Raw genomic sequence first — 55973 nt, forward strand, 5'->3', positions numbered from 1 at the left:
CTGTGGGGCCGATCCCTTCAAGATCGTCCAGCTCCAGTGGCATGCTTCACCCTGTGAAGATCTGGTGGAAAAAATGGGCATCAGCTGGGACAAGGCCAAAGCCGACTTCCAGGAATACCTCAAACAGGTCGAGCAGGGCAATGTGGAATACCTCTACAACCCCGAACTCGCCACTAACCAAAATATCAACATGAAAGCGGGCGCTTAAGGAGAAAAATCAGTGAGTGCACAGGATACAGTATTAGTCGTAGGTGCCGGCCCAGCCGGTCTGTCAGCAGCTGCAACTATCGCTTCGATGGGTAAGAAAGCGGTTATCGTCGAGAGAGAAGATATTCTCGGCGGTGCCCCTATTATTTCTGGTTACGCCAAACTCGTGCCTTCCGGTGAGTGGGCCAAGGACGCTATTGGCCGTATGGTCAGTCGGGTAGAAGGGGATGGCAATGTGGCCATCCACAAATCGACCAAGGTGACCATGCTTGAAGGTGAAGTCGGCAATTTTATGGCGACTCTGAGCAATGGTGAAAAGGTCGAGGCCGGGTCCATTGTGCTGGGAACAGGTTTCACCCACTTTGATTCCATCAACAAGCCGGAATGGGGTTTTGGTACCTATGAAGACGTATTGACCACCACCCAGATGGAACAGATGGTTGGTACCGGTCAGATTACCTGTCCTTCGGATGGACGGGTGCCCGAGCGTGTAGCCATTCTGCTCTGCGTCGGTTCCCGTGACCGTCAGATTGGTCGTGAATGGTGCTCAAAAATCTGCTGCACCGTTTCTACGAATCTGGCGATGGAAATCAAGGAAATTTCACCGAGCACCGATGTGTTCATATACTACATGGACATCCGTACGTTCGGCCTTTACGAAGACAAGTTCTACTGGAAGAGTCAGGAAGAGTACAAGACCAAGTTCGTCAAAGCGCGTATTGCCGAAGTCACCAAATCACCGGACGGTCGTTTGCTGGTGAAGGGCGAAGACACCCTGGTCAAACGTCCTATTGTGATTCCTATGGATATCGTTGTTCACGCTATCGGTATGGATCCCAATGCACTTAATCCTGAAATCGCCAAGACTTTTGGTATTGGTCTCGAAAAGCACGGCTTTATTGATCGTGCCGAGCAGTACACCAATAGCCAGGGAACAACGCGCAAGGGTATTTACGTGTGTGGTGCGGCTACCGGCCCGGAAGATATCGATACTTCTATTGCCCAAGGCCAGTCCGCTGGTTCACGTGCAGTAGCCGATCTCTTCGGACAGCAGAAAGTTGCCAGCTGATATCTACCAGGGCAGGAACGAAGAACATATCGTTCCTGCCACACTGCCCATTGAGCTCGACAAGGGCCTGCTCAATCGTTCTTTCTATGAACTGGAAGAAGCTTTTGAGGGACAACAGGGTCTTGCCGATCTGGTGAGCAGCATGGCAGAAAAGACGGCAAGTTTTCGCCGTCTGCTACTGGAAGAACAGCAACCCCTGACCGAAACACAAATGGAACATCTCGTCGCGCAGATGTTTACAGCGCGGCGGAAAATATGGCCGCTCATAAAGGAACAAGGTGCGGCCAAGGTTGGGGAGTTAATGCGCGATCTGCTCACCGGACACGGTGATCTGACGCAGCGTATGGCAAGATTCGAAGAGGCCTTGCCAGCTACTGGAAAAGTCAAACGTGTCATCAGGGATGTGGCGGCTGAAGTCCTGCACTTCAGCGACCCGGAGCGTTATCCACTGATGACCCGCTGGGTCTGGGATCAAGGAACAACTTCCGGAGCCATTCGTGAGTTTATTCGTGGTGGTGATTACCTCACGGATTTTCCTTTTGGCGAGAGCCCCGAAATGTTTGAGGGGCTACGTCAGTGGATGCGTGAAACACTGCTGGAGTTGGGCGTATATCGTGATGTTCCCTATATGGTGGACATCATTCTCTCTCATCAGTATTCACAGTATGTACGGGCAATGGCAGAAGGTTTTTTGCGTTCGGACTTTGGCGGTCAGACCGACTTTACGGAGCAGATTCGTAAGTTGCTGGGTGTTGAAGTACAGCGGCGGATGGGCGGGTCTCGTCTCAAAAGAGACGACATTCATTGATGAATTAGGGTTTAGGAGCAGCTATGGCTATTCATGAAAAAACACTGATCGATCCAGATCGGATTTTACAGCACGACCATCTGGTAGTGGACGGAGTCGATGTTTCAGGTTCCTGGAACACGATGATTACTCCTCGTACGCTGACCGACTATGAAGAAAATTTCGAAAAAATCATTCAGAGCTACAGCGGTGGCGAGAATGTGCATCGTTGTTGGCAGTGCGGTTCCTGCACAAACTCCTGCACCATGTACGCTCAGAACGTGGACTTCAATCCACGGTACTGGATTTATCTGATTCGTCTGGGCCTGAAGGCCGAGTTGATGAAAGATAAGGACATTATCTGGCAGTGCGTGTCCTGTAACAAGTGCACCAACATTTGTCCTAAGGACGTACGCCCTGAAGGCGTAATGAAAGCCACCGCACACTGGATGGAAGATAATGGGCTGACCCCCAAGACCCTTTCCACCCACTTTGACGAAGAATTCACCCATCAGTGTATTGAGTTTGGTCGCATTGAAGATACCGAAGTCATGATGGGTTTTTACAAGCGTTCCAATCAGCCTTTGGTGCAGGCCTGGATTGTTGAGTTCGGAAAGCGTCTGTCCAAGGGCTTGCCTCTGGGGCAGTTGGCGAAAATGGGTATGAATGTTGTTTTCCGTCCGAAAACCAAGTCCTGGGGCAAGACCGGAGAAGTACTCGCAGAATATGTGAAAGCACAGAAGGAGGCTGCTCATCATGGCTAAGGTTGCATATTATCCGGGTTGTGCGCTGGAAGGTTCCGGCGGTCCCTACGACAAGTCCACGCGCGTTCTGGTCAAGGAACTTGGCCTGCAGATGGAAAATCTTGAAGACTATAACTGCTGTGGCGCCATGGAGGTGAAGAATATCCACCCCATGCTGCAGACCTACATGTCCGCTCGCAATCTGGCCATTGCCAGTAAATTGCAGGGTTGTGATACGGTGATGGCACCTTGCAATGGTTGTTACCGCAACCTGAAGCAGACGGAATATGAATGTGCCACTTCTGAAGAAACCATGAAGACGGTCCAGGATCTGGCGGATAAATCCGGTGATCCGGTTTATGACGGTGATGTGCGGACGTTGCATGCTCTTGAGTGGTTCATGGAAGAAGTCGGTCCTGATGGTATCAAGAGCAAGGTCAAGAAAAGTCTCAACGGTCTGAAAATAGCCAATTATTATGGCTGTATGTATACCCGTCCCCGGCAGATCTTTCCGGAAAAGGACCAAGGTCCCGGCTCTGAGTCCAGCTATGCACCGCATTTTATGGACGACCTGCTCAATGCAGCGGGTGCGGTAGCCGTCGATTTTCCCTTGAAAACCGCTTGTTGTGGTGGTGCGCATACGCTTTCTGACTCGGATACCTCCACTCAGTTGGTGTTGAATATCCTCCAGGCAGCCGAAGATGCCGGCGCTGAAGTTATTGCTACCGAATGCCCGACCTGTCACTCCGGCCTGGAAATGCACCAGGTACGTGCGGAGACGGAATTTGGTATCAAATCCAACGTCAAAGTCATTTACTTCACCCAGTTGTTAGGGTTGGCTATGGGCTTGTCTGCACGCAAGGTTGGCATTCCCGACAACGTCAGCGATTCCATGGACCTGCTCGCGGCCAAAGGCATCGTATAACAAGGTTGGAAAGCGCCCCGTAATGGGGCGCTTTTTTTTACCTGCCGCTGTCAACAGGGGGAGGCTATGGAATGTAACGGATGCGAATTTCGCGCCGAATTATATTATGATCAGGAGTGTCAGATCTGGGTGCGTCGCGAAGGCGACGGAACCCTTACGGTGGGCATGACGGATATTTCTCAGTCAATTGCTGGTAAAATTTTGCATGTGCGGGTGCGCCGTCCGGGCACGCGCAGGCCCGTAGGCAAGCCGGTGGCAACCATTGAAAGTGGCAAATGGGCGGGTCCGGTTCCTAATGTGTTTGATTGCGTAATAGATTTGGCCAATGAAGATGTGCTGGAAGATTCCAACCTGCTGAATATTGAGCCTTACGAAGCGTGGATTGCCCGGGTTCGACCGGTGGCATCCGTGGACGTAGCGTTAAAAAAAATGTTTACTGGGGATGCAGCATTTGAGTTATATCGGCAGCGCTGTCTGCGCGACGACATCCATTGTGAACGGGGTATGCGATGAGTGATCATTATTTGAACGATGACGGTGAAAAGTCGGTGGTTATTGTGATGACCAGTGGCCCAAGCACCGCCCATCGTTGCGCCACGCCTTTCTATTTGGGTTCGCTGTTGTCTTCCATGGACGCAGAGGTTAAGATTTTTTGCACCATGGAAGCCGTAAAACTCATGAAAGTGGGCGTTGCAGAAAATTTGGCAGCGATGGAAGGTGGAAAGCGGATTATTGATTTTATCCGCGATGCCAAGAATGCTGGAGCTCAGCTTTATGTATGCCGACCGGCTCTGCCTGGATATGAGATTGAAGCGGATGACCTGATTGATGAAGTGGATGAAGTCGCTTCAGCAGGTGACCTTGCTGATCTGATTTTGTCTGTTGACCGGCTATTGTTTTTTTAATTTAAAACCCGAAGGAGAAAATGATGGGAACTGTACGTGGCTGTGAAATCCCCGAAGATTTGATGTACAACGTTGATAACAACGTTTGGTTGCGCAAGGAAGATGACGGCAGCATCACCATTGGTATGACTTCTTATGCCTGTGCTTTGGCTGGTCAGATTGTTTCCTACACCCCCAAGGGTGCTGGAAAGGACATCAAAAAAGACAAGTCTGCCGCAACGGTAGAATCCGGCAAGTGGGTAGGTCCGCTGAAGAGCCCGGTGAGTGGCACCGTGGTTTCCAGCAATGATGACGTAGCCAAGGACCCGGGCCTGATTAACAAGGATCCCTATGGTAGTGGCTGGATTGCCAAGTTGACCCCGGCTGACTTCGCTGGTGATTCCGGCGAGCTGAAAACCGGTGCTGACGCTCTGGCCGCTTTTGAAGAAAAGATGACGGCTGATGGTTTTGGCGGCTGCTGAGTTATTCAGATAGCCCTATCCAGTCAGACGGCCGCATTTTGCGGCCGTCTAGCTTTCTTAATGGTTGACAAGGATGGAAATTAATATGAACCCATGGTTAAACGCTGTTTCGCAAGTGGAAGCATTAGAAGATCTGACGCTCAACGCTGATCTGGTCGAATCCATGCGGGAGCGTTGGTCTGGCCTGGCTGGCAGCCAGGTGGGTCGTATCAATTTCTATACCCCTTCATTCAAACACCACGAAACTTCGGAAGTTTCTGCTTGTGGTAAAAATGCGTTCCCGGCCATCTCCATTACCGGCGGTGACTGCAAACTCCAATGTGATCACTGCAAGGCCAAAATTCTGGAACCCATGATTCCGGTACGCAGTCCTGAAGAACTGGATCGCCTGGTCGATCAGATAGTTCTGGACGGTGGTCGCGGTTTACTCCTGTCCGGTGGGTCGGACCACCAGAATGTAGTTCATTATGAACCGTATTTCCCTATGGTGCGCAAAATCAAGGATCGTTATCCCAACCTGCAAATTGCCATGCATACGGGTATTGCCACCCCTGAATTTGCCAGAGGTATGGAAGATGCGGGAGTAGATGTGGCGATGATGGATGTGATCGGCGCCCAGGACACCATCAATCAGGTCTACCATCTGCGTCGCACTGTGGATGACTTCGAGGCGGCCCTGGAGGCTTTGGTTGCTACCTCCATGAAGGTTGTTCCCCACATTGTTATCGGTTTGCATTATGGAGAACTGCTGGGTGAGTGGAATTCGCTGGAAATCATTCAACGGCATCTGCCCAGTGCCTTGGTGCTGGTCGTGATTATGCCCCAGTATGCCTCTTCCAGTCGTCCTTTTGTGACCCCGCCCACCGATGAAGTCGGTAAATTCTTTATGGATGCCCGTGCTGCACTTCCAGAAACCCCGGTGTTATTGGGTTGTGCGCGGCCATCAGGCGTTCACCGTTCCATTACCGATACCTATGCGGTCATGGCGGGTCTCAATGGGGTGGCATTTCCCTCCGATGGCATGTTGGCATTAGCCAAGCATCTGGAACGGGATGTGTTCGTAACGCCTTCCTGCTGCTCCATGATTGTCGGCGAAGAAGTGCTCAGCATGGGCGACGAGTCGACGACCATGCCTCTGGATTACGTACCTGCCGCTCCCAAGCGTCGCACCCAACTGCGCGATATTCCCATCGTCTTCACGGCCTGAGCAATGTACGTGGTATTTGTGACCAGCTTGCAGCAGCGTCGGGGTTACCCGCAGTGAACGCTGCAGCGCAGGCTCCCTGGCTGGTAGTAGATACGGGTTTGCGTCCAGCCGATGAAAACATGGCGCTGGATAAAGCTTTGCTGCAGGCGATGGGTGATCAGGCCATTCCCAACATTTTCCGCTTTTTGCGCTTTGAAGAATCGGCGCTGGTGGGTTACCACCAGTCTCCGGATCAGGAATTGAATCTGGATTTTTGCCGGGAAGAGGGCATTGCGGTTCAGCGCCGGCTTACTGGTGGTGGTGCGTTGATTTTTGATCCGACCCAAATTGGCTGGGAACTGGTCTGCCATCGGGATGCTCTGCCCAAAGGCGATATGGCGGCAGTCTCCCGGCAAATATGTCTGGCGGCTGCGGCAGGTTTGTCGAAGCTGGGGGTCAATGCCCGTTTTCGTCCGCGTAATGATATTGAAGTGGAAGGCAAAAAAATCTCCGGCACGGGCGGTATCATGGACGGCGATGTTTTGCTCTTCCAGGGTACCGTGCTGGTAGATCTGGATATACCCAGAATGCTGCGGGTCCTTCGGGTTCCGGTGGAAAAGCTGGATGCCCATGCCATTGCTTCTGTTGCTGATCGGGTCACCAGTTTAAGAGCCCTGCTCGGCGAAGCGCCTGAGCTAAGCATGGTTCAAGAGGTGTTGCTGGAAGGTTTCCGCTTACACCTGGGATTGTCTTTTGAAACAGGAGAAATGCCAGAACCGGTCATGGCCTTACTGCCCGGGATGTTGATTGAAATCCGCGATCCGGAATGGTTGGGTGTGAACAACCGTGCCCGCGACGGTATGCCACTGCGCAAAGCCAGTCTGCGTGCGCCGGGTGGAACCCTGCAGGCAGAAATCCTCTGGGATAGCTTCGGTAATCGGGTGCGTCAGGTGCATTTCAGCGGGGATTACTTCATTCAGCCCCGCCGCGCCATCGTCGACATGGAAGCCGCCCTGCGTAATGTGCATCTGAATGACGTGGACAGCATTTTGACGGAGCTGTTTGTGCAGCAGCGGATTGATGGTTTTGGTTTGCAGGCTGAACACTTCGCCAGTGTGCTGCGTATGGCAGCGGAGCAGCCATGAATAACATCAAGCTGGATGTGTTGATTATCGGTGCCGGCCCGGCCGGAACTGCCGCAGCCCGTGCGGCCGCCTATAAGGGACTGCGGGTACTGTGTGTGGATCGTCGGGCGCAAATTGGCCTGCCGGTACAATGTGCAGAATTTGTTCCCATGCCCTTGTTGCGCACTGTTCATGAAACCCAAGCGCGGGTGCAGGATGTGGCAGGCATGATGACGGTTCTTCCTTCCGGCCTAGCGCATCACAGCGTCTTCCCCGGTATCATGATTGATCGGGGCCGTTTTGATCAGGGGCTGGCAGAGCTCGCTCAGGCCGCCGGGGCTGAGGTGAAAACGCGCTGCACCTTTCTTGCCTGGGATGGTCGCCACGCCCAAATCAAGCTGTCTACCGGTGAGATTCAAGAGGTTGAACCCTTGCTGATGATTGCCGCCGATGGTCCGCACAGCCCGGTGGCTGAAGCGATTGGATTGCCTCATCAGCAGGTGGTTTATACCCGACAATACACGGTACCCTTGAATCATCCCTATGCGGATACGGATATTTTTCTGTCTGATGCTTTTCCAGGGGGCTACGGCTGGTTATTTCCGCGTGGACCTGTTGCCAATTTGGGTTTGGGGGCGGATAAACGCTTTGAGGATAATCTCAAATTACCGCTGGAACATCTCCATCAGCAGATGGTGGAGCGCGGCATTATTGGTCCCGAAGTGCTCGGTAGAACTGGTGGTGCCATACCCGTTGGTGGATTACGCACCATGATCCACGGTAATGTTTTGCTTTGTGGGGATGCTGCCGGATTGACGCATCCCATTACGGGCGCGGGCATCCCTGCGGCGGTCATCAGTGGGGAAGCTGTCGGTTTGGCCGCTGCCGCTTTTCTGTCCGGCGATGAAGATGCGCTGGAAAGTTATGAAGAAGACATGCAGGATCAGTTCGGACCCGCTTTGCGCCGGGCTGTGCAGCGCAGAACATCTCTGGAAGCTGTGTGGCGCAAGCCTGCAGCCCAGGAAGACCAGGTAATGCGATCCGCCTGGATCGCTTTTGATGAATACTTTGCCGCTTAAGGCAGATTGACAGGAGGAACGTCCATGAGTGCGGTAGTCGAAGAAAATTCTCAGACCCTAAATTTTTATCGCCCGGATTATTTCGTCAAAACACCGACGATGCGTTCCCCGGACTATGTGCAGTTGAGTACGGCGGCAGCCATTACCCTGGGTTTGGTGCCCGGCGTGATGCATCGCACCTCTTGTACCAACTGCCTGAATCTGCTGATGACCTACCCGGAAGGTTGCCGCGCCAACTGCACCTACTGTGGTCTGGCTCGCCATCGCGAAGAAAGCCGCGATTATGCCGACCGCAACTTCATTCGGGTGGACTGGCCGACGGTGCGGGTGGACGAAATGCTCGAACGCATTGCCCGGAACAGCGACAAGGGTGATTTTCAGCGTATGTGCATCAGCATGATTACCCATCCCGATTCAGACAATGACACCATGACCATGCTCAAACGCTGGATGGAAGTCGCCCCCCATATTCCGGTTTCCATCCTTTCCAACCCGACCACCATGGACAAGCAGGATCTCATCAACCTTAAAGAAGCCGGTGCGGACATTTTCACGGTGGCTCTGGATGCGGTGACTCCTGAAATTTTTGAGCGGACCCGTGGCAAAACCGTACAAAGCCCGCATTCCTGGGATAAATACTGGCAGGCCATTGAATGGGCGGCCGAAATTTATGGACCGGAAAAATTTGGCGCCCATCTGATTTGTGGCATGGGTGAAACCGAACAGGAAATTCTTGAAGTCTGTCAGAAAATGAAGGACATGGGTGGTCATAATCATATGTTTGCCTTTTTCCCGGAGAAAGGTTCCATGATGGAAGACTGGGATCCGGTGCCTCAGGATCATTGGCGTCGCGTTCAGTTGGGCCGCTTCCTCATTGATTATGCTGGTGGCCGCTACGATGACATGAAATTCGACGAATATGGCCGGGTAGTGGACTTCGGCTACCCCGAAGCAGAGCTGGAAGACATTATCAACTCCGGTAAGCCTTTCCAGACTTCCGGCTGCCCCGGCAAAGACGATGAAGAAGTCAGCGCCTGCAACCGTCCCTATGGCGATTCTTCGCCCTCGGATATTCGTTCCTTCCCCTTCGCCCTCAACAAGGAAGATGTGGAAATTGTGCGTCGGCAAATGCGTTTGCAGGACCTGCAATTCCCAGGCTGACTGGCTTTATAAATTGGTCGAATGAAGAAAAGGGGCTTCGGCCCCTTTTTTAATGGGGATTCCCCAAAATTCAGTAATATTTATTGTTGCTAATATGCCAATATTTTAAGCGCTGATAATTGGATTAAAAAATTGATAGATCAATGTTCTTGCAACACTGTTCCCGATAAGACACAATCATCGTGTCATTAGCGACACAACTGTGGGCGGAGGATACAGATGAAAAAATCACGGATTTTAGGGGTAGCAGTAGCAGCGACTCTGGCAATGGGAATTTCCAGCAGCGCTTTTGCAACGGATGGTTATCAATTGATTGGTATTGGTCAGTATGCCATGGGTATGGGTGGCGCGGTTGTCGCAGCACCAGATGATCCTTTGTCTGCAGCGATGAGTAACCCTGCCGGTTTGGCTCTGCTGGCCCCGCAGGCAGCTTTCTCGGCTGAAATTTTTAACCCTACGCGCAAAACCAATATGGGTTTTGGCGAAATTGGAAGCCATAGTAACGTTTATGGTGTACCTGCTATTGGTTGGGTAGCACCTGCTTTTGGTGATGGTATCGTTTTCGGCGGTGGTGTCTATGGTACTTCTGGGTTAGGGGTTAACTATTTACAGCAGGTTCCTTCTGGTGTTGAAGCTGGTATACAGCAACAGCTCGAGCAGAACGGCCTGTCCCCGCAGGTAGCATCACAGTACGCATCACAGTACGCAGCACAGCTGCCGGGTGGGCCATCATTCAATAACAGCTATATCCAATCATTTAGTAGTATCACTTTTATGCAATTGGCTCCTTCCATTGCTATGAAGGTGAATCATCATTTGGCAGTAGGTGCGACTTTGAATGTCGCTGCTGAACAAGCTTCGTTTCAACAGACCATGACAGGTTACGCGCCCGGTGAAGTTATGAATCAAAAAGGTGAGATAGTTCCCGTTCCTGGAGGCGTTGCGCAGACAGGTGGTCTGAATTTGTCATCACCATCGTGGGCCTATGGTGTAGGCTTTACGTTGGGCGCACTGTATCAAGTCAACGACATGGTAACCCTGGGCTTTACGTATAAATCACCAATCTGGTTTACGCCTTTGACCTGGCAAGCTGGAACACAAAATGGCCCTGGCGGCGCAACAGGCGCAGCTGGTCAATATAGTGGACATTTGAATTATCCTCAGCAGATCGCTTTAGGTTTGGCTATTCATCCTACCAAGCAATGGCTTATCAGTGTTGAGGGACAATGGATCAATTGGCGGAGCACACTGAACACGTTCAATATTTACGGCCCATGGACTGATGCACAAGGAAATGCGCAGGGTAGTGTCAGTCTGGGAACACACTGGAGTAACCAGTGGGTGGCCAACATCGGTACCCAGTACGATGTCAATAACTGGCTGCAGGTTCGCGCAGGCTACACTTACGGTAGTAACCCCATTCAGGCAAGTAATATAGGCAACAATATTTTGTTCCCGGCCGTAGTGGAGAATGCCATTACTTTTGGCTCAACCCAGAAACTCGGCATGGGCTGGAAGTTGACGGAAGCCTACATGCACGCCTTTGCTAATACACTCACTGGTGCTGCTGGTTCTTCACCGTTCGCTCAAAACGGTGGTACCCAAGCCCCCAGCGCCACCCTCGCCGAAAACTCCTTCGGTCTGCAAGTCGGTTACGACTTCTAAAACTATACCCCTCCTCAGGGTACGTAGGAGACGGGCGACCGTCTCCTTTTTTGTGTTCAGATTTCGGGACTGCGTTGGCGTCGCAAAAAATCCCTAACCTTGCGCCCCAAGGGGGTTTTGCGCGAAACTGGCCTGAATCCGATCAGCAAGGAATCTAAGGAATCTCATGAAGTCCATACCGATTACTGATGTCAGTAGCCTCAAAAATGAACTCAACAAATACAAGATGGGGAAAAAGCTGGAGATTCCCCGTTTTAATCAATTGGCGAGAATGGCCTATATGGGTCGTTTGGTCATGACGCCACTGGATCCCGAAGATCCGGCCTGCAAATCATTTCTGGTGCATGTGCAGGAACCTTTGGGCATGGCCGCGCACTTTATCGAACTGGATGAGGATTTGCAGGATACCATCCTGATTCTGGATAGCGAGCAGTCCATGGCTATGGCAGGTATTATGCAAGCGGGTGTGGAAGAACGGGTGCGCTGGCATGAAGCCTTGAATGAGCGGGATTTCTATTTTTCGGCCTTTTACCGCCCCAAGGACAGGGAAACCCGGGAAGAAAACGCCTGATTTGATGACCTTCGGCTATTTTCAGCTCCGGTCAGGGCAGCTCTGAGGGGTGCAGTTACGCATCATCTCCTTAGAGGTACTGTCCCCGGAGTTACTCCACAAAACCTATGTGGGGCTGGCAGAGGCGCAAAGTGACAGTGATCTGCCTATTTTGCTGCTGGTACAAAGCGCAGCACATCTGAGTCTGGGTGCGGCGCAATCTGCCGGGGCGGAACTCGACCTACCTGCTTGCAAAAAGCTGGGGGTCCCGGTGCTGCAAAGATCCTTGGGGGGCGGGCTGGTCTGGGTGGATGGCGGACAGCTCAACTACTTTTTTATTTTTCCGACGGCGTGGGGTGCGCGCCGTGCCCCTGAGCTTTTTGACTACATTGCGCCCTGGATGGTGGCTCTTTATGCCCATTTTGGGGTGCTGGTTGAGGCGCGCGATGGGCACGATTTCTGGTGCGCCGGACGTAAAATCAGTGGGACCGGAGCAGCGAGTATTGGACGCAGTCTGGTGCTGGGCGGTAGCGTCATGCTTCATGTGGACTGGCAGAGTTTTGTCGGTTGTGTGGCAGCCCCTTCGGAAGAGTTTCGCGCCTGGCTCGCGGAGGCCTTGGAGGACAGTGTCTGGAGTTGGTCGCAACTGTCCTCCTCGCCACCCACGCCCGAGGCTCTACGCGCGGCTTTTCCTCTGGTGCTGGAAAAGTTGGGTGTGCAAGTGGTCATCGAGACGGTGCTGAGTCGCGATGAGCAGCGCGCCGTGGCAGAAGCGGAACGGGAAGAGCCGGAATGGGAAGACCGCAGAAGCCGCCGCGTTTCTGCGGGCATTAAGATTAAAGCGGGCGCTTTTCTGACAGAACGCCATTGGCCGGAAAGGCAGTATTTACGTGTCTGGACAGAAAATGGCTGCTTTCGTATGGTGAAAGCCTCGCTGTGGGCAGAAAGCGAGACGCAGATGTTCAGTGGCTTGCAGATGGGTTCCCGCGCTTTCAACACCGCCTTGCAACAATTGACGGGTGACGAATATGACCTTTGGGCGGCGCGATTTGCCGAAACGGCTGTCTGGAAAGATTAAAATCCGAATCCAGAATGACAGGAGATGACGAATGCCCAGTATTGATGACCGGATGCGCAAACGTTTTATATTGATGAATAGTGATTTGGCATTGCGTCAGGCGGTGGAATCATCTACTCCGGAAAAGTGGGAAATGACAGAAGCCACAGATCTGGATGCTTTTGATGAATGGCAGGAAATTCTCTTGCACCGCTTTATGCTGCTGAATCTGGAAGATCCGCAAATCAGTGATCCGGTGGAATTGATAGACATGATCCGCCGCGAGCACCAGCTGAATATCCCTATTTTCTGTTTGGGTGGGAGCCGCGAATTGCGTGATCAGGCGCGTTCAGCGCGGGCTGACCGTTTTTTTGATCGGGAAGAAGGTTTGCAACGTCTGCCGGAATTTTTCCAGCAGTTTGCCTGGTAATAAAAAGCACCAAAAAATAGCGCCGCTGGCTTTGTTCAGCCGGGCGGCGCTTGATAGACCGATTGGCTCGGTGGTTCAGCCGACCTTGGCGTGTGCCTCGGTGTCCAGCAGCAGATCATGGCTTTCGCTCTGGCCTTCGGCGCTGACGGTCAGGGTAGCAATGCGAATGCCGGCATCCTTGAAGGTGACTTCGTAGGAGAAAATACCTGGCAGTTCCAGGGTGCTTTCTTTCAGAGTCTTGCCTTCACAGGTTACACTGACTTTGGCGCTGCCCTGACCTTCCAGCATGGCCTGAATCCGGAAAGGATGTCCGGCGACGCGACGGTAGACCTGAGGATCGCGATTGGCGTTGTATTGCAGGTTGTTCAGTTTGACCATCTTGACGAGTTTGTTGTTCATGGTTGCCCCTTATTAATCACACTATAAAATGAATTATACACGCATTTAGCTAAAACTCTTTTATCCTAGACGAAAATCTCCCGGAGTGGTAGCGGGTTTCGCCGAAAAACCGATCAGGAGTGATGATGACCGAGTCAACGCAGTTAATTACGGCACTGGATGCCGCCCATGAACGTATTGAAGCACTAGCCAGACAACAAATTGCAGGAATGCCTTTGCCCGAATTGCTGGTCGCTGGTATTGCCGAAGCGCAGGCCATGTTGCGCATTATGCTGGAAAACGAGCATAAGCCTTATGCCAGCGATGCGGATTTGCTGGAATTGTGGAAAACCCTGGTGAAGGGCAAGCCGCACTGGAATACGATTCGCGATAATTGTCGTGAACTGATTTACTACCAGAATTGTCTGAAAGCGGAGCGTCAGGATGCACTGCCCGCCCAGCCTGAGCGGATGGTGATTCATACCCTGCGTCATATATTTCTTTATTTGCGTAGTCATGCCGAACAAAATCAAGAGGGTTGAGTAATGAGTGAAATGATTATCCAGGAACCTTTTTATCAACCCGTAGCCAATGAAGTCGGGGTGTTTATGGCGGCCTGGAGCCGCCGTTTGCCGGTCATGCTCAAAGGCCCGACAGGCTGCGGCAAAACCCGTTTTCTGGAACATATGGCCTGGCGTCTCAAGCGGCCCCTGATTACCGTAGCCTGCCACGAAGATCTGACCAGCTCAGACCTGGTCGGGCGCTTTCTCATTGAAGGGGATGCCACGGTCTGGCAGGACGGACCCTTGACTAAGGCGGTGCGTGAGGGGGCGATCTGCTATCTGGATGAAATTGTCGAAGCGCGGACCGACACGACGGTCGTGATCCATCCCCTGACGGATCATCGCCGCCATCTGCCTATTGAAAAGCTGGGCACGGAAATCAATGCGCATCCCGATTTCATGCTGGTCATTTCCTACAATCCCGGTTACCAGACGGTTTTGAAAGATCTTAAACCTTCGACCAAGCAGCGTTTTGTGGGTATGAATTTTACCTATCCCCCGGCCGAGGTGGAAACCCGGATTGTCATGAAAGAGGCGGGGCTGGATGAATCCCGCTCCAAGGCCCTGGTGGCGGCAGCAGATAAAGCCCGGAATCTCAAGGATCAGGGCCTGCAGGAAGTGACCTCGACGCGCGCGCTGATTTACGCCGGAGCGTTGATGATGGCGGGACTGGAATCTCTGGAAGCTTGCACCATGGCGATCATCAACCCGCAAACGGATGATCCGGAATTAAGTGAAGCTTTGCTGGAAATTTTCCGGACTTTTTTCCCGGAACGTTAAGGAGCTTTCATGTCGGAAGCGACCGAAGAAATCCTCGAACATCTGGCGGCCATCAGTTTTGTGGCCGGGCGTGATGCCCGCGAAGCGCTGCCTGCAGTGACGCCGCTCGGAGAAGCCGCCACCCTGCGCTTTCTGGAAACAGGCAGAGACCTGTTTTTTTATGATCGGGAAGCCGGCAAGGCCTTTTTTCATGCTACGGCCAACATGGTGGCGACTTTTGGTGGTCTGGATCCCTGGCTGGAACAATCGCGGCAGTTTCTGACTCAGCGCGGAACTTTTCGAGCCGTAGTCGGCTTTTTTGCGCAGGCGGCCTCGGTGCGTAAAAACTGGGGGGCCGAAGGCGAGGCGCTGTGGTTCAAGCTGGGGGCGGCCTGGATTGATCGTCATGTGGATAGTGCTGCGGCTTATTTTCGGATGCCGGTGGCGCCGCTTTTTGGGGATAACGGCACAACTGGCCTGACTGCCCTGCTGCAACCTGCTGACAGCCTGGCCAAGGGCCGTCTGGGACTGGGGACTTATCTGGATGGCGCCATCAAGGTGCGCGGCATCTGTGGTCTGGACGGTGTAGCGGAATGGGCGCGACGCGGGGCAGATGTGCTGGCTGCCGGTCGGATTCGGGGTGAGGCCTGGTTCCGTCTGGAAAGTGATGAAGCCCGCAGCTTTCTGCTGGAGGTGCTGCCCGGTTTTCGGATGGGAACCCACAAGCGGCTGTTTGGTTTATTGCTGCAGGCCTGGACCGGATTGCATTTACCTTTGGAAGAGGGCGACTGGAGTCTGGAAGGGGGCCGCAGTTTTCTGGAAACCGATGGCCGCAGTCTGTTTGTACCGGCGGTCATGCCGGATCGGGAAGAAGCCCTGCTGGCTTTTTACCATACCGGTGCGCATCTGGCGTATGACAGCTATGAGCAGGATGCCATCCACGCCCTGTTTGCGGAAATCGGCATGGAGCATCCACCCCTGGACCCCGATCAGCGCATCACCTGGCGCCCGCTGTTTGCCCAGTTTGGCGAAGACCTGATTCGTTTCCAGATGATTTTTGATTTATGCGAAGACCTGCGCGTAGATGTAGCGCTGGATCGGGAAATGCCAGGATATATCTCTCGGGTTGTACGGGCAGCCCGTAAGCACGGACTGCCTGAGGGTGTGGCTGCTGCCTATTATGAACAGGCCCAACGCTATCTGGAAAATTACCAGCAAGGTCGGTTGAGCCCTGATCTGGCTGATTTGACCCGTTGTGAAGCCGGTATTGTGGATGCCTTTCGGGTAGCTATGGGGTTGTATGCCACAACCACCCTGCCGCCTTTGACCCTCACGGAGCGTGCCCGAGCTTATTTGCCCGGCCATTCTCCCAATGCCGCAAGGCCCGTCTATCCCCGGCAAAAAAGCGGCAGCGATGGACCGGAAGTAGAGGGCGACAGTGCCCTGGGTGCGGCTGGCCATCAGGAAAAACCCAAGGAAACCCCGCAGGCCGCCGAGGGGAATGACCCGGACATGGAAATCCCGCCCGAAGATATTCAGGGTACGGGGGGGCGCGTGGGCGTGGGTATTCCTTTGCCGGCCAAGGTGGTGGGCAGCGGTCGGGGTGTGAAAGGCCCCAAGGGCGGCTGGCCCTACCGCGAGTGGGACTACCGTCATCAGCAGTACAAAATGGACTGGGCAAGGGTGCACGAACGCAAGCTGCGCGAACAGGATGAAGCCAAGGCCATTGAAATAGCGGCTGAATATGATGGGACTTTGCGACGCTTGAAGCGCGCCCTGCAGGCCCAGAAGCCGACCCGGATGTCTCCCCGTCGTCGCCAGTATGAAGGGGAGGAACCGGATCTCGAAGCCGCTGTACAGTTTCTGATTGAAAAACGTGCCGGACGTTCGCCCAAAGCCAGCGTGTATTTGCAGCGCCGTCCCCAGCAAAGGAATACGGCGGTGTTGCTGCTGGCCGATCTTTCCACCTCCATCATGGCTGAAGCAGGAGATTCCGGGGTGCGCGTGGTGGACCGACTGCGTGCGGCCATGCTGCTTTTTGGTGAGGCGTTGCTGGAAGTGGGGGATCCCTTTGCGGTCTATGGTTTTGCGAGCAAATATCATGATGAGGTGCTGATGTACCCCATCAAGCGCTTCACCGACAAATTTGACGCAAGAGCCAGGGCCCTGTTGGGAGGCTTGTCGGGGCGTCTGGCGACGCGCATGGGAGCGGCTATCCGCCACAGCACCAAACTGATGCTGCGGAGCCCTGCCCAGCGCCGCCTGTTACTGATTCTTTCCGATGGTCGTCCGGCAGATTATGATGACGGGGGAGATGCCCGCTATTTGCAGGAAGATACCCGCATGGCGGTGCGGGAAGCGCTGGAACTGGGTATTCACGCCTTCTGTATCAGTCTTGATCCCCAGGGTGGAGAATATTTGCCGCAGGTTTTCGGACAGGGACACTATCTGGTACTGCCGCATCTGGATAGCCTGCCGGCGCGCCTGCCCGAAGTGTACCTGCGCCTGCGGGGGCATGGCTGATGAATGAAAAGGAATTACTGCAGCCACGGCTTGCGGCTACCCGTTCGGCCCGCTTTGTCGGCGCTGCCCGATATCGCCGCGCCAGTTATGGCAGTAATCATCCGCTGGCGATTCCGCGCGTTTCCCTGACCCTGGATCTGATCAACAGTTATGGCGCTATTGCTCCCGAAGAATATTGCCTGGGGCGTCCAGCCAGTCATCAGGAGCTGTTTGGTTTTCATACCCGCGATTATATCCAGGCCTTTGAACGTGCCCAGTTTCGCGGTAATGTCCGCGATACAGATCGTAAACAATATCAACTGGGTACCTTGGAAAATCCGTATTTCCCCGGTTTTTTTGATACGCCCAATCTGGCTACGGGTTCCAGCATATTGGCCGCAGAGCAGGTATTGCAGGGTTTTACCGCTTTCAGTCCGGCAGGAGGAATGCACCATGCGGCACCCGGCCAGGCGCGCGGATTTTGTTATCTGAATGATCCGGTGCTGGCTATCCAGCGTCTGCGCAAGGCCGGTCTGCGCGTGCTGTACTGGGATATGGACGCCCATCATGGCGATGGCGTAGAGGCAGCTTTTCATGCGGATCCTGATACCTTGACGGTTTCCCTGCATATGGACACGGCTTATGCCTATCCTTTTCAGGGTGGCGGGCTGGATGACCATGAAGGAATGGCGGTCAATCTACCCCTTCCAGCAGAAATCAACGACACGGAATATGCGGCAGTTTTCGAGGCCCTATGGTTTCGGATCATGCAGCAGTTTTCCCCGGATGTGGTGGTCCTGCAGGCGGGTACAGACATTTTGTCTCCGGATCCGCTGAGCAAATTCCGGATATCCAATGGACTCTTCTGGCAGATACTCCGGCGCCTGCTCGCCGAAAGTCCGCGTTTGCTGGTTCTGGGTGGAGGAGGGTATCATCCCATTGCTTTGGCACGTTGCTGGACCGGGGTTTGGGCGATTTTGTCCGGGCGGACACTGGACGAAAATCTGCCAGATTCAGGCCGAGCCCTGCTGGAAGGCGTGGAATGGGATCTGGACGATGAAGAGGCCCCTGATTACAGCCGTCAATTTCAGTATCTGGATGATCTGCCCTTGCCGGGTCCCTTGCGGAGCGAAGTGACGGATCGTCTGGATTGTCTGTTCCACCATCATCCCCTTTTTGCAAACAGGAGAAACGCTGCGTGAATGCTGCGGATAACACATTGATTCCCGGAGCCGCTAGTAGTGTCGGCAGTAAGGCCTATGTAGCGCGTTTTGCAGAGACTCTGGCGGAAGAACATTTCAGTGATTTTCTGAATACCCGGATCAAGCTGTCCTCTTTGGGGGTAGGCACATTCCCTGGCGCGGTGGATGATGTGACGGATTTGGCCGTGGCGGCCATTGTTGCTCAGGCCCTGCAGTCCGGGATTAACGTGATTGATACCGGTGCGAATTATCGTTTTGGCCGGGCTGGTCGGGCGGTGGGGGCCGGTATTGCCAAAGCCATGGCGGCGGGAATTCTCCGCGAGGAGTTTTTTGTGGTGGGCAAGGGCGGATTCTTGACCTTCACGGGCGGGCGTCCCGAAGATCCTCTCGCCTTTTTTCGCGAGGAAGTGGTCGCCAAAGGCTTGGGCGAAGAAGAAGACCTCGCCCAGAATGTGCATTGCCTGAGTCCCGAATATATTGCCTGGCAACTGGATGATTTACGCAGCCAAACCGGCCTGGAAACCCTGGATGTGTTTTTGGTGGATCAGCCGGAGGTGCATATTCCGCTGATTGGCAAAGAACGTATGTACCAGAAGTTGCTCAAGGTCTTTACCCTATTGGAGCAGGCGGTCAAGGAAAACAAGATTCGCTATTATGGCATATCTACCTTCAATGCCTGTCGAGTGGAAACCGATCACACCCTGTTCCAGTCCCTGACCAGTCTGATTGGTCTGGCCGAGAAGGCAGCAGGCGATGGCAACAGACACCATCTGCGGGTAGTGGAACTCCCCTTTAATGCCCTGATGCCCGAAGCCTACACGCGCTTCAGTCAGGTTGCCGGACAGGGAAATATTGGTTCGACCATTCAGGCGGCTTTTCAGCTCAAGCTGACCGTCATGGCCAGCCATACCCTGGGTAAAGGATTGCTGGCCCAGGAAGAAATCCCCTCCTTGCAGGAAGGGATTCCCGAACTGGCCAATGCGGCGCAGCGGGCCATTCAGTTTGTGCGCTCGACGCCGGGCATTGGCGTCACCCTGGTGGGAATGAGTTCACCCATTCATTTGGCAGATTTTTTGGCGGTGGCCAAGCAGTTACCCTTACCCAAAGAACGCTATCTGGCGATGTTTGAAAAGGAAAAATAGTTTTGAGTGAACCTGGCTTTTCTGGTTTTTACGCAAAGGGCCGATTGCTCTGACGCTAATTCCATATTGAACGATCTACAAGGCGGGTGCTGCGGAGTTCTCCGTCAACCTTGTTGGCCTTTCTGAAGCCCATAGAAGTTCGTTTCACGGCGTCCCATCCCATTTTCTGCGTTTCATTTTTTGTTCTCTGATGGCCGACGAGATACTGCCCATCACAAACAACGCGGGTATGGCATATTGGAACACTTCCGTCATGATATTTCCGACCACGATTCCGCCACGGGCCATACCTGTGTTTACGGCGTTGGGTATTGCTGCTGCGGGATTGGTGGCAACGGGGACGGGTACTGACTCATTCATCTGGTTCATTTCGTGCAGGAAATGCACATGCCACAGGTGAAAACCGATATAGGCGAAGACAGCGATCATCAAATCCATCCACCATGGCAATCTGGTGGCCATAGTGAGCAGATCTTCAAATAAGGATGTTCTACCGCGTTTTTGCACTACGCATGCTCCTGTTTTAAAACGGTAAGGCCAGTCTATACAGGCTGTCTACAGCCATCTCTGATGTGGTCCTGCCCGGAGAATTAGACGAGCCGTGCAGAAAAGCAAGCCCGCTACTCCCACAGCAACTTATCCGACAAACCAATCCTCTGCCGCACCAAACATCGTGGGGGCAACCTGACCCCATCTGACAATACCCAACGATATTCGTATCGGGCGCTACGCCGCCGAGTGGTTTTTGACATGAAGTTTTTCCTGATGATCGGGCCTGTTGCTCAGAACGGCTCCGGATCATCGATGGCGTAGCATCCACCCAAATCATAGGCATCGAAAACCGCTTCAACTACCGCATAGGGCGGCCCATTGAACCACGACGGATCCGCACAAACAGGGCTACTGTCCGCGTGTGCTATATGGATAGCGGCGATGGTTCTGGTGCCCACATCCGTGCATCGCCAGGTGCCTGTCACCGTTTTGAAGGGCTCCCCTATTTTGAATTGCGCGTATTCCACTTTTTCTCCTGGGACCATCGTTCTCAACGCCCTCATGAATTAGAGCAGTCGTGTGTCGTGCAGCCCCATTATTCTCCATTTTCTCCAGCTCCCCCAGGCGATGTTCTGATGCCATTGACGATGGGCCAACCTGCGAAGGCCTTGGTGTTTGAGCCATACCTGCCGTCTTAAGGCACAACCCCGGTATCCTGTATCGACATAACGGCCAGGTGCACACCGCTTGGAGCAGGAGGTACCAGGCAGGTGGTTCCTGCAATAACCTGCATAGCGATGCGCCTTAAAGCGCGTTTGAATGTGAATAAAAGCGAATGGACCATTGCGCGGTTTACATTTTCTGTGTTTTCTCACGATCGGTTCCTCCTACGCAAGACGAGGCCTTTCCCACTGTATCCAAAACAGAGAACTGATCGAAAAAGGTGCGCTACCGGATCGCCATCTATCACGCCTTCTTATACTGATCCGGAATGGGTTAACGATCGCGGGCGTCCCCCTTTTTTGCCATTCTCACGGGATGCAGCAGCCTTTGCGGGCGTTCTCAATCTGCCGTTATAAGAAGCTGTTACCGTTTTAGCCACCTCCAGCAGAGGTTGACTCATGGCCATAAGCCCGGCGATAGAAACGTGCAAGTCTTGATCATTGAGACACAACGCACTGCCGGCAAAACATAAACTCAGTTGCTGGCGTTCCTTCTCCGTGAGTGCTGACAGCTCAGAATAGTTCGCTACGGGCAGAACAATCGCTGTCTGGTCGCCAAAGGTAATCATCAGCGCGCGCGTGTCCGGCAGGTAGCGCAAGGACTGGGCATGAATACTCCCTCTATGGTGACGCTGACCTAGAGCCACAGCCCGCTGCAACACTTCGGGCGTTACCTCTTCGTCAAAACCATTTGTTGCCTGAATCGTCATAATTGAATCTCCAAGGGCAAAGGGGCACCTGCCAAATGTAAAACCGTCATATTCTGCACAGCATCAAAACGACCGGATACAATCTGGACGGTACCGGGCCGCCCGTCTTTCGGGATTACCACCGCCTGAGCAGCGGTGTCCCATAATAAATGATCCAGACAGAGGGTTTCGGATGGAGGGTTTTGACTATACGCGACCAGTCTCATTATATTGGCTCGCCCGCTAATGATCTTTGGGCTTTTCGCCTTTGGGCGCGCTGGCAATTTCCCGCAACAGTTTTTCCTGTTCTGCAAAGGACATACGTCTTTGCCCCGGCGCGAAACCTTTATTGGCAGGGTTTTGTGTAGCAGGGTGCCCGGCCCGTTCACTTTCCTTGGTGGCCGTATAGTTTTGTAACTCACGTTGCCACTGGGCAGGCGCTTCACCCGTATCTGTGCGACCCTGATAATTAGCAGGCGCGGCAGGGGTTTGTCGGGCAAACCAGCTGGCCTTGCGCAACTCCTTGTTATAGGTACTGATCCAGTGGCTGATGCGGCTAAGATCCCAAAGAGCGAACGCCAGCATCAGGACGGCCAGGCCAATGGCTTCCCAAAATAACCCCAGTATGGCCAGAACCACTACGGCGGCCGTTATCAGTGGAAATACCCAGGCCAAAGATTCTTCCAGATAAAAACGATGGGCGCCAAAGGGGAACAAAAACCAGTATAGATAGGCCCATAGAGGTTTTTTCTGGAGTTTTTGCAAGCGAATTTGTAAACTCTGTACCCCGGCGCCTTGCAGATCGAGCTTTTCCCAAGCCTTGGGCATGGGTTATCCTCCTTAAATACTGTATTGAAGTGCTCAAATATTACCCCTAAACTCATTAAAAGTCGCGGGTGACTAAGGATTTCCATGGCAGATCGACGGTTACAGGTTTTTCACACGGTGGCAAGGATGCTCAGCTTTACCAAAGCGGCAGATACTTTGCACATGACGCAGCCTGCGGTGACTTTTCAGGTGAAACAGCTTGAAGAGCAATTCAATACGCGGTTGTTTGATCGTACCCATAATCGCATCAGCCTCACTGAAGCGGGCATGGTGGTGTACGAATACTCAGAACGCATCATTTCCCTGTACACGGAAATGTCCAATCGGGTTGGAGAAATGACGGGAGACTTGCGTGGTCAATTGCTGATCGGAGCCAGTACTACCATTGCCGAGTATATGCTTCCCCGTCTGCTCGGTGATTTCAAAATGAAATACCCAGACGTGCAGGTACGCCTGCATGTAGGAAATACCGACAAAATTGTCCACATGATTGAAGATAACAGCATTGATTTGGGACTGGTGGAAGGCGTAGTGACCAATAAAAGTCTGGCGACGCTCAAGTGTTGCATGGATTCCATGATTGTCATCGCCCAGCCTGATCACGCCCTGGGCCTTCATGAAAGCGTGTCTGCTCAAGAGCTGCTGGATTATCCCTTTGTGTCCCGTGAAGAAGGTTCCGGTACCCGGGAAGTCACCATGGAGTATCTGCATCAGGCCGGCATAGATACGGATGATTTGCATATCACCATGGAATTGGGTAGCCCTGAGGCGGTCAAGGGCGCGGTGGAAGGGGGGCTCGGCGTGGCCATTGTCTCCGAGGCCACGGTGCTGAAAGAACTGGCCCTGGGTACCTTGCTGGCTCGTCCCCTGAGTCCGGCTCTGGCGAGGCCGTACTTTTTTGTGTACCAGAAACAAAAATTCCGCAGTCTGGTTATGGATGAATTTCTGGAGTTTGCCAAGGAACGTTGCAGCAAGGACATGTTGGCCATGCCGGTGCGTCGCGAGGTCTAATCAACGAGAAGTTTTGAGGAGTATGAATGAAGCATTTTGCAGTCGTGCAGCACAGTTATTCCGAATTTCTGGGAATCGTGGAAAGCCAACTGGAAAAGCGCGACATCGGTTTCAGTTATTTTCGGGTTTTTTTGAGTGGTGAATTACCGGGGAATGCCCTGACTTTTGATGCCCTGTTTTTGTTGGGTGGGCCGATGTCTCCGCTGGAAACAGAAAAATACGAATGGCTGGGACAGGAAATCAAAACTATTGCCATGTTCCGTAAAAACCGCAGACCGGTAGTGGGTTTCGGGCTGGGGGCACTGCTGCTGGCTAAATATGAGGGCGCAGAATTACAACTCGAACCTTATCACAACGCCTATTTTACGACGGCGCATGCCACGGAAGCGGGTAAGAACGATCCTCTGGCTCAGGCCGTGGACGGTGCCAAGGTGATGGTCTGGGCGCCGGGAACCGCCATTTTGCCGGAAGGCATCCAGCCTCTGGTGGTGGATGATGAAGGCCGTTGGATTGCCTTTCGCCCTGAAGAGGGTGCGGTGGGCCTGCTGTTTCGACCGGAAATGAAACCGGGTCTGATTGAAGACATTCTCATGGAAGAAGATCGCGAAATCCCTGAAAATGTCGGTGAGTTACTGGAACAATGTCGTCAGCTTTGGCCGGAAATGCAGAAAACCACTGACCGCGTCATTGTCGCCCTGGTTCGCGAGCTGGCGCTGATGACTGAAAAGCGCAAACCCCCGGTATTTTCCCTGAAGGTAGATACGGGTAGTGACGTATGAACAGTCGTGAGCGTCAGTTCCTGAAAGTGATGCGCAAACTGGATGCTGCGGGGCAGGAACAGGTAGTGGCTTTTGCCGAGTTTCTGCGCAGTCGCCAGAAACCTGAAGCGCCGCAGGAAAAAGTGATTGAAAAGCCCAACCTATTGCCCGCCCGGGAAGGTGAAAGCGTGGTAGGGGCCATCAAGCGGCTGCGTGAGAGTTACAGCATGCTGGATGCCAAGGAGATGCTCAATGATACGTCCAGCCTGATGTCCAGGCATGTCATGGGCGGGATAGAGGCGGAAACGGTGATCATCGAGCTGGAAGTCATGTTTGAGCGTCACTACCAACGCTATTGCGGAGTTCCGGAAGACGACTGATGCCGGATTTTCATGTCTTGCTGCAGATGCTTCTGCACTTTGACCATTACCTGCTTTTGTTTTTGCAGGAGTACGGGGCTTGGGTGTATGCCCTGCTTTTCCTGATTTTGTTTGCAGAAACCGGGCTGGTCATCATGCCCATTCTTCCCGGGGATTCCATGCTTTTTGTGTGTGGCACCCTGGCTGGAATTGGTGCCATGAGCGCACCCTGGCTACTGTTTTTGCTGGTGACAGCGGCGGTACTGGGAGATGCGGTCAATTACTGGGTGGGCAAGCGCTGGGGTGTGCATCTGTTTGGCGGCAAGCTGCTGAACATCCGCCACCTGGAAACCACTCAGCGTTTTTATGCCCGGCATGGCGGGAAAACGGTAGTCATCGCCAGGCTGCTGCCTATCATCCGCACTTTTGCGCCTTTTGTCGCCGGTATTGCGGCCATGCCTTATCGGCGTTTTGTGGTCTTTAATCTGACTGGAGCATTTCTCTGGGTGGGTGGACTGCTGGGAGCTGGTTATTTTCTGGGGAGCTTCCCCTGGGTGAAAACCCATCTGAACCTGGTTTTGATCGCCATTATTGTGATTTCCCTGTTGCCAGCAGGTTTTGCCTGGTTACAGCAGCGTCTGCAGCCCGCCGGTAATCCGGCACCCTGAATCCGTGTAGGCTTCGGCTTAGTGGGCTCAGGCCTTGTTTTCCTGTCGTTCGATGGTCCGCACAATGCGGCGTTCGGCACGTTTCACCAGCCAGTTGAAAAGCGCCTGCTGATGGGGATCACCAGCAGCAGTATGTTCGGGGTGCCACTGTACGGCGAAAATATCCGGGTTGTCGGGCATGTCCACCGCCTCAATCACGCCATCTTCGGCGATGGCGTTGATACGCAGGGACGGGGCCATGTTGGCAATGGCCTGATGATGCCAGGAAGATATTTCGAGGGTTTCCCGACGAACAATACTGCCCAAAAGGGTGTCCGGCAGGACAATGACTTCATGCATGATGGGATCCCCGTCATTGTTGCGATGACAAATGCGGGTACCAATGTTTTTGGGTAAATCCTGCAGGAGGTCACCCCCCAACGCGACATTGATGATTTGCAGGCCGCGACAAATACCCAATACCGGAATGCGGCGGGCGATGGCTTCCCGGGCCAGGGCAATTTCTGCTGCATCGCGATCTGGATGCACCATGTACACACTTTCATCACAGGTGGCGCGATAAAACTCCGGAGAAATATCGCCACCACCCGTCAGCACCAGGGCGTCGCAGCGCGACAAAATAATCCGGGCTTCCGGGCATTGGGGAGGAAACAAAACCGGCAGACCACCCGCCTGGCATACGGCTGCGGCGTACTGGGGAGCAAGGGAAAAAGGTTCGCCGTTCCGCTCATAAGCGCTGAGGGCGATGACCGGGGGTTCCGGAGGTAAAATCTCATCCATCGGAATGGCTTCCATCCAGGCTGAGGATGGGCGCGTACCATTCCGGGCGGCGATCCCGGAATAATCCCCACTCGGCCCGTTGTGCCGCCAGTTTGGATAAATCCAGGTCAGCATAGAGGATGCATTCTTCCTGGTCAGCCTGGGCGAGCAGAGCTCCAGTTGGATCACTGATAAAAGAGCCGCCATAAAAGGTGATGCTGCTTTCCGCACCGATTTCGTGGCCGACCCGATTTGCCGCTACTACCGGGACCAGATTGGCAGCTGCATGTCCCTGCATCACCCGGGTCCAGTGCCCACGGCTGTTGATTTCCGGGGCACGGGGTTCGGAACCGATGGCGGTGGGATAAAACAGGATTTCCGCCCCTTGCAGCGCCATCACCCGAGCGGCTTCGGGAAACCATTGATCCCAGCAGATGGCTACGCCAATTCGGCCATAATGGGTGGCGAAAACTTTGAAGCCGGTGTCGCCGGGACTGAAGTAAAATTTTTCCTGATAGCCGGGACCATCGGGGATATGGGCTTTGCGATACAGCCCCAGATCTTTTCCGTCGGCATCAAACACCACCAGGCTATTAAAAAAGGCATTGTTGGCACGCTCAAAAAAACTCACGGGCAGGACCAGATGCCGGTCTTTCGCCAGCTTTTGCAGGGCGAGTAATGCAGGATGGGAGGCGCGCGGCTGGGCCCGTGCCAAAAAATCCGGGTTCTGATCCTTGCAAAAGTAGGGTGTGCTGAATAACTCCTGGAGGAGGATAATGTTCGCCCCGGCATCTGCTGCACAATGCACCTGCTGCAGTGCCTTGTCGATGTTTTCCGCTTCGTTGTCCCCGACTGCCATCTGAATGGCAGCTACTTTTACCTGCATGATGCACCCCTGTCCGCAAACTGCTGGCCAATTCCCCAAATTGGAGTATAGAGGAGCCACCGGGAGGGGCAAGAGGGCCTGATGATCGGAGCAGTTTACGGGGTTTAGCTGAGCTCAGGGGTGCTGTGGCGGGTGAAAAGTCATGACGCTACCCGCAGGGACTTCGGACTGATCCCGCCAACGCCAGGCCTGCAGGGCCTCATTTTGCGGTGGGCTGGCGCAACTGCTGCAACTTCCAGACTTGCACGAACTCCCACAGTTTTTGGCTGAAGAGAGAGAAACGGTCTCGACCCGCCCCCGGCTTTGCCAGTAACGCAGCATATCTTCTACTGTAGTTTTGGGCAGGTTCAGAATTGCGGCAATCTGGCTGCTGGTAAGCAGGGCATGGTCACGCAGGCTGTCGCGCACGGCAAAAAGTGTCGTCATGCCGCAGCCTGATTTTTAACGCTGGCTGCGGAATTCGTGTCCTGGCGTCGCCCATAAATGCGCAGGGCAATGATCAGCAGTCCGAAGCTCGTCATAATCCCGGCTATCCAGGCCAGGGATGCAGCAGGGTGGGCGGCGAAAGTTCCTGCCTGAAAAATAAGCGTACTGGTACCCCAGGCGAGACCTGTGCCGTAAAGCAGGGAAAACCCCATCCATCCCCAACCGACTTCCCGGCGCAGGGCTCCCATGGTGCTGGCGCAGGGTACATAGAGCAATACAAATACCAGGTAAGCAAAAGCTGAGAGCGGCGTAAAGCCCGCAGCAATGGCCTGTAGGGTAGCGCTTTCTGCACCGGAGGCCTGCTCCGTTGCGGTGGTGGAAGTCATGGCACTCAAGCCCAGAGGGTCGTCCAGCGTGCGCATGAAAGTCAGGGCATTGGCCGGAATGGTCAGTAGCGCATCCCGCAGTTGGCCGATAATGTCGGGGTGTCGGTAATCCGCCATCAAATCTGCCGCATTTTGGCGCTGATAAATACCATTGAGGGTGCCGATGACGATTTCCTTGGCTGCTGCCCCAGCAATGAGGCCGGATACGGCAGGCCAGTTGTCACTCCGGACGCCCATGGGTGCGAATATCGGAACCAATGCCTGACTGCCCTGGGCCAGCAGAGAGTGATCAATGTCCGTGCTGCGCAAGCCCTGACTGGTCCAGCCAATGCCGGGCAAGATGAAGAGAACCAGACCGATGACGGCGATGACCTTGCCGACCCTGAATATAAAGACTTTCAGGCGTTGCCAGCTTTGCAGAACGACGCTGCGGAAACTGGGCAGGCGGTAGGGCGGCAGTTCCATGACAAAAGGCATGGCTTCACCGCGCAGGGCCGTTTTCCCCAGCAACCAGGCCGTGAGCAGCGCGACCAGTATGCCCAGAACATATAAGGCAAATACGACCTGACCACCATTGCTGCGGAAAAATACGACCGCAAAAGCCATGTAGATGGTGAGACGCGCCGAGCAGGACATGAAGGGTTGCATTAACACGGTCAAAATGCGTCCACGCGGATCTTCAATAATACGCGCACCCATAATGGCCGGAACATTGCAGCCAAAACCAATGACCATGGGTACCAGCGCATTGCCGGGTAAGCCCATGCGCCGCATCAGGCGATCCATGGCATAGGCGGCACGCGCCATATAGCCGGAGTCATCCAGAAATGCCAGAAACAGAAAAGTAAGACCAATGGGCGGAATGAAGGAAATCACCAGATTGAGGCCGCCGCCAACCCCGCCGGCAATCACCGAAATCAGCCAGTCCGGTAAACCCGCCAGCAACAGGAGATGACCTGTTCCATGGATGAGCAGGGCCGCAGAAGCCTGATCAAAAAAATCCAGGAAAATGTTGCCGCCACTGAAACTCACGACAAACACCAGATAAAGAACCAGCAAAAATATCGGTACCCCCAGCCATTCATTGAGAACAATGCGATCCAGGTGGTGATTGATTTGGTCGCGCAGACCGGCTTTCCCGTGCGCTTGTAGGGCTATATCCGCCATGTCGTGAGCCCAGGAAAAACGCCGATCCATGACCAGGTCAGCGGGATCCTCATCACTGATCAACTCAATATGCCGGCGCAAGTCTTTCAGCATTTTCGCGTTCGGATCTGAAGATGGTTGCGCAGAGCCATCCAGAAGACGCAGAGCGTCCATCCTTGTCCTGGCAGAATTTTGTCCGCTTAGCGTTGTCCCCAGTGTTTGCAGTGCTTCTTCTACGGGGGCCGGATAAAGGATTGGATGACCCTGCGGTTTTTTTTGCAAGGCCTCAATCATCCTCTGGAGCAAATAGTCTCGTCCTTTGTTTTTTCGCGCCACCATGGGCACTACGGGAATCCCCAAAGCATTTTCCAGTTCAGTACAACGTAACTTCCAGCCTCTGGCTTCTGCCTCGTCCGTCATGTTCATGATGAGCAGCATGGGGTGGCCGGTTTCCAGCAATTCGGCTGTCAAGGCAAGATGACGTTCCAGATTGGAGGCATCAACAATGTTGACAATCAGGTCTACCGGGGTATCCAGCAGATAATCCCGAGCGACTCGTTGGTCCTCTCCGCCACCACCCATCAGGCTGTAAACGCCGGGAAGATCGATAACCGAAACTTTCTTTTTGGCAAGCTGCAGGCTGCCGCTGCGTTTTTCTACCGTGACTCCCGGCCAGTTACCGACCTGCTGGTGGGCGCCGGTGAGCAGGTTGAACACCGTGGTCTTGCCGCAGTTGGGATTGCCCGCAAGAACAATGGTTTGTTCGGACAGGACTGGGGCCGCTTTTCCTTGATTTTCATGACAGGTGCTCATGCTGATAGCTCCGTAACCCATATTTTCTGGACCATGCTGCTGCCGATGGCAAAGCGCGCCCCGTTGATTTGAATGACTACGCCACGTTTATTGGGGCCGTGGACAATTTGTAGTGCTACTCCCGGGCGAATACCCAGCATCTGCAGACGTTGCTGCATCGCCCGATCACCAGCAATACGGATAATGCGCGCGGAGGCAGCGCTGGGTAACTGATCCAGACTGCGTGAAGGGTTTTCAGAAGCGAGATTGGGCGTGTTCATGGATGAATAGATTTCCTGATTCAACATTCAAAAAAATTCGAGGTGCAGACGCAAAATACCGACCAGAGCATCCGGGTAATAACCGGAAGGATGCTGGATGTATTGCAAATCCGGCTGAATATTGATGTGCTCTGTCACTTTTGCCAGATAAGTCAGTTCATAGGTAGTTTCAGCGCGATGAATGCTGGATGGTTCCACATCAAGCCCCGCAGCGACTGCTTCAGGGCGTAGCCACGCTCTCGCCATACCAATGGAAATACTGTCGTCCGGGCGGCCTGCAAAGGGATGCCCGAGTCGCAAGCCCACGCCCAGGTACCAGGGGACTGGATTGAAGTTTTGCGGCGCTGCCCCGGCCTGCAGGAATGCGCCGAGCTGGCGTTCACCCGGCAGCGTCCAGTTTCCTTCGACGATGCCATAGGCACCGGCGGTACTGGGAGATAGGCCATAAAGTTCGGGATTGGCCTGCTGATAGCGCCAGGCACCGATTTTTAATTCATATTGGCCATATTCATCAGTATTGTCCTCCATGTCTTCGTCGGCTTTGTGACCCCAGTGCACTGCGCCTTCCCACAGGGCCATGTAGCCTCGTTCAAAAGCAGAGGTCTGGTGCTGTGGATCACCCTGAAAAATCGCTAATTTGTTACTCACATTTTGCGTGTGTGTACTGACCAGCAGGCCGAGCCCTGAATAGGGATAGGTGGCAGTACCAGGGACATTGACCGTGATGGTAGGCGACATGCCAAAAGAGCTGTTGATCAATTGCAGGGCGTTGGCGGCAACATCAAAATAATAGTTGACGTCCATATAACCGACCCGGGTGTTGAGCCAGTCATTCCAGCGTTGCCGATAGGCGGCATCGTAAAAACGGACAGCATTGGGCGCCCAGATATTGCTGGCAGTCTGAATATCGCCACTATAGTTTTGCTGAATGCCACTACTGTAGATGCCCATCAGGGAGAGGGTGAATTGGCCACCTTTCCAGAGACCGGCTTTGTCGGTGTCATATTCTGCCCCGATTTGCCCGACAATATTGCCTTCACTGGCCTGCTGGATTCCTCCCGAAAAATTGGAAAAAATCTCGCTGTCCAGATGCCCCGCCCAGGATAGCCCGTTGCCGATATGGGTATAAGCAGGTAAGTACTTGGCAGAGAGTCCGGGGGTGTTGGGTATGGAGGATTCCGGGTTGCCGTCAGCAGCATCAGCGCAACTGATTGCTGGACAGCCCAGAAAAGACGCCGCACAAAGTGCAGTCGCCACGGAAAAAGACAGGCGAGACATTGCAGATACGCTCCATTATTAGAATATTAACGATAATTATTCTTAATATTATAGAGACTGTTGGCAATGTCAATATTTTCGGATTATTTTATTGCGGGAATCTGGAGCCGATGCTGGGCCGGGAAGCTTTGCAGCGACTTTGGCCCGCGCCGTTGTTGTTCTTGGTGAAATCCTGCGCCCGTCAGGAGATCTGTCTGAGCCCAAAGGGCGAGTTCTCTCCTGACAGCAGGATGAGCCTTAGAACAACAGGCAAGGGACGTTGGAGCAAAAAGCTTCCCGGCCCAGCATCGGCTCCAGATTCGGCTAGTGAAGTCCCTTTAAAGTCTGGGCGAGATTTTTAGCATCCAGAACCTGCCAGACAATTTGTGCCTGATTGTGGCTATCCATGTAAAGCATGGTAGGGACGGTTTTTTGGCCGGTGGCTTCGAGTATGCTCAGATTGTTTTTCAGGGCTTTTTCAGTTGCCGTACTGGGCAAAATTTCCTGGATGGCACCATCATGACCTTTTTCCGTAAACCCTTTTTCATTTTCCCATAGGGCCTTCAGTGGATTTTTCGCTTCCAGAATCGCGGCTGCCTTGCCGGTACTGGAAGGTTCCAGAAAGCCCACGGGAACATAGCGTATGCTGAGTTGATCCGGTTTGATCAGGGATTGCAGTTCCTGGATGAGAAGGTGGCAATAGGGGCAGTTCGGATCAAATATCAGATAAATGATGTGTGGTCCCGAACCTTGGACGAACCAGCGGGCATGATTGAGTCGTTGCCAGATCTGTGCAGAGCTGGCTGTTGTGCGCTTTGGGGCAAAACTGGCTGCCATCTGGCCCAGCGTCGAGGCTTGGCTAGCTGGGCTGAAGCTACTTGTCATGAGGGCCATGGAAAACGCTAAGCCCATAGAATAAAGCCAACTTTTTTTGCTCATCAAAACAGAAGAGAACATGCATGCGCTCCTTGGTTTTTGCTATCTCCTTGTATTAAAGCAATACTCAGGCCAGTTTTAAGTATTTTTCGGAAACCAGGCAAAAAAATTGCTTTTCAGACCTTGCCTGTCCCGGCAATTCCACCTATATTCCCAAGTACGGACTATGGAGCATCGATTTTACTAATGGCTAATATTCGAATTGATTCGGGAGAAGACTGTCTGGTTATTTGGGGCTTGACGCCCCAAGGTGCCGGTAGTTTTGATTCGGTGTCGGCCCGCGTGCTCCATATTCCGGGTAATACTAATCGAGCCGAACCAATGTTCGGCTTTTTTGTTGGGTTCAGGGGGTAGCCTCGAAGTTTCTCTTTCAACTTTATGAGAAATGGCAATGTCTCTGCATAATCAGCCCTTGGGCAGATTACGCAGCGGCGATTCCCAGGTGATTCTGGAGATAAGAATGAAGAAGAAGCATCGCTGGCAGATTGCTTTGGCGGTATGTTTGTGTACAGGAGGTGTTGCTGTGGCTCAGGCCGCGCCACATCACGTTAAGACGGCGGCTCATCGAGTGGATGCGCATCGATATCATCGGGAGACCTCTCCCAGGCATCCCTATTCGAGACATTATCATGCCGTCAAATCGGTCCGAAAAGTTTCTCATCGGCATGAGGTTTTGCCAGCTAAACCAGCGGATTATACGGCTTTGACGCCAACTGCCCTGCAATTGATGCATCTTTCCCCAGTGGAATTTGCGGGAGTAGGTGCAGCACCTCAGCCAGTAACAAATTACCAATATCCTGTTCATTCGTTTCCGGATGTCCCTGCCAGTTCTGTCACCAGCCCCGACTTTGTTGATCAATCCCTGGTGCTGGTGAAAACCGGTATTGCAGCCAGCACGATGACTACAGATTCTCCGGCCAAGCCAGCGGCAGCCCCGGTGGATGCAGTGGTCGCCACTTCCGCGCCGGAACAGTCGCATTTGCGCATTGCCCTGGAAATGTTCGCCAGTCAGGCCTACCACTGGGCCCGTCATCCGCTGCAAACTTTAGAGTCCAGCGGGGATGCCGCCAGCGGGCCTCAAGCTGCTGCTGAATTGGCAGACGATATGGCCCAACAACAGGCAGATCAAAATAATACCGGAAGCAATGTTCCTTCGTCCTCGGGTGATTCCTGGCTTTCGCCCCGGGCCATGGTGGTTTCGGCCTTGAAGTTTATTGGTGCCCCCTATCGCTGGGGCGGGATGAGTCCGGCTTCAGGTTTTGATTGCAGTGGCTTCGTGAAATACATACTGGCCAAATTTGACATCCAGGTGCCGCGCACTTCTTATGCCCAGGCTGCGGAGTTGCACAAGGTGTCCCGGGAAAATCTCAAACCCGGCGATCTGGTGTTTTTTGATACCATGCATCGGGCCTATTCTCACGTAGGTATATACATCGGTCACCAGCGTTTTGTCAGCGCCCAGACACCCCGCACTGGTGTCCAGGTTGGCAGCCTGAATGATCCTTATTGGGCAGCGCATTATGACGGTGCACGCAGTTTGCCGGTAGCCAACTCTTATTAAGGTTGCTGTACTGATCAGAGCGTTGGCCATAAAAAACCCGCAGCTTGAAGCTGCGGGTTTTTTAGTGCTTTTTGATACTTAGCTTTACGGTTAATCGTAAAGGAGGCCGTGGGCCGGGAAGCTTTTTGCTCCCACGTCCCTTGCCTGTTGTTCTAAGGTTCATCCTGCTGTCAGGAGAGAACCCGCCCTTTGGGCTCAGACAGCTCTCCTGACGGGCGCAGGATTTCACCAAGAACAACAACGGCTCGGGCCAAAGTCGCTGCAAAGCTTCCCGGCCCACCGCCGTTTCAGGATTATTCCTGTACCGGTGGCGGAGTGTTTTCTCCCTTTTCCGGAGCTGGCTTCTTGAGAAATAAAATCAACGGAATCATCACCAGAAAACCGTAAAATACCAGCACAAATGCGTCGAGGGTGCCGCGCATGTTGGCCTGATTATACACAACAACATTACCCAGAACCTGCCAGGTAGTAGGATTCTGGGTCATTCCAGCCGCTGCCAGATATTGGTGAAACGCCGGATTGAAGGGGTTGATAAACTTGCTCATCTGGTTCCAACCCACTTGAGTTTCCTGGCTCATGACGGTAGACACGATGGCGATGCCGACACTGCCACCGAGGGTTCTCATCAAATTGAAAATTCCCGATCCCTCTGCTTGCTGTGATTTCTTGAGGGTTGTAAAAGCCAGGGTAAACAGGGGAATGGTCACCAGACCGAAACCAATGCCGCGAATAAAGCTGGGCCAGATCACCCACTCCATATTGATATTGAGGTTGTAAAGTGTGGTGAGGTAGGTTCCAAAGGCACCGATTACAATACCGACCAACACAATATCGCGGGGATTGATGCCCTTGCCGAGCAGGCGTCCAGCCAGCATCATCGCCAGCATTGCGCCGATTCCTTGAGGCGCCATAGCCAGTCCGGCCGTAAAGGCCTCATAGTGCATCAAAGTCTCCAGCATGATGGGTAAAATGACCATGGTGCCAAATAGAGCGAGGCCAAATATGCCGATTCCCATGCTGCCAATAGCCAGATTGCGGTCTTTGAGGAGGCGCAAATCGACAACCGGATGTTTGACGCTCAGGGAACGCCACACAAAAAAGAGCAGCCCAAGGATGGTAATCAAGGTCAGGATGATGATGGTTTGTGAACTGAACCAGTCATCCTGATCGCCGAGGCTGAGAATGCCTTGCAGAGACCCCAAGCCCAGGGCCATCAGCGCAAATCCGGTCCAGTCTACGGGCCTGGGGTTTGCACTTTTGCCGCCGTCCGGCACACTTTGCATCAGCAAAAAGGCGAGAATCCCAAAGGGAATATTGACGTAAAATACCCAGCGCCAACTGAGAGTATCCGTCAGATAACCACCCAGAGTCGGTCCCAGAATCGGCCCCAGCATGATACCCATACCGAGAATCGCCATGGCCTGACCGCGTTTATTGGCCGGATAGGCTCCGAGCATGATGGTTTGTCCGACGGGTGCCAGGGACGCCCCGAAAATGCCCTGAAGAAAGCGCCAGAGGACAATCTCGGTAAGGCTGTGTGATTGTCCGCATAGTGCCGAAGAAATCACGAATCCCACCACACTCCAAAGCATGATGTTGCGTTGTCCGTAACGTTCCACCAGAAGGCCGGTGAGGGGGAGCACTATGACGTTGGCCACCATATAAGCGGTGAGCACCCAGGTGATCTGATCACTATTAGCCTGTAGGGAGCCGCGCATATAGGTCAGGGCAACATTGACAATGGTGAGATCCAGAACCTGCATCACTACTGCCAGCATGACCGCCACGGTGATGATCAGACGGGATGTAGACTGCTCTTGCGCCACCAGTTGGGCTCCTTGATGGGGAATAATAATCTGTCAGATACCGACCGTTCGGTCAGTATAGAGAGGAATATGCTTGCTCGCAAGAGGGATTGGCAGCGGGTAAGGCGAAAAAAAACCGGCCATAAAGGGCCGGTTGTGGAGGATATAAATGATCAGGCAGCACGGGGAACCGCCAGATCCCGCAGGTCCTGATTATTCATGAATGCCTGGTGCAGTTCTTCATCAGAAACGTCGGCAAAGCAGTAACCGGCTTCTTCCAGTTGGTAAACCAGGGCAATCATTTCAAATTCCTGTTCCATTTCCATGATCGTTCTCCATCAGTAAATAAGGAACATCTAACATACATGGAAATTATGGGTGTGTCAATATAATAAATATCTAATATACTCTGCTCAGAGTTCCAGAAGTCTTTCTTCATCCGGGCTCAGCCAGCGCCACTGCCCACTGGTCAGGCTGCCCAAAAGCAGATCTCCTACGGCTACTCGAATCAGGCGTAGCACTTCCGCATCGGCGTCTTGCAGCAGGCGACGAATCTGCCGGTTGCGCCCTTCCTGCAGGACCATTTCCAGCCATTGGGTTTTTCCCCCGCAGCGCAGCTCACGAATTTGCATGGGCAGGCATGGTTTGCCGTCCAGACTGGAATGCCGGGCAATGTGCTGAAGTACTTCGGCAGGAAGGGGAGGGCGGATTTGCACGTGGTAGGTTTTGCTGACGTGCTGATCAGGATTCAGCAGGCCCTGGGCCCATTCCGGATCGTTACTGAACAGCAATAACCCGGAGCTGGCCTGATCCAGACGTCCTATGGGTGCCAGCCAATGGTCGGAGGGCAGTAAATCATAAACTGTGGGCCGTCCTCTTTCATCGGCGCGGGTACTGACAACGCCTCGGGGTTTATGCAGCATCAGCACCTTACGAGCTTGTTCTTGCAGGCGTTGTCCCGCCACTGAAATCTGGTCCTGTAGCGAAAAACGGGCTTCCGGCTCGTAAATAATCTGCCCGTTGACGGTCACCTTGCCGGCACGAATCCAATCGGCGGCTATGCTCCGCGAACACAGCCCTGCTTTGGACAGGAGTCTTGCCAATTCATGGCGTATTTCTCCCGGTCTGGTGTCACTTGGGTTTAGTGAACGCTTTGGGCTATGCTTGAACAGATATTTCATCGTTAAAGGATCTCAAGATGGCACATGAAACAATGCACGAGCCTTTGGAGTCTCTGTCCAGTGATACGCTGGATATTCATCGGGCGATATCCTCGCTGATGGAAGAATTTGAGGCGGTAGACTGGTACCAGCAGCGCGCGGATGCCTGCAGTGATCTCCAGCTCAAAAAAGTGCTGGAACACAATCGGGATGAAGAAATTGAGCACGCGGCCATGGTTCTGGAGTGGTTGCGCCGTAAAATGCCGCGTCTGGATAAAGAGTTGCGTGAATATTTGTTCAAGGACGGTTCCATTACCGGTCATGAAGCTGAGGCGATGGGTCGGGAATAGTATTGCCCATTCAGGGAATGAAGCGGGCACACAATTCATTGTAAAAATTCATTCCCTGGGCGGTGGGCCGGATTATTTCGGTATCGGCATACAGTAAACCCTCGCGGCGGGCACGGCGAATCTGTGGTTCAATCAGCAGACTGTCCAGGCCGGTGCATTCGGTAAACAGACGGCTTGAAAAACCTTCGGTCAGCCGCAGGGCATTCAGCATGAATTCAAAGGGGCGTTCTGCTGGTGGAACCGGGGTGTAATCTCCAAGAGTTTCCATATCGCTGAGCGCGTCGATCATGTAACTCTCGGGTCGGCTGGGTTTACGGCTTCGCCAGATGCCTTCCGCCTGGGTGATTTTGCCATGGGCTCCGGCGCCAATTCCCAGATAGTCCCCATATAGCCAGTAATTGCGGTTGTGCTGGCATTGTTGTCCGGGACGGGCGTGCGCGGAGATTTCGTAGCGACCCAAACCGTGATTTTCCAGTTCACTGCGTAAAATATTTTCCATATCCGCCGCAGTATCATCGTCAGGGAGCTGAGCCGGAGGATGGTTGGCAAAGGGCGTGCCGACTTCCAGAGTAAGCTGGTAAAGCGATAAATGGGGAGGCTGATATTGTAAGGCCGCGTCCAGGTCTGCCAAAGCTTCAGCAGTACTCTGGCCGGGCAGGGCAAACATGAGATCCAGATTAAAGCTGGCAAATTGCGCAGCAATGGCTTTTTCCACGGCCCGATGGGCTGCATCTGCATCATGAATGCGTCCCAGGCGTTGCAGGTGCACATTATTGAAAGACTGGATACCCAGAGACAGACGGGTAACCCCGGCCGCACGAAAATCGGCAAATGCTGCGGCTTCAATGGCGCCAGGATTAGCCTCCAGGGTCACCTCCATGGCAGACAGGGGTTGCAGTCGGGCCCGGATGTCGGAAAGCAGCTGGTTGATGATTTCCGGTGGAAACAGGCTGGGAGTGCCTCCGCCGATAAAAATACTGTGCAGACGTCGCCCCCAGATGCGTGGTAGTTCCCGATCCAGATCAGCAATCAGGGCGCGGGCATAACGCTCTGCAGGAATATGGTCTGCCGCATGTGAATTGAAGTCACAATAAGGACACTTGGCTTTACACCAAGGCAAATGTACATATAGTGAGAACGTGGAGGATGGTTTCAGGCTGGGATTCATGAATACTCGTGAGAGGAACAGCAAAGTGACGGATACGCATACAATACCCCTATTTTTACTCCGAACAGTACTTTTTCCCAAGGCCTTAATCGGATTGAGAGTGTTTGAACCCCGTTATCTGGACATGATCAGCAGCTCCCTGCGCAATGATCATGGCTTTGGAATTTGTTTGACACACTCGCGGGGAGATGGTCATGCGGAGCCGGAACGGGTAGGAACACTGGCGCGAATTGTGGATTGGGGTGGTGAGCCAGGGGTTCTGGAAATTCAGGTGGAGGGGCAGCAACGCTTCAGTATTCAGAACTGGCATTATGCGGGGGCTCTGGCCATGGCCACGGTGCACTACTGGGCGGAGGAGCCGGTAGTGCCCATGCGCCGGGAAGACGATACCCTGCGTGCCATTTTGAAGGAGTTGCTGGGTGAAGAAGCGGCCAGGGACCTCGATGCCAGTACTGCAGGTATGGTACTCGCTCAGGCCTTACCCGCTTCTCCAGAAGAAAAGCAGGACCTGCTTCTGCTGCAGGACCCCCTCGAACGATTGCAGCGCATTCATCACCTGCTGCAGCGGCGTAGCGGAGCTTAGTGCTTACCCTTGCCGTAAATGTAAGTAGAAAAATCCGTATAATTCTGGGAAAGATTGCGAAACAGGTGGTCCAGGCTGATGATGGCCTGTTCCAGAATGTTGACCGTGATATAAGGTTTCTCTACTTTCAGGCGCTGATAACGGGCGCGAGTCAGGACCAGAACCTGGGTGTCTTCGCTTTTGGCAAGAATGCGCGCGCTACGTGGTTGCCGGTCAAAAAATGACATTTCTCCAGCCATTTCTCCTTCCTTGACCCGCACGACCTCCATTTCATCGCCGTCGGCGGTATGGTGAATGATGGCCATTTCTCCTTTGACGCAGAAAAATAGGGCTTCACCCAGCGTGCCCCATTCAGCAATGACCTGGTCGGCGCGAAACTGGGCATGGGTTACGTACTCTGCCAGAGTCTGGATTTCAGCAATGGTGAGTGACTGGGCCAGATGGTGCTGCTTCAGAAATTGGGTGATTTCGACATGCGCGGTGGCAGACATGAGGCGCTCCTCGTTTTTTGGGGGGGTATGACTGCATTATAGGGGGTTATGGTGAAAGAAGGACAGGTCTACAATGCGCCCATCCTCCATCATGATGAGTATCCGCAAATGAATCGACCCAGTGGAAGAATGGCAGACGCCCTGCGCCCGATAGAAATTACCCGCAATTTCACCAAACACGCCGAAGGCTCCGTACTGATGGCCTGCGGGGATACCAAGGTGTTGTGTACCGCCAGTATTGAAGAAAAGGTCCCACCTTTTTTGCGTGGGGCGGGGAAGGGATGGGTGACGGCAGAGTACAGTATGTTGCCCAGAGCAACTCAGGATCGGATGCAGCGTGAATCGGCCAAGGGAAAAATCTCGGGTCGGACTCATGAAATTCAGCGGCTGATTGGGCGTAGCTTACGCGCAGCCGTCGACTTGCAGGCCTTGGGCGAGCGCACTATCTGGGTGGATTGTGATGTTTTGCAGGCGGATGGCGGCACGCGTACGGCCAGCATCACGGGTGCCTGTCTGGCGGTAGCAGATGCTCTGCAGGCCCTGCGCCAAAACGGAAAAGTTCAGGGTAATCCGTTGCGCGACTGGGTAGCTGCCATCTCCGTCGGGATGTATCAGGGACAGGCCGTACTGGATTTGGACTATGCCGAAGATAGTCACGCCGAAGTGGACATGAATGTGGTCATGACGGGTGCCGGCGCTTTTGTAGAAGTGCAGGGTACTGCTGAAGGCGCTGTTTTCAGTGATCAGGAAATGGCCGCCATGCTGGCGCTGGCGCGGCAGGGCATTCGCGATCTGATTGCCCGTCAACGTGAGGAAATTCCTGAGGCTTTGCCTTGAAGCCCATCCTGCTGGCCAGTAGTAATGCCGGCAAAATCCGGGAATTGCGTACACTGCTGGGTGAGTACGGCTACACAGTCCATGGGCAGGACGAGCAAGGTATTAAAGGTGCAGAGGAAAGTGGCAGCACTTTTGTGGAAAATGCCTTGCTGAAGGCCCGTCATGCTGCGGCCATCTCAGGGATGGCGTCTCTTGCGGAAGACTCAGGTCTTTGTGTGCCAGCCCTGCAGGGTGCACCGGGCTTGTTTTCGGCACGTTATGCCGGTGTCGGCGCGACTGACGCCGAGAATAATCAGCGCTTACTTGAGCGGATGCGTGCTTTAATCGGGCCATCGCGTGCAGCCTATTATATTGCCTGTATGGTCTTTATGGAGTCAGCCGACGATCCTGCCCCCATTGTGGCTCAGGGATTCTGGATGGGAACTATTGGTAAAACGCTTCAGGGAGAAGGTGGTTTTGGTTACGATCCATTATTTTGGCCGCTGGGTGGTGCGCGTAGTGCGGCTGAATGGACACTGGCAGAAAAAAATCAGGTGAGTCATCGCGCCCAAGCTCTGCGGCGACTGTTGGCCATGTTGCAGGAACGTCAGACACCCCAGCCACTGTCAGAAAGTGATTGACGCAGTCGGGTCAGAGCTCTGACCTGCAACTGGCGGACTGCCTCGCGGCTGACGCCCATACGTTCGGCCACGGCTTCCAGCGTCATGGGCGCATCTCCATGGATGCCGTAGCGGAAGATCATCACTTCCCGTTGCTTTTCATTCAGTTCCGCCAGATGCTCCCGGAGTGCCTTGCAGATGGAGTCACGGTCGTAGTCCATGTCGGGGCTGGCTGTATCGCCAGGCACCTGTTCAATGCGACTGGGGCCATCGGTAAATTCTTCATCCAGCGAGCAGACGCGAATGTCGGCAAAATCCAGAGCACGCATGGTACTTTCACGCACCCCCAGGGCCTCCCGGCGTTGCTCGCGCCGGACGTCTTCTGTCGATTCGGTTTCATCTTCACCGCGCTGCAGGTAGGCGTGCAGCGATTTTGCCAGATAGTCCGGCAGCCGGATGAAGCGGGAGCGGATGAGCGCACGTTGCATGGCTTCCCGAATCCACCAGGTTGCATAGCTGGAAAAACGGGTACCAAGACCTTCACGGAAGCGATCTGCGGCACGCAGTAAACCCATGTAACCTTCCTGAAGCAAATCTTCCTGGCTGAGCCCCTTGTTCCGGTAAGCCCGGGCAACGGCTCTGACCAGCGGCATGTGCGCAGAAATCAGGGTGGCTCTGGCGCAGTCATCTCCCTGACGCAGGCGGCGGATGAGTTGCAGTTCCTGATCCTGAGTGAGAAAAGGGCTACTCTGATCGCTCTCAATAAAATCAGCCAAAGGGGGCGGATCAATAGCCGGCGAGACATCGGGCAATGCTTCGTTCAATTCTCTCACTTCCGTTCGCATGCTTATCCCCTGACCACTAAGAGCACAATCGCTGTAACATTGTAATCTAATATTCTATATCTAAAAGAGTTTTTATGATTTCATATATTAGCATTCTTTTTGATCATCCTGTCAAGTAGATGCAACTATAGTTTTGTGTTTTTTACAACGACTGCTGAGAGTGGTTTCTTTTTGACTCGCGCCGTTGATCTGCCTATACTCTGCCCCTTTCTCGCTAAGCTTTTATTTTTGATGAGGTCAGAAACCTTCTATGCCAACTGTTCGTGTTAAAGAAAATGAACCTTTCGAAGTGGCGCTGCGGCGCTTCAAACGCTCCTGTGAAAAGGCCGGAGTCCTGACGGAAGTACGTCGTCGCGAGTTTTATGAAAAGCCCACAGAAGAGCGCAAACGCAAGGCAGCTGCTGCCCGCAAGCGGGCTTTGAAGCGGATGCGCCGTCAGTCCATGCGTTTGGTTCGGATGTACTAAGGTATGTCTTTACGCGAACGTCTTCAGGAGGACATGAAGGCGGCGATGCGCGCTCGTGAGTCTGATCGTCTTACCACTATTCGCATGCTCCAGGCAGCGATCAAGCAACGTGAGGTGGACGATCGCCGCGAGTTGGATGATACCGAGGTTCTGAGTATCGTCGAAAAACTGATCAAGCAAAGAAAAGATTCTGCCAGTCAGTTCAGAGCGGGAAATCGCCCGGATCTTGCCGATAAGGAAGAAGCAGAAATTGTCATCCTTTCAGCTTATCTCCCCGAGCCCCTGAGTATGGAAGCCATTGATGCCCTGATTGCAGAAGCGGTTTCAAACACCGCTGCCAGCGGTCCCAAAGATATGGGTAAGGTGTTGAATAGCCTGAAACCGCAATTGCTGGGTCGGGCTGATATGGCGCTGGTTGCGGAAAAAGTAAAGGCGCGTCTGAATAACGGATGAAAGACGCTGTGGCAGGGGCAGCTCCCTGGCAGGACAGCTTTTCCAGAGCGCTCGATCTGGAAGATATTCGTGCCGCCTGGCTGGCCAAATGTGCCCATGTATATGGGCAGCATTATGTAGAAAACCTCAATCCATGGGTAAGCCTTGCTGAAATTCAGCAGCGCCAGAATATGGCGCTTTCGCTGGCGGAACGATCTGCCGCTGGCTTTTCGCTGCCCATTCAAATTCTCCCGGATGTTCGTTCCCTGCTGGACCTGCTTGAGCGCCCTGGCGCTATCCTGAGCGGACGCGAGTTGCAGCAGATAACCCAGGTTTTGCATGGCCAGAAGCACTATGCCTCGGCCTTACGGGAAGCTGATGACACTCTGACGGAATGGGCAACAGATCTGGAGCCTTCGCTGCCGCTGCTGCGGCACCTGCAGCAGGCCCTGGATGATGAGGGGGAACTTCTGGATGCTGCCAGTGCTGAATTAAGCGCCATTCGTCGCCAGTTACGCCAGGGGCGCGGTGAAATACAACGCTTTTTGCAGGGATTTTTACGTAATCCCGATTGGCAGGATTACTGGCAGGATCAGCTGATTGTCCAGCGTAATGACCGCTATGTATTGCCCCTGAAAACCAGTCACAAAGGCCGCATCAAGGCTATTGTGCATGATCGTTCGGCGAGTGGTGAAACCCTTTTTGTAGAACCCTTAACGGCGGTGGACCTGAATAACCAGTTGGTACAGGACCGCCAGGCCGAGCGTCTGGAGCAGGAAAAGGTGCTACGGGCTTTAAGTGCGGCCGTAAGCCAGCAAGTGCCGTCCATGCGTCGCGCCTTAAAGTACATCGGACGGCTGGACGGAGTTCGCGCCGCCCTGGAACTGGGCAAGGATTATCAGGGTACGCTGGTTCAGGTGGATAATCGTCCGGCTTTTGATCTGCAGAATTTACGTCATCCCCTGCTGTGTATGCAGCATCCGGGTCAGGTGGTTGGTAATTCTCTGGCTTTGGGCGAAAGTAATCATCAACTGGTGATTACCGGACCCAATACGGGCGGTAAAACGGCACTGCTCAAGGCTTTGGGATTAAACCATCTGATGGCCTATTTAGGCATGCCGGTAGCGGCTGAGGGTCGTCCGGGATATTTTCGGCAAGGCTTTGCTGTTATCGGTGACGCTCAGGATATTCAGGCTGACCTGTCTACTTTTTCGGCACAGGTGAGTCGCTTGCGCAGGGTGCTGGAGCAGGCTGATCACCACAGCCTGGTACTGTTGGATGAACTGGGAAATGGTACGGATCCCCGCGAAGGGGGTGCCCTGGCCCAGGCCGTGGCCGAGGCGCTTCTGTCGGCACAAGCCTGTACGGTACTCACCAGTCATCAGGAAATCATGAAACGTTATGCGCTCAGCCGCGCTACCGTAGCTTTGGCAGGTATGGGCTTTGACACAGAACGTCTTGCCCCGACCTATCGTTTGCAGTGGGGAGTAGGTGGTGCCAGTCAGGGTTTAACTATTGCGCGACGTGTCGGGATGCCTGAAACGCTGGTGCTGCGGGCCGAAGCCTTGTACGCGGATGATCGTGAGGACTGGGAACGCTGGGAAGCACAACGGGAAGGCCTGTTGCGCGCGGCACAACAGGCAATGGATGAAGCGGCGCAGGCACGGATGGAAGCTGACAAGTCGGCGAAACGTTTGCAGCGTGAATTGGATGCGGCACGTCAGGATCGGGAAAGAGCAGCTGAACAGGCTCGAAATGAGTGGACACAGTTGCTGCAAAATGCCCGCAGTGAAGTGCGGAAAACCATCGCCGCGCTCAAATCTGGACGGGATACCCAGGCGGCCAGTGCGGCACTGGAACAGTTGGGTACGCCTTTTCAGATGGCCGAAGCCGTGTCAGTGGATTTGCCCGCAGTCGGCAGCAAAGGCTTGTTTCTGCCCCTGCGCCAGGTCACCCAGATTGTCCGTGTGGACGCTGCCCGGCAACGTCTGCAAATTCAGTTGCGCGGCAAACAGGTGTGGATTCCCCTGGAGCAGTTCCGCGCGGATTCCGCACTGGAAATACCCAAGGAAAAGGGGAGTACTCAGTATGCTTCACCGGAAAACCATCCGTGGCGTCTCGATCTGCGTGGTCAGCTGCGCGAAGATGCCTGGCAGGCTTTGTGTCGCCATGTAGATGGAGCCATGGCTTCCGGTCGCCAGCAAATTGAGGTGCTGCATGGTAAAGGCAACGGCGTCCTGGCTGAAATGGTCAGGGAATTTGCCAATCAGGATCCGCGCATAATCCAGTGGCGTATGGCGCGTCCTGAACAGGGGGGTGGCGGTGTCAGTGAGTTGGAGCTACGCTGAAACATGGTCAAATTTTCTCCCGCCTTTATAGATGCTCTCCTCGAACGGACCGATTTGATCCGTCTGGTGGAAGGTCGTGTTCCCCTGAAAAAGAAAGGCAAGGATTTTTGGGCCTGCTGTCCTTTTCATCAGGAAAAAAGTCCCTCATTTTCAGTGAGTCCGGAAAAACAGATTTATTATTGTTTTGGATGTCATGCCCATGGTAACGCCATTGGGTTTCTGATGGCCCATGATCGTCTTTCCTTTCCTGAGGCGGTAGCCTTGCTGGCGGAAGATGCCGGGGTGGCCTTACCTGAAGAAGCTGCTGGGCAGTCTGTTCAGGAAGATCTCCGCCCTTTTCGGCAGATTCTGGATAAGGCGGTCAGCCTGTACCGTGATGCACTCGCAAAAAATCCGGCGGCCCAGCAGTACTGGCAGAGCCGAGGTCTCCATCCGGAAATCATTACGCGCTTTGAATTGGGTTATGCCCCTCCTGCCGCGAATTTTCTCAGTCAGCAACTGGGTAAGGATGAAAATACCCGGCGCGCACTGATTGGCGCAGGGTTGGTGAGTAGCCGCGAGGATCATTCGGTCTATGATCGTTTTCGGGAAAGGGTCATTTTCCCGATTCGTGATGGTCGCGGCCATCTGGTCGGACTGGGAGGGCGCAGTCTCGATGGCCGGGAGCCCAAATATCTGAACTCTCCCGAAGGTCCGCTGTACCACAAGGGTCAGGTGCTCTACGGTCTTCATCAGGCGCGGGACGGTTTGCGCCGAGTGAATCGTGCCGTGCTGGTGGAAGGCTATCTGGATGTCATCACCCTGCATCAGGCCGGACTGGATTATGCCGTTGCCGCCAGTGGTACGGCACTCGGTGAAAGCCAGCTACAGATGTTGTTTCGTGCGGCCGCAGAGATTTTGCTGTGCTTTGATGGGGATGCTGCCGGACGCAAGGCGGCTTGGCGAGCGGTGCAAATGGCGCCTGAGCTGTTGCGCGAGGGGCGTCTGCTGCGGGTACTGTTTTTGCCGGACGGCCAGGACCCGGATTCGCTGGTGCGCGAGCAGGGAGCAGCAGCACTGGAGGCTTTATTCCCGACGGCCCGCCCCGCTATCGATTTTTTTCTCGATGAACTGCAGCGCCGCTATAATATTGCCGCAGAAGATGAAAAAGCCCAGTTTCTGCGGGAAGCCCGGGAATTTTTACAGCGGATAAATGACACCACATTGCGGGAAGTTTATCTTCATAAACTCCAGGAGTTATGTGGTCTGGCCTTTGCCATACCTTCCAAAACGCGTCGTCGGGATGCTCGAGTTACAGCGTCAGTGCAACCGTCGCGGGGCAAAGAAGGGCCCTCCCTCTTTAAGAAGGCGATGCGCCTGCTTCTGAATCATCCCGATGACCCCGCCTGGCAGCAAATGGAAAAAAATCTGCTGCCTTTTGCATCTGACCCCATTGCAAAAAAACTGGATGCTACCCTTGATATTTTGGCAAACATGACCCATTTAAGTTCTCACGAACTTTTGGCGAGATTGGCTGGTACTGACTTGGCAGAGTTTTGTTATGCCTTGGTCATGTCTGATGCTGAAGGTGGCGAGGATGGCGCATTGTTGCGCAATGAAATACCTGAATGTGTGTACAGGATAAATCGGCGCCTGAGCGCCGCCAGGTTGGATTATATGGGCCATACGGCGGATCGTTCGGGATTGGGCGCGCTGACAGAGCAGGAGCGGACCGAAATCGTGTTGTCAACGCGACGTGGTCGCCACAAGCGTCCCGAATCCTGAAGTGTCCAGACAAAAGGGATGGATGAATGCTGTCAATGAATTTAGCTTTTCATCCAGGTGGTTTTTCTTATATAATGTGCGGCTTTCCGCGAGTGCAGGATGGTTATGAGAGACGGTGAGAGTGTAGTGGACAATGAGTCTCAGCGGTCTGAGCTGAAGCGCCTGATTGCGCGCGGAAAAGAGCAGGGATACCTGACCTACGGGGAGATTAATGATCATCTGCCCGAAGAGGTTTTTGATCCTGAGCAGATGGAAAATGTCATTTCCATGATTAATGACATGGGCATCGAAGTGTTTGAAGAAGCACCGGATGGCGATACGCTTCTGGATGGTGAAGGTAATGTTGGCGTGGCTGCTCAGGAGGCTGAAGAAGCTGCCGAGGAAGCCCTTGCTGTAGTCGAAGCGGATATTGGCCGTACCAGTGATCCGGTGCGTATGTACATGCGTGAGATGGGCACGGTTGAGCTTTTAACCCGGGAAGGCGAAATTGAAATAGCCCGCCGCATTGAAGATGGTCTGATGCAGGTTTTGCGTGCGGTTTCCACCTGCCCGACTACTATCTCGTTGTTGCTGGATGCTGCTGATCGGGTCGAGCGCGGAGAAACGCGCCTGGATGAAGTGGTCGATGCGTTTATTGATCCCAACGCCCTAGATGCAGAAGCCGTCAGTGAAGAGGAAGAGCCTGTTTTGCTGGAAGGCGAAGAGCCTGAAGACACGGATGATGCGGATGAAGAAAGCGAAGAAGGCACTATTGAAGCGGATAAGGGGCCGCAGCTGGAAGAAGCCCTGGAGCGCTTTGCCGTCATTCGCGAAGCCTATCTGAATCTGCTTACCAGTCATGCCGAAGGGGAAATGCATGATGAAAGCTATCAGGAAAAAAGACGCGAACTAGCAGAACGCTTTCTGGAAATCAAGTTGAATGGTCGCCAGATTGATGTGATGGCCGATGCCTTGCGGGGTTTAACTGACGGCGTGCGCCATTGTGAGCGTGAGCTCATGGAGATTTGTATTGAGCGGGCGCGTTTTCCCCGGAAAGAATTTGTGCGCAGCTACCCGGGTCATGAAAGTGATTTGAACTGGATAGATCAACAGATTAACGGTGGCTTTACCTATAGCGCACGGTTAGTGGAATATCGGGATGATATTCTCGCCATCATGAAGCGTTTGGCAGACATTGAAAAACGGGCGGGTTTACCGGTCGCGGAAATCAAGGAAGCCAGCCGCTTGATGTCTATTGGTGAGGCAAAAGCCCGGCGGGCCAAAAAGGAAATGGTCGAAGCGAACCTGCGTCTGGTCATTTCCATTGCCAAGAAGTACACCAATCGTGGTCTGCAATTTCTCGATTTGATTCAGGAAGGCAATATCGGCTTGATGAAGGCGGTGGACAAGTTTGAATACCGGCGTGGCTACAAGTTTTCTACTTATGCTACCTGGTGGATTCGACAGGCCATTACCCGCAGTATTGCCGATCAGGCGCGCACCATTCGTATTCCGGTGCACATGATTGAAACCATCAACAAGCTGAACCGGATCAGTCGGCAAATGCTGCAGGAAATGGGTCGTGAGCCAACTCCGGAAGAGCTGGCAGAGCGCATGGAAATGCCCGAAGACAAGATTCGCAAAGTGCTGAAAATTGCCAAGGAACCGATTTCCATGGAAACCCCCATTGGTGACGATGAAGACTCTCATCTGGGTGACTTTATTGAAGATCGTAATGTCACCGCGCCAGCCGAATCAGCAGTCAATGCGGCTATTCGCGAAGTTGTCGAAGAACTTCTGGACAATGGTCTGACTGCCCGAGAGGCCAAGGTGTTGCGTATGCGCTTTGGAATCGGCATGAACACGGATCACACCCTTGAAGAAGTGGGTAAACAGTTTGATGTGACCCGTGAGCGTATTCGTCAGATTGAAGCCAAGGCGCTGCGGAAGCTGCGCCATCCTTCCCGCTCTGAGCGTTTAAAGAGTTTTGTGGACGGAGAAGTCACCATTCCTTCCTGAAGGGTAAATGTGGTAAAAATGCGGGCGCGGAAACAATTTCGCGCCCTCTCTTCAGGGCCTGTAGCTCAGTTGGTTAGAGCAGGGGACTCATAATCCCTTGGTCCACGGTTCGAGTCCGTGCGGGCCCACCAAATAAAACAAGCAGTTATAAATTAGTCGTTGACAATCCTCTACTCCTCAGGTACAGATTCAGTACAGTACCAAATTTGGATTGAGGAGATTTGCTTTATGGCCACGATAGTTAAAAACCCGGCGGGAACTTGGAAGGCTGTGATTCGCAAGCAGGGTTGGCCAACGGCCGCGAAAACGTTCCGGACCAAACGTGATGCCGAGGATTGGGCGAGGCAGACCGAAGATGCAATGGTTCGTGGCGTGTATATTCAACGGAGCGACTCCAAAAAGTTCATTCTGGATCAGGCGCTTGACCGCTACCTGCGGGAAATAACCCCCACCAAGAAGGCGGGTGATTCCCAACGGCGTGACCACACAAGTGCCAAGGTGCTACGGGAACGGCTTGGCAAATACGCACTGTCCGCACTTAACCAAAAAATTATTGGACAATATCGTGATGCCCGGCTGGCTGAGGGGCGTGCAGGTAATACGGTGCGTCTCGAACTCGCTTTACTCTCCCACCTGTTCACCGTGGCAATCCGTGAATGGGAAGTTGGTCTACCATCCAATCCTGTTTTACAGGTCAGCAAACCCAAAGGCAATGTACGTGACCGACGTCTCCAGAGAGAGGAAAGCCCACGATTGCTGGAAAGTGTGCGTAAACACAGTAATCCTATGCTTGCATGGGTCACTGAATTGGCACTAGAAACGGCTGCTCGCGTGGAAGAGATTCTCTCCCTTGAGATGCGCGATGTGCACCTGGAGCGACGGATAATGATTCTCCGGGACACTAAAAACAAGGACACGCGAGGTGTTCCATTAACGATGCGAGCTGCAGAAATTTTTCAGGAAGCGATTGCCCACTATCCGCGTGGGGATTCTCCCCTTATTTTCCCAGGTAATCCTGGTCGCGACGGGGTGCGTCGCCCCTACCGGATACACAAGGTTTGGAAATCTGCCCTGGGTCGCGCGAGTATAGTAGGCCTGCATTTCCATGACCTACGCCATGAGGCGACCAGTCGCTTTGTCGAGATTGGCTTATCGGATAGCAAAGTGCGGCAAATCACTGGACATAAATCCCCACAGATGCTCGCTCGTTACGCGCACCTACGCGCAGAAGATTTGGTGGCAGACCTCGACCAGGCACGCGGAATACCCACCCGCTTTGAAATTCTGAGACCTGCCCCAGACACAGAACAACCGGTTACCAACAGAAAAAACGCGAAAATAGTGCCTTTTCCCGTTCAAAAATGATTTTTGCTTTGGTTATGCTGTCTCCATGGATGAACAGGAGACAGCCATGAACCATCACACACCACAACTACTCACTGCCGAAGAAGCTGCGAGTCAACTCAGAAAAACCCCTTCCGCATTTCGGGAAGCGATGTGTCGCAGTCGGGCCAAGTGGGCCATTTGGCTCTCTGGCCGGAGGATCAAGTTAGGTCGCAGATATTATATCCGCCGGGAGGACGTAGAGGCGGTTTTGCGTTTCGGCGACGCCGTTGCCGACCTCCCGTCAGTTGAACATGCTCCTCAGCTGCGGCGGATAGGGGGTTAAATGCGAAGGACTGGGGCTCAAATTGAGCCCAAGATCCTTTTTTCGGGTCCCAAGACCTGGTACGCCGCATTCAATGCTCTTATTTAAATTAAATAGGCAGTTATGATCATGCTGGTAGTTTTCTAGCCTGCTAAAGCCATCAGAATAAGGGCCGTGGCCGATGGGCTGTGGCAATTTGCTGCTTAGCGGCCAGTAAAGCAGGATGTTGGATGCCCACCCAATTCCAGAGGTTGGCCAGAAAAAGCAGGGATAGACAAAAGCTAAGGGTCGCGAAAAGAAGGGCTATTACAGTCGCAACAAACCATTCCTCCGCACCGGGATGCCTTCGGTGTTTCCACCAAGTGAAACCAGCAGCAGATAAGGCTAACACGACAATACTGAGCAGAACAAAGCCGATAATGAGATTCTGGAGGGCGTCGGTATAGGCAATTTGAGCAAGTTGAGCAGAAATTTGCATGGCATTCTTTCCTTGTTTCATTCAATAAAACAGGGGATGGAGGCGGGTCAAGTGATTGGAACGGATGGGGAAATTTATCTCCATCCGTTCCAACTTTGAATCGCTGTGCTGCTTACAGAGCATCCACAATAAATCGGGGGATCAGTCCGTGTTGCTGTTCAAGTGAGTGCATCCGTATCTGACGATCTTCTGCATCCTGGCTTTCCCAGAGGAAACGATACGCACCGATGGTGGCGACCTGAAGCTCCCGCAGCATGAATCGGATAATGGTTTTATCGAGAAATTCGAATAATGCCCCACTTAATTCTATTTCCGAGTCGGTACCCAGTTTCCCTGAAGATCGTGCCAGTTGCGCCACCAGTATGAGGGTGCGGTTTTCATCCCAAATCTCCAGATTACCCGGCATTAGCTTCCAAGGGAGTTGTTGCAAAAACAGAGGATGGACCACCGCCATATCCAGGAGGCTCTCCTGCCAGGGTTGTTGGTGGAAGATCCCCCAGAGTTTTTTTTGACCTTCCACCTTACTCTGAAGGTCTGCTGCAGGCATCTTCAGATAGAAAAAATCCTTATGGTGGCTAATGGCAATACAGAGGATAATCTGTTGATTGAGGAGGGGGATGAATCCAAAAAATGGCCAGGCACCCTGGGATACGGCATAACGGCAACCGTTTGCATCGCTGTACCATTGTTGGAAGTGCTTTTGCCGATACTGGTCCGGGTGGGTTTGTTGGGCATACTGCTTTAAAAGGTATTCATAGGGTTTGATCGTCTGTTGCATCGTAATTGTCCTCAATATCCGTGCGGTATGTGCACCTATTCAGATTACCACACGCAAATATGTGAAAATTTTTTACGATATCTCCCGACAAGAAACAACGCGGCATCCCGGCCGATGAAGAGCAACAACTTTTTTTGCACAGAGCTTCTGTGTCCATTGCACGCTTCCGTGAATCAATGGATCAAAAAAAGTTTTTTCGGAGAAACACGCATGAAAATGAATGGATCCAGTGGACCATTCACAGAACATATGGAGCCAGAGGGATGGTCCACAGCACTAAATGCTGAGCCCCCAACTTGGGGAGGCTCATCAGAATCCACCTCACAGCCACCTTATACCCATAGAATAAAAATTCTAACCGATACAAATTATCTATAACTCCTCTGTCCCTTCATATTGACCCCGTTTTTACGGAAGTTTAAAAACCAAGATCATTATCTTCAGGCCACTCAACTGGATGCAGTCCAAGACTGCGGTCATGAGCACAGCAGTGAGGGGTGCTTTTTTGAAAAGCAGACAGGAATACTAAAAACCGTTTAAAAAAACGCGAAAAAAACCACTTAATGAAACCATTTTGCTCAAAGCAAACCGATATAGTCCTTTCATCGCCGAAAAACTGCAGAGGATGAAGTGCAGTAAGGAATGGGTTTCCTGCCCGGATGGGCTGCGAACGGGCGCATAATCCCGAGTTGAATCGAAGTCCCACAGATGTGGACTATATATCAGGGGCTCGCCCCTACATAAAACGGCTTATGCCAATATAGATATGAAAAGGCTGATGTTTGGCCAAAGATTGCGTGTTGTTACGCACACATGAAGAATCGTCCATGTTGTAGGGACACATATGACGAGTTATGGAATATCTGCCATGGAATTTGGCAAATCTATGCGCGTTGCGGTCTATTGTCAGGCTCGATGGAGCCAGTAACCAGCCAGAACGCCACCTATATCTTTTTTTTAAGCAGGTGGGTATTTCCTGCCCTGTGTTTTCTCCGGCTTCTGACCGAGTGTCAGCATCGGCATCCCCCAGGAAGAAAGAGAGGGGATCAGGATTTTCATATAAAGGATTTTTAATCATGAAGTTATTAGACATTATTCCGCAGAATAATGCGGATTCTGGGGTGGAACGCGCCGCTGCCAGACAAAGCAATTGGCCTTTTAAGGAGCAGAACGAACAAGCTATCGAAAGGAAGTACGCGATCTGTTCTCCGTGAGGCCCCCTATTTACATATCGGATCTGCTTTGTGCAGTGCAGTTAGCCGTTCTGGGTTTCTTCCTCCGAGGGTACCCAGAACGGCTATCAGGTAGTCTGGAGGCACGTTGTATGGGCTATGTATTCAAAAATTATGGCTATGCTTTTTCTGTTGAACGAGCGGTGCAAAAGATTATCCAAGCGCAAGCACGCGGATACGGAACGATTCGCGCTAAACGGATTCGGCTAAAGTATTTTGTCCGTTTTGTGCAAGTAGAGGGCATTACCGATCTCGAGAAAGTGAAATTTTCGGATCTCCAACATTTTGCCCAGCAGATACAACAATTGATGCAAGAGAATGATTGGTCCCCAGCCTATGCCCAGAACATTATCAGTGATGCCAATCGATTGCTGGGATTCGTCCGCAAGCAGCGGGCATTCCGGTTGTCGCCATCTACTTACACTGGGAAAAGACCCTGGACCCGCACGGCCCCGCCCACCGGAATGGAACTCGTAGGCGTACTCTCTTGCGTGGAGGAAATGCGGAATCGAGGGTTACAGCGTTGTGCCCTGATTGTGCTAATGGCGCGCATATTTGGAATGCGCCTCCGAGAAACCGTACTTGCGGATATCCCTCGGCTATACCGTGAGGCGATGCGGCAGGGAACCATCAATGTGCAGGAAGGCACTAAAGGTGGCCGGAAAGTAGAGCGCAAGATAATTATTGATGCCTACGGGTTAGAGATCCTCAATGAGGCTAAAGACCTTTGCAAAGCAACCAATTCCCATTGTCTGATTCCACCTGATCAGAATTACATTATGTTTATCCGTCGCGAGGTGGCCCGAGCTAGGACCATTCTTAAAGATCATGGAATAAAAGGGTATCATGACCTCCGGAGCAGCTACGCGTGTGAGCGGTATCAGTCAATCACCCTCGCTGCTGCACCGGTTTTTGCGGGTGGGAGAGGGGTTTCGCGGAACCTGGATACCGCAGCCCGGGAAGTCATCAGTAAGGAACTGGGACACAATCGCACAGAAGTGCTCAATGCATACATCGGTGCGCGTCGACCGACGGAATATCAACGACAACAAGAGCTGAAAGAGCGAAAGATGGAGCGTCGCGAGATGCAAGATCTACGGGCACCGATTACGGCCTCATCACTAGCGTTTTTGCTGGCGAGGTACTTTCGTGGATCCAAAAAAGAGCGGGCCGTGCATGTGAAGCGGGTATGTGCGCTAGTGCTGCCTTATTGTCAAGCAGCCCACATCCAATACCTGCATCAGATCACCCTGCAAGCCGTTGAACAAATGGTACATGCGCATCGGTTGGGGCGTCAGCTGAGCGAGAAGACCCAAAAGGATTATTTATTCTCTATGCTCAGGTTGGTGCATGCCCTGGGCCATCCGGAGTGGGAGCAGGAACTGCGGAATTTTTGCAGTTTGCCGAAATCTACGGTTGCGGGGAGACGGTTGAATATCAATCGGCGGCAAAGTCGGGGCTAATCGGTCATTTCGGCTTTGAGTGACGACGATCGCCACTTAATGTAGTAACCGATGCAGCCCTCTGTGATCCGATCAAATATCGGCAAGATGGTCGCCCCTCTGTAGTTTTTAGTATTTTTTGTACTTCAGGTATTTACCGTTCAAGGTGACTTTAATTCGATCCCCCTGCTCATCTTTTACGCGAGAAATGTCCATGGAGAAATCAATAGCGCTCATGATTCCATCACCAAACTCTTCATGGATGAGTTCTTTGATGGTGGTTCCGTATACCTGCAGTATTTCGTAAAAGCGATAAATAGTGGGATCTGTGGGGACAGCACTATCCATACACCCGCGTAAAGGAACTTCCTGCAGAATGCGTTCAGCTTCATCGGAGAGGTCAAGCAATTGCTTGATCGTATGAGCCTGTTTAGCAGATAGCGGCATCTGCCCGAGGAGAGCGGCTGTGCACCATTCCTTGCTACCACCGAGATGAACGCTTATGTCTTTCCAGCTGAGACCGTGTAAACGCTTTTTTTCTAAAATTAATGAGGTTACATCGATTCTATTCATTAAATTTTCTCCATGAATAATACCAATTATCACCAGATGGTACAAAAGCTGATTTCAAATAGAAAAAATCCCTCTCGCCCTTAATCTCAAACGCTAAGGCCCCAAATTCATTCTTTATCATTTATGGTACCTTTTCAAGCGCTAAACGCATTAGAATATTGTTTAATTTGTTGAAATAGAAATGGTAATTATTACTATCGTATAGATAGATCGGTTCATGGTTATCGCTGGAATTTGTGCAGATACGTTTAAGTGTCGGTTGGCTCTTGCTATGGACTTCCACAAACATACTTATTTCGGAATGCTGCTAGCTCCAACCGGTTAGGATGACTATTATTTTTGATATTGCAGATCATCTAGAAACTCTGACCCTGGTTCTACACCAGTTACGAACAGTGCGTCGCGGGCACGCGTGCAGGCAACATATAACAAGTGCCGCTCGGTATTGTAGACTTCTTCAAGGTCGGTGTTGTCGGCGACAGATTCAATGCGTGCCTGCAATGGGATGACCTCATCATCGCATGCCAACACTGCTACGGCGCGGAATTCTAAACCCTTGGCCAGATGCATGGTGCATAGAGAGGCGTACCCAACCGTGGTCTCGACTTGGCCGTCGAGCACACGGAAAGGCAGCGCCGCCGCTTCAGCCGCCGCACGGGCGCGATCTATTTCCGTGTCTGAGCGCACAAAGAGGCCGATTTCGTGGGGCGGCATCCCTTCCTCTAATCGTTCCTGAAGCCATTGCGCTATAGCCGCAGTCTCATCCGCCGTATCCGCAAAGACGCGAATCATCGGTACGGGTCCGTTGAACACGGATATGGTGCCGCGCCGGTCTTCTGTATTGCCATCCACGTCCGACACCTCTAGTCCCAGCAAACGATCGGCTTGCATGCGGATCTGATGCGAGGTGCGGTAGTTGATATGCAGGGTGCGGGAACGACCTCGGACGTCTACTCCCAAGGATTTCCAGGAAAACGGCATTTGGAAAATGCGCTGGCCCAGGTCACCCGCAAAAAATAGCCCATTGCGGCGATCGCCCGATAAAGCGGAGAGAAAGCGCAACTGCGCTACACCGATGTCCTGCGCTTCATCGATCAATACGTGATCAAAGGGTGGTGCTATAC

At 53.1% G+C, this 55973-nt stretch carries 60 protein-coding genes, 1 tRNA gene and 1 pseudogene (1 of these 62 running past the window's edge); 40 read left to right on the top strand and 22 right to left on the bottom strand.

Annotated elements, in window-relative coordinates:
• The 16 genes and pseudogenes from HAP95_RS07790 to HAP95_RS07865 all read left to right on the top strand — a co-directional run.
• Positions 1–208 (top strand): annotated as a pseudogene (locus HAP95_RS07790) (heterodisulfide reductase subunit B); the annotation flags it as partial.
• A 12-nt stretch (positions 209–220) separates the two neighbouring features.
• A complete protein-coding gene (locus HAP95_RS07795; RefSeq protein ID WP_215883709.1) occupies positions 221–1276 on the top strand; it encodes a CoB--CoM heterodisulfide reductase iron-sulfur subunit A family protein in 1056 nt (351 codons plus the stop codon).
• Positions 1266–2084, top strand: coding sequence for a hypothetical protein (locus tag HAP95_RS07800; protein WP_215883710.1), 819 nt, complete (start codon positions 1266–1268; stop codon positions 2082–2084). Before HAP95_RS07795 ends, HAP95_RS07800 begins: the two co-directional genes overlap by 11 nt.
• Positions 2085–2107: 23 nt before the next feature.
• Entirely contained in the window at positions 2108–2827 is a 720-nt protein-coding gene (locus HAP95_RS07805) for a 4Fe-4S dicluster domain-containing protein (protein WP_010637284.1), read from the top strand.
• On the top strand, positions 2820–3731 hold the full coding sequence (locus HAP95_RS07810) for a CoB--CoM heterodisulfide reductase iron-sulfur subunit B family protein (RefSeq protein ID WP_010637286.1): 912 nt from the start codon (positions 2820–2822) through the stop codon (positions 3729–3731). The genes HAP95_RS07805 and HAP95_RS07810 overlap by 8 nt, the downstream gene beginning before the upstream one ends.
• A 66-nt stretch (positions 3732–3797) precedes the next feature.
• Positions 3798–4244 (top strand): biotin/lipoyl attachment domain-containing protein, encoded by a 447-nt coding sequence (locus HAP95_RS07815; RefSeq protein WP_215883711.1) that lies wholly within the window; start codon positions 3798–3800, stop codon positions 4242–4244.
• Positions 4241–4636 (top strand): DsrE family protein, encoded by a 396-nt coding sequence (locus tag HAP95_RS07820; RefSeq protein ID WP_215883712.1) that lies wholly within the window; start codon positions 4241–4243, stop codon positions 4634–4636. Before HAP95_RS07815 ends, HAP95_RS07820 begins: the two co-directional genes overlap by 4 nt.
• Before the next feature lie 20 nt (positions 4637–4656).
• Positions 4657–5097, top strand: a complete 441-nt coding sequence (locus HAP95_RS07825; protein ID WP_226832646.1) for a glycine cleavage system protein H — start codon at positions 4657–4659, stop codon at positions 5095–5097.
• Between the two features lie 85 nt (positions 5098–5182).
• On the top strand, positions 5183–6304 hold the full coding sequence (locus HAP95_RS07830) for a radical SAM protein (protein ID WP_024892999.1): 1122 nt from the start codon (positions 5183–5185) through the stop codon (positions 6302–6304).
• A gap of 53 nt (positions 6305–6357) precedes the next feature.
• Positions 6358–7428, top strand: a complete 1071-nt coding sequence (locus tag HAP95_RS07835; protein ID WP_215883713.1) for a lipoate--protein ligase family protein — start codon at positions 6358–6360, stop codon at positions 7426–7428.
• On the top strand, positions 7425–8486 hold the full coding sequence (locus HAP95_RS07840) for an NAD(P)/FAD-dependent oxidoreductase (protein WP_215883714.1): 1062 nt from the start codon (positions 7425–7427) through the stop codon (positions 8484–8486). The genes HAP95_RS07835 and HAP95_RS07840 overlap by 4 nt, the downstream gene beginning before the upstream one ends.
• A 24-nt stretch (positions 8487–8510) precedes the next feature.
• Positions 8511–9647 carry a radical SAM protein gene (locus HAP95_RS07845; RefSeq protein ID WP_215883715.1) on the top strand — a complete coding sequence of 379 codons (1137 nt, stop codon included), beginning with the start codon at positions 8511–8513 and terminating at the stop codon, positions 9645–9647.
• A gap of 219 nt (positions 9648–9866) precedes the next feature.
• On the top strand, positions 9867–11312 hold the full coding sequence (locus tag HAP95_RS07850) for an OmpP1/FadL family transporter (protein WP_215883716.1): 1446 nt from the start codon (positions 9867–9869) through the stop codon (positions 11310–11312).
• Between the two features lie 166 nt (positions 11313–11478).
• Complete coding sequence (locus HAP95_RS07855) at positions 11479–11883, top strand: hypothetical protein (RefSeq protein ID WP_031572237.1); 405 nt, start codon at positions 11479–11481, stop codon at positions 11881–11883.
• Positions 11884–11932: 49 nt separating this feature from the next.
• Complete coding sequence (locus HAP95_RS07860; protein ID WP_215883717.1) at positions 11933–12940, top strand: lipoate--protein ligase family protein; 1008 nt, start codon at positions 11933–11935, stop codon at positions 12938–12940.
• A gap of 31 nt (positions 12941–12971) precedes the next feature.
• Positions 12972–13349: a hypothetical protein gene (locus HAP95_RS07865; protein ID WP_215883718.1), complete on the top strand. Its 378-nt coding sequence runs from the start codon at positions 12972–12974 to the stop codon at positions 13347–13349.
• Between the two features lie 75 nt (positions 13350–13424).
• On the opposite strand, the gene HAP95_RS07870 is transcribed toward HAP95_RS07865, so the two are convergent.
• Complete coding sequence (locus HAP95_RS07870) at positions 13425–13748, bottom strand: hypothetical protein (protein ID WP_215883719.1); 324 nt, start codon at positions 13746–13748, stop codon at positions 13425–13427.
• A 125-nt stretch (positions 13749–13873) separates the two neighbouring features.
• On the opposite strand from HAP95_RS07870, the gene HAP95_RS07875 reads away from it, so the two are divergent.
• Genes HAP95_RS07875 through HAP95_RS07895 form a run of 5 tightly spaced genes read left to right on the top strand, consistent with a single transcriptional unit; the run spans position 13874 to position 19895 of the window.
• Entirely contained in the window at positions 13874–14269 is a 396-nt protein-coding gene (locus HAP95_RS07875) for a hypothetical protein (RefSeq protein ID WP_215883720.1), read from the top strand.
• A gap of 3 nt (positions 14270–14272) precedes the next feature.
• Complete coding sequence (locus tag HAP95_RS07880) at positions 14273–15070, top strand: CbbQ/NirQ/NorQ/GpvN family protein (protein ID WP_215883721.1); 798 nt, start codon at positions 14273–14275, stop codon at positions 15068–15070.
• Between the two features lie 9 nt (positions 15071–15079).
• Positions 15080–17572 carry a nitric oxide reductase activation protein NorD gene (locus HAP95_RS07885; RefSeq protein WP_215883722.1) on the top strand — a complete coding sequence of 831 codons (2493 nt, stop codon included), beginning with the start codon at positions 15080–15082 and terminating at the stop codon, positions 17570–17572.
• The gene (locus HAP95_RS07890) at positions 17572–18753 is read left to right on the top strand and encodes an acetoin utilization protein AcuC (RefSeq protein ID WP_215883723.1); all 1182 of its coding nucleotides are present in this window, start codon (positions 17572–17574) and stop codon (positions 18751–18753) included. Before HAP95_RS07885 ends, HAP95_RS07890 begins: the two co-directional genes overlap by 1 nt.
• Positions 18750–19895 (top strand): aldo/keto reductase, encoded by a 1146-nt coding sequence (locus tag HAP95_RS07895; protein WP_215883724.1) that lies wholly within the window; start codon positions 18750–18752, stop codon positions 19893–19895. The genes HAP95_RS07890 and HAP95_RS07895 overlap by 4 nt, the downstream gene beginning before the upstream one ends.
• 144 nt (positions 19896–20039) lie before the next feature.
• Here HAP95_RS07895 and HAP95_RS07900 read toward each other — a convergent pair whose 3' ends face one another.
• The 4 genes from HAP95_RS07900 to HAP95_RS07915 all read right to left on the bottom strand — a co-directional run bounded on the left by HAP95_RS07900 (position 20040) and on the right by HAP95_RS07915 (position 22626).
• The gene (locus tag HAP95_RS07900; RefSeq protein ID WP_215883725.1) at positions 20040–20402 is read right to left on the bottom strand and encodes a hypothetical protein; all 363 of its coding nucleotides are present in this window, start codon (positions 20400–20402) and stop codon (positions 20040–20042) included.
• A 275-nt stretch (positions 20403–20677) separates the two neighbouring features.
• Complete coding sequence (locus HAP95_RS07905) at positions 20678–20914, bottom strand: hypothetical protein (RefSeq protein WP_215883726.1); 237 nt, start codon at positions 20912–20914, stop codon at positions 20678–20680.
• A 449-nt stretch (positions 20915–21363) separates the two neighbouring features.
• Positions 21364–21819, bottom strand: coding sequence for a DUF2442 domain-containing protein (locus tag HAP95_RS07910; protein WP_215883727.1), 456 nt, complete (start codon positions 21817–21819; stop codon positions 21364–21366).
• A 222-nt stretch (positions 21820–22041) separates the two neighbouring features.
• Entirely contained in the window at positions 22042–22626 is a 585-nt protein-coding gene (locus tag HAP95_RS07915) for a TM2 domain-containing protein (protein WP_215883728.1), read from the bottom strand.
• A gap of 84 nt (positions 22627–22710) precedes the next feature.
• Here HAP95_RS07915 and HAP95_RS07920 point away from each other — a divergent pair, with 84 nt between their 5' ends.
• From HAP95_RS07920 to HAP95_RS07935, 4 genes are read left to right on the top strand one after another with little or no spacing between them, the layout of a single operon-like run.
• A complete protein-coding gene (locus HAP95_RS07920; RefSeq protein WP_215883729.1) occupies positions 22711–23637 on the top strand; it encodes a selenium metabolism-associated LysR family transcriptional regulator in 927 nt (308 codons plus the stop codon).
• Between the two features lie 26 nt (positions 23638–23663).
• Positions 23664–24416, top strand: coding sequence for a type 1 glutamine amidotransferase (locus HAP95_RS07925; RefSeq protein ID WP_215883730.1), 753 nt, complete (start codon positions 23664–23666; stop codon positions 24414–24416).
• On the top strand, positions 24413–24775 hold the full coding sequence (locus tag HAP95_RS07930) for a hypothetical protein (RefSeq protein WP_215883731.1): 363 nt from the start codon (positions 24413–24415) through the stop codon (positions 24773–24775). The genes HAP95_RS07925 and HAP95_RS07930 overlap by 4 nt, the downstream gene beginning before the upstream one ends.
• Positions 24775–25422 carry a VTT domain-containing protein gene (locus HAP95_RS07935; protein ID WP_215883732.1) on the top strand — a complete coding sequence of 216 codons (648 nt, stop codon included), beginning with the start codon at positions 24775–24777 and terminating at the stop codon, positions 25420–25422. Before HAP95_RS07930 ends, HAP95_RS07935 begins: the two co-directional genes overlap by 1 nt.
• Before the next feature lie 27 nt (positions 25423–25449).
• Here the strand turns inward: HAP95_RS07935 and HAP95_RS07940 are convergent, their stop codons facing one another.
• From HAP95_RS07940 to HAP95_RS07970, 7 genes are all read right to left on the bottom strand, one after another.
• Positions 25450–26202 carry a gamma-glutamyl-gamma-aminobutyrate hydrolase family protein gene (locus tag HAP95_RS07940; protein ID WP_215883733.1) on the bottom strand — a complete coding sequence of 251 codons (753 nt, stop codon included), beginning with the start codon at positions 26200–26202 and terminating at the stop codon, positions 25450–25452.
• Entirely contained in the window at positions 26195–27067 is an 873-nt protein-coding gene (aguB, locus tag HAP95_RS07945; RefSeq protein ID WP_215883734.1) for an N-carbamoylputrescine amidase, read from the bottom strand. Before aguB ends, HAP95_RS07940 begins: the two co-directional genes overlap by 8 nt.
• A 114-nt stretch (positions 27068–27181) precedes the next feature.
• Positions 27182–27493 (bottom strand): FeoC-like transcriptional regulator, encoded by a 312-nt coding sequence (locus tag HAP95_RS07950; RefSeq protein WP_215883735.1) that lies wholly within the window; start codon positions 27491–27493, stop codon positions 27182–27184.
• Positions 27490–29838 carry a Fe(2+) transporter permease subunit FeoB gene (gene feoB, locus HAP95_RS07955; protein ID WP_215883736.1) on the bottom strand — a complete coding sequence of 783 codons (2349 nt, stop codon included), beginning with the start codon at positions 29836–29838 and terminating at the stop codon, positions 27490–27492. Before feoB ends, HAP95_RS07950 begins: the two co-directional genes overlap by 4 nt.
• Positions 29835–30098, bottom strand: coding sequence for a FeoA family protein (locus HAP95_RS07960; RefSeq protein ID WP_215883737.1), 264 nt, complete (start codon positions 30096–30098; stop codon positions 29835–29837). The genes feoB and HAP95_RS07960 overlap by 4 nt, the downstream gene beginning before the upstream one ends.
• Before the next feature lie 27 nt (positions 30099–30125).
• Positions 30126–31376 (bottom strand): carbohydrate porin, encoded by a 1251-nt coding sequence (locus HAP95_RS07965; RefSeq protein ID WP_215883738.1) that lies wholly within the window; start codon positions 31374–31376, stop codon positions 30126–30128.
• 303 nt (positions 31377–31679) lie between these two features.
• Complete coding sequence (locus tag HAP95_RS07970; RefSeq protein ID WP_215883739.1) at positions 31680–32312, bottom strand: thioredoxin fold domain-containing protein; 633 nt, start codon at positions 32310–32312, stop codon at positions 31680–31682.
• Positions 32313–32751: 439 nt separating this feature from the next.
• Here HAP95_RS07970 and HAP95_RS07975 point away from each other — a divergent pair, with 439 nt between their 5' ends.
• The gene (locus HAP95_RS07975; protein ID WP_215883740.1) at positions 32752–33852 is read left to right on the top strand and encodes a C40 family peptidase; all 1101 of its coding nucleotides are present in this window, start codon (positions 32752–32754) and stop codon (positions 33850–33852) included.
• Between the two features lie 293 nt (positions 33853–34145).
• Here HAP95_RS07975 and HAP95_RS07980 read toward each other — a convergent pair whose 3' ends face one another.
• From HAP95_RS07980 to HAP95_RS07990, 3 genes are all read right to left on the bottom strand, one after another.
• Complete coding sequence (locus HAP95_RS07980) at positions 34146–35678, bottom strand: DHA2 family efflux MFS transporter permease subunit (RefSeq protein ID WP_215883741.1); 1533 nt, start codon at positions 35676–35678, stop codon at positions 34146–34148.
• A 152-nt stretch (positions 35679–35830) separates the two neighbouring features.
• Complete coding sequence (locus HAP95_RS07985) at positions 35831–35983, bottom strand: hypothetical protein (RefSeq protein ID WP_215883742.1); 153 nt, start codon at positions 35981–35983, stop codon at positions 35831–35833.
• Positions 35984–36070: 87 nt separating this feature from the next.
• Positions 36071–36760, bottom strand: coding sequence for a pseudouridine synthase (locus HAP95_RS07990; protein WP_226832647.1), 690 nt, complete (start codon positions 36758–36760; stop codon positions 36071–36073).
• A 95-nt stretch (positions 36761–36855) separates the two neighbouring features.
• Between HAP95_RS07990 and HAP95_RS07995 the strand changes: the two genes are divergently transcribed.
• The gene (locus HAP95_RS07995; RefSeq protein WP_215883744.1) at positions 36856–37167 is read left to right on the top strand and encodes an encapsulin-associated ferritin-like protein; all 312 of its coding nucleotides are present in this window, start codon (positions 36856–36858) and stop codon (positions 37165–37167) included.
• Between the two features lie 10 nt (positions 37168–37177).
• Here HAP95_RS07995 and hemW read toward each other — a convergent pair whose 3' ends face one another.
• Positions 37178–38335: a radical SAM family heme chaperone HemW gene (gene hemW / locus HAP95_RS08000; RefSeq protein WP_215883745.1), complete on the bottom strand. Its 1158-nt coding sequence runs from the start codon at positions 38333–38335 to the stop codon at positions 37178–37180.
• Positions 38336–38360: 25 nt separating this feature from the next.
• Between hemW and HAP95_RS08005 the strand changes: the two genes are divergently transcribed.
• A complete protein-coding gene (locus HAP95_RS08005; RefSeq protein ID WP_215883746.1) occupies positions 38361–38918 on the top strand; it encodes an LON peptidase substrate-binding domain-containing protein in 558 nt (185 codons plus the stop codon).
• Here the strand turns inward: HAP95_RS08005 and HAP95_RS08010 are convergent.
• Entirely contained in the window at positions 38915–39409 is a 495-nt protein-coding gene (locus HAP95_RS08010) for a Crp/Fnr family transcriptional regulator (protein ID WP_024894218.1), read from the bottom strand. The two genes, HAP95_RS08005 and HAP95_RS08010, sit on opposite strands and share 4 nt — an antisense overlap.
• 48 nt (positions 39410–39457) lie before the next feature.
• Between HAP95_RS08010 and rph the strand changes: the two genes are divergently transcribed.
• Together rph and rdgB are read left to right on the top strand one after the other, a co-directional pair.
• Positions 39458–40246 (top strand): ribonuclease PH, encoded by a 789-nt coding sequence (rph, locus tag HAP95_RS08015; RefSeq protein ID WP_438263654.1) that lies wholly within the window; start codon positions 39458–39460, stop codon positions 40244–40246.
• Entirely contained in the window at positions 40243–40866 is a 624-nt protein-coding gene (gene rdgB, locus HAP95_RS08020) for an RdgB/HAM1 family non-canonical purine NTP pyrophosphatase (protein WP_215883747.1), read from the top strand. Before rph ends, rdgB begins: the two co-directional genes overlap by 4 nt.
• On the opposite strand, the gene HAP95_RS08025 is transcribed toward rdgB, so the two are convergent.
• Positions 40833–41690 (bottom strand): sigma-70 family RNA polymerase sigma factor, encoded by an 858-nt coding sequence (locus HAP95_RS08025; protein ID WP_215883748.1) that lies wholly within the window; start codon positions 41688–41690, stop codon positions 40833–40835. The genes rdgB and HAP95_RS08025 overlap by 34 nt on opposite strands.
• 250 nt (positions 41691–41940) lie before the next feature.
• On the opposite strand from HAP95_RS08025, the gene rpsU reads away from it, so the two are divergent.
• The 8 genes from rpsU (at position 41941) to HAP95_RS08065 (ending at position 50367) form a co-directional block, all read left to right on the top strand.
• Positions 41941–42156, top strand: a complete 216-nt coding sequence (gene rpsU, locus HAP95_RS08030) for a 30S ribosomal protein S21 (protein ID WP_010636820.1) — start codon at positions 41941–41943, stop codon at positions 42154–42156.
• A 3-nt stretch (positions 42157–42159) separates the two neighbouring features.
• The gene (locus HAP95_RS08035) at positions 42160–42609 is read left to right on the top strand and encodes a GatB/YqeY domain-containing protein (protein WP_215883749.1); all 450 of its coding nucleotides are present in this window, start codon (positions 42160–42162) and stop codon (positions 42607–42609) included.
• The gene (locus HAP95_RS08040; protein WP_215883750.1) at positions 42606–44936 is read left to right on the top strand and encodes an endonuclease MutS2; all 2331 of its coding nucleotides are present in this window, start codon (positions 42606–42608) and stop codon (positions 44934–44936) included. Before HAP95_RS08035 ends, HAP95_RS08040 begins: the two co-directional genes overlap by 4 nt.
• Positions 44937–44939: 3 nt before the next feature.
• On the top strand, positions 44940–46700 hold the full coding sequence (gene dnaG, locus HAP95_RS08045) for a DNA primase (protein ID WP_215883751.1): 1761 nt from the start codon (positions 44940–44942) through the stop codon (positions 46698–46700).
• Between the two features lie 105 nt (positions 46701–46805).
• Complete coding sequence (gene rpoD / locus HAP95_RS08050; protein WP_215883752.1) at positions 46806–48698, top strand: RNA polymerase sigma factor RpoD; 1893 nt, start codon at positions 46806–46808, stop codon at positions 48696–48698.
• 54 nt (positions 48699–48752) lie between these two features.
• Positions 48753–48829 (top strand) — tRNA-Ile (locus HAP95_RS08055).
• 97 nt (positions 48830–48926) lie between these two features.
• Positions 48927–50063: a site-specific integrase gene (locus HAP95_RS08060; RefSeq protein ID WP_215883753.1), complete on the top strand. Its 1137-nt coding sequence runs from the start codon at positions 48927–48929 to the stop codon at positions 50061–50063.
• 46 nt (positions 50064–50109) lie between these two features.
• A complete protein-coding gene (locus tag HAP95_RS08065) occupies positions 50110–50367 on the top strand; it encodes a helix-turn-helix domain-containing protein (protein WP_215883754.1) in 258 nt (85 codons plus the stop codon).
• 139 nt (positions 50368–50506) lie between these two features.
• Here HAP95_RS08065 and HAP95_RS08070 read toward each other — a convergent pair whose 3' ends face one another.
• Both HAP95_RS08070 and HAP95_RS08075 read right to left on the bottom strand, forming a co-directional pair.
• A complete protein-coding gene (locus tag HAP95_RS08070; RefSeq protein WP_075322460.1) occupies positions 50507–50824 on the bottom strand; it encodes a hypothetical protein in 318 nt (105 codons plus the stop codon).
• A 112-nt stretch (positions 50825–50936) separates the two neighbouring features.
• Positions 50937–51602 carry a hypothetical protein gene (locus tag HAP95_RS08075; RefSeq protein ID WP_215882200.1) on the bottom strand — a complete coding sequence of 222 codons (666 nt, stop codon included), beginning with the start codon at positions 51600–51602 and terminating at the stop codon, positions 50937–50939.
• Between the two features lie 1076 nt (positions 51603–52678).
• Here HAP95_RS08075 and HAP95_RS08080 point away from each other — a divergent pair.
• Both HAP95_RS08080 and HAP95_RS08085 read left to right on the top strand, forming a co-directional pair.
• Positions 52679–52816 carry a hypothetical protein gene (locus tag HAP95_RS08080; RefSeq protein ID WP_215882201.1) on the top strand — a complete coding sequence of 46 codons (138 nt, stop codon included), beginning with the start codon at positions 52679–52681 and terminating at the stop codon, positions 52814–52816.
• 110 nt (positions 52817–52926) lie between these two features.
• Positions 52927–54297: an integrase domain-containing protein gene (locus HAP95_RS08085; protein WP_215883755.1), complete on the top strand. Its 1371-nt coding sequence runs from the start codon at positions 52927–52929 to the stop codon at positions 54295–54297.
• A 108-nt stretch (positions 54298–54405) separates the two neighbouring features.
• On the opposite strand, the gene cynS is transcribed toward HAP95_RS08085, so the two are convergent.
• Positions 54406–54849: a cyanase gene (gene cynS, locus HAP95_RS08090; RefSeq protein WP_215883756.1), complete on the bottom strand. Its 444-nt coding sequence runs from the start codon at positions 54847–54849 to the stop codon at positions 54406–54408.
• A 333-nt stretch (positions 54850–55182) separates the two neighbouring features.
• Positions 55183–55973, bottom strand: partial view of a UvrD-helicase domain-containing protein gene (locus HAP95_RS08095; RefSeq protein WP_215883757.1) — the end only. 1297 nt of this gene lie beyond the right edge of the window; the window shows 791 of its 2088 coding nt (coding positions 1298–2088); its start codon lies beyond the right edge, outside the window — the gene reads right to left on this strand; the stop codon is at positions 55183–55185.

This window comes from Acidithiobacillus sulfurivorans (assembly GCF_018853815.1).
Lineage (GTDB): Bacteria > Pseudomonadota > Gammaproteobacteria > Acidithiobacillales > Acidithiobacillaceae > Acidithiobacillus > Acidithiobacillus sulfurivorans.

Excerpts from the sequence above, each read along its gene's own strand:
- HAP95_RS07805 (WP_010637284.1), top strand. The coding sequence starts at position 2,108 with ATGGCTATTCATGAAAAAACACTGATCGATCCAGATCGGATTTTACAG.
- HAP95_RS07810 (WP_010637286.1), top strand. The coding sequence starts at position 2,820 with ATGGCTAAGGTTGCATATTATCCGGGTTGTGCGCTGGAAGGTTCCGGC.
- HAP95_RS07815 (WP_215883711.1), top strand. The coding sequence starts at position 3,798 with ATGGAATGTAACGGATGCGAATTTCGCGCCGAATTATATTATGATCAG.
- HAP95_RS07820 (WP_215883712.1), top strand. The coding sequence starts at position 4,241 with ATGAGTGATCATTATTTGAACGATGACGGTGAAAAGTCGGTGGTTATT.
- HAP95_RS07825 (WP_226832646.1), top strand. The coding sequence starts at position 4,657 with ATGATGGGAACTGTACGTGGCTGTGAAATCCCCGAAGATTTGATGTAC.
- HAP95_RS07830 (WP_024892999.1), top strand. The coding sequence starts at position 5,183 with ATGAACCCATGGTTAAACGCTGTTTCGCAAGTGGAAGCATTAGAAGAT.
- HAP95_RS07840 (WP_215883714.1), top strand. The coding sequence starts at position 7,425 with ATGAATAACATCAAGCTGGATGTGTTGATTATCGGTGCCGGCCCGGCC.
- HAP95_RS07845 (WP_215883715.1), top strand. The coding sequence starts at position 8,511 with ATGAGTGCGGTAGTCGAAGAAAATTCTCAGACCCTAAATTTTTATCGC.
- HAP95_RS07850 (WP_215883716.1), top strand. The coding sequence starts at position 9,867 with ATGAAAAAATCACGGATTTTAGGGGTAGCAGTAGCAGCGACTCTGGCA.
- HAP95_RS07855 (WP_031572237.1), top strand. The coding sequence starts at position 11,479 with ATGAAGTCCATACCGATTACTGATGTCAGTAGCCTCAAAAATGAACTC.
- HAP95_RS07865 (WP_215883718.1), top strand. The coding sequence starts at position 12,972 with ATGCCCAGTATTGATGACCGGATGCGCAAACGTTTTATATTGATGAAT.
- HAP95_RS07870 (WP_215883719.1), bottom strand. The coding sequence starts at position 13,748 with ATGAACAACAAACTCGTCAAGATGGTCAAACTGAACAACCTGCAATAC.
- HAP95_RS07875 (WP_215883720.1), top strand. The coding sequence starts at position 13,874 with ATGACCGAGTCAACGCAGTTAATTACGGCACTGGATGCCGCCCATGAA.
- HAP95_RS07880 (WP_215883721.1), top strand. The coding sequence starts at position 14,273 with ATGAGTGAAATGATTATCCAGGAACCTTTTTATCAACCCGTAGCCAAT.
- HAP95_RS07885 (WP_215883722.1), top strand. The coding sequence starts at position 15,080 with ATGTCGGAAGCGACCGAAGAAATCCTCGAACATCTGGCGGCCATCAGT.
- HAP95_RS07890 (WP_215883723.1), top strand. The coding sequence starts at position 17,572 with ATGAATGAAAAGGAATTACTGCAGCCACGGCTTGCGGCTACCCGTTCG.
- HAP95_RS07910 (WP_215883727.1), bottom strand. The coding sequence starts at position 21,819 with ATGACGATTCAGGCAACAAATGGTTTTGACGAAGAGGTAACGCCCGAA.
- HAP95_RS07915 (WP_215883728.1), bottom strand. The coding sequence starts at position 22,626 with ATGCCCAAGGCTTGGGAAAAGCTCGATCTGCAAGGCGCCGGGGTACAG.
- HAP95_RS07920 (WP_215883729.1), top strand. The coding sequence starts at position 22,711 with ATGGCAGATCGACGGTTACAGGTTTTTCACACGGTGGCAAGGATGCTC.
- HAP95_RS07925 (WP_215883730.1), top strand. The coding sequence starts at position 23,664 with ATGAAGCATTTTGCAGTCGTGCAGCACAGTTATTCCGAATTTCTGGGA.
- HAP95_RS07930 (WP_215883731.1), top strand. The coding sequence starts at position 24,413 with ATGAACAGTCGTGAGCGTCAGTTCCTGAAAGTGATGCGCAAACTGGAT.
- HAP95_RS07935 (WP_215883732.1), top strand. The coding sequence starts at position 24,775 with ATGCCGGATTTTCATGTCTTGCTGCAGATGCTTCTGCACTTTGACCAT.
- HAP95_RS07940 (WP_215883733.1), bottom strand. The coding sequence starts at position 26,202 with ATGGATGAGATTTTACCTCCGGAACCCCCGGTCATCGCCCTCAGCGCT.
- aguB (WP_215883734.1), bottom strand. The coding sequence starts at position 27,067 with ATGCAGGTAAAAGTAGCTGCCATTCAGATGGCAGTCGGGGACAACGAA.
- HAP95_RS07950 (WP_215883735.1), bottom strand. The coding sequence starts at position 27,493 with ATGACGACACTTTTTGCCGTGCGCGACAGCCTGCGTGACCATGCCCTG.
- feoB (WP_215883736.1), bottom strand. The coding sequence starts at position 29,838 with ATGAGCACCTGTCATGAAAATCAAGGAAAAGCGGCCCCAGTCCTGTCC.
- HAP95_RS07960 (WP_215883737.1), bottom strand. The coding sequence starts at position 30,098 with ATGAACACGCCCAATCTCGCTTCTGAAAACCCTTCACGCAGTCTGGAT.
- HAP95_RS07965 (WP_215883738.1), bottom strand. The coding sequence starts at position 31,376 with ATGTCTCGCCTGTCTTTTTCCGTGGCGACTGCACTTTGTGCGGCGTCT.
- HAP95_RS07970 (WP_215883739.1), bottom strand. The coding sequence starts at position 32,312 with ATGTTCTCTTCTGTTTTGATGAGCAAAAAAAGTTGGCTTTATTCTATG.
- HAP95_RS07975 (WP_215883740.1), top strand. The coding sequence starts at position 32,752 with ATGAAGAAGAAGCATCGCTGGCAGATTGCTTTGGCGGTATGTTTGTGT.
- HAP95_RS07985 (WP_215883742.1), bottom strand. The coding sequence starts at position 35,983 with ATGGAAATGGAACAGGAATTTGAAATGATTGCCCTGGTTTACCAACTG.
- HAP95_RS07995 (WP_215883744.1), top strand. The coding sequence starts at position 36,856 with ATGGCACATGAAACAATGCACGAGCCTTTGGAGTCTCTGTCCAGTGAT.
- hemW (WP_215883745.1), bottom strand. The coding sequence starts at position 38,335 with ATGAATCCCAGCCTGAAACCATCCTCCACGTTCTCACTATATGTACAT.
- HAP95_RS08010 (WP_024894218.1), bottom strand. The coding sequence starts at position 39,409 with ATGTCTGCCACCGCGCATGTCGAAATCACCCAATTTCTGAAGCAGCAC.
- rph (WP_438263654.1), top strand. The coding sequence starts at position 39,458 with ATGGTGAAAGAAGGACAGGTCTACAATGCGCCCATCCTCCATCATGAT.
- HAP95_RS08025 (WP_215883748.1), bottom strand. The coding sequence starts at position 41,690 with ATGCGAACGGAAGTGAGAGAATTGAACGAAGCATTGCCCGATGTCTCG.
- rpsU (WP_010636820.1), top strand. The coding sequence starts at position 41,941 with ATGCCAACTGTTCGTGTTAAAGAAAATGAACCTTTCGAAGTGGCGCTG.
- HAP95_RS08035 (WP_215883749.1), top strand. The coding sequence starts at position 42,160 with ATGTCTTTACGCGAACGTCTTCAGGAGGACATGAAGGCGGCGATGCGC.
- HAP95_RS08040 (WP_215883750.1), top strand. The coding sequence starts at position 42,606 with ATGAAAGACGCTGTGGCAGGGGCAGCTCCCTGGCAGGACAGCTTTTCC.
- dnaG (WP_215883751.1), top strand. The coding sequence starts at position 44,940 with ATGGTCAAATTTTCTCCCGCCTTTATAGATGCTCTCCTCGAACGGACC.
- rpoD (WP_215883752.1), top strand. The coding sequence starts at position 46,806 with ATGAGAGACGGTGAGAGTGTAGTGGACAATGAGTCTCAGCGGTCTGAG.
- HAP95_RS08060 (WP_215883753.1), top strand. The coding sequence starts at position 48,927 with ATGGCCACGATAGTTAAAAACCCGGCGGGAACTTGGAAGGCTGTGATT.
- HAP95_RS08065 (WP_215883754.1), top strand. The coding sequence starts at position 50,110 with ATGAACCATCACACACCACAACTACTCACTGCCGAAGAAGCTGCGAGT.
- HAP95_RS08070 (WP_075322460.1), bottom strand. The coding sequence starts at position 50,824 with ATGCAAATTTCTGCTCAACTTGCTCAAATTGCCTATACCGACGCCCTC.
- HAP95_RS08075 (WP_215882200.1), bottom strand. The coding sequence starts at position 51,602 with ATGCAACAGACGATCAAACCCTATGAATACCTTTTAAAGCAGTATGCC.
- HAP95_RS08080 (WP_215882201.1), top strand. The coding sequence starts at position 52,679 with ATGAAGTTATTAGACATTATTCCGCAGAATAATGCGGATTCTGGGGTG.
- HAP95_RS08085 (WP_215883755.1), top strand. The coding sequence starts at position 52,927 with ATGGGCTATGTATTCAAAAATTATGGCTATGCTTTTTCTGTTGAACGA.
- cynS (WP_215883756.1), bottom strand. The coding sequence starts at position 54,849 with ATGAATAGAATCGATGTAACCTCATTAATTTTAGAAAAAAAGCGTTTA.